Source organism: Microbacterium sp. 22195 (assembly GCF_052056515.1).
Taxonomy (GTDB): Bacteria; Actinomycetota; Actinomycetes; order Actinomycetales; family Microbacteriaceae; genus Microbacterium.
This window is the reverse complement of sequence record NZ_JBQEPE010000007.1, coordinates 112131-163805: the sequence shown is the minus strand read 5'-3', so window position 1 is coordinate 163805 and position 51675 is coordinate 112131. Positions and strand designations below refer to the sequence as shown.

General features: G+C 70.4%; 47 protein-coding genes (1 of these 47 cut by a window edge). 23 read left to right on the top strand and 24 right to left on the bottom strand.

Going from position 1 to position 51675, the window contains the following annotated elements; genetic code table 11:
* The first annotated feature begins 264 nt into the window (after positions 1 to 264).
* Complete coding sequence (locus ACTJJ4_RS17250; protein WP_440944455.1) at positions 265 to 1701, top strand: carboxylesterase/lipase family protein; 1437 nt, start codon at positions 265 to 267, stop codon at positions 1699 to 1701.
* Positions 1702 to 1822: 121 nt separating this feature from the next.
* Here ACTJJ4_RS17250 and ACTJJ4_RS17245 read toward each other — a convergent pair whose 3' ends face one another.
* A complete protein-coding gene (locus ACTJJ4_RS17245; protein WP_440944454.1) occupies positions 1823 to 5275 on the bottom strand; it encodes a bifunctional proline dehydrogenase/L-glutamate gamma-semialdehyde dehydrogenase in 3453 nt (1150 codons plus the stop codon).
* 90 nt (positions 5276 to 5365) lie between these two features.
* Here ACTJJ4_RS17245 and ACTJJ4_RS17240 point away from each other — a divergent pair, with 90 nt between their 5' ends.
* Both ACTJJ4_RS17240 and ACTJJ4_RS17235 read left to right on the top strand, forming a co-directional pair.
* Positions 5366 to 6259 carry a LysR family transcriptional regulator gene (locus ACTJJ4_RS17240; RefSeq protein WP_440944453.1) on the top strand — a complete coding sequence of 298 codons (894 nt, stop codon included), beginning with the start codon at positions 5366 to 5368 and terminating at the stop codon, positions 6257 to 6259.
* Between the two features lie 95 nt (positions 6260 to 6354).
* Complete coding sequence (locus tag ACTJJ4_RS17235; protein ID WP_440944452.1) at positions 6355 to 8100, top strand: PHP domain-containing protein; 1746 nt, start codon at positions 6355 to 6357, stop codon at positions 8098 to 8100.
* Positions 8101 to 8110: 10 nt separating this feature from the next.
* On the opposite strand, the gene ACTJJ4_RS17230 is transcribed toward ACTJJ4_RS17235, so the two are convergent.
* The 6 genes from ACTJJ4_RS17230 to ACTJJ4_RS17205 all read right to left on the bottom strand — a co-directional run bounded on the left by ACTJJ4_RS17230 (position 8111) and on the right by ACTJJ4_RS17205 (position 13184).
* Positions 8111 to 9145 carry a DNA-methyltransferase gene (locus ACTJJ4_RS17230; protein ID WP_440944451.1) on the bottom strand — a complete coding sequence of 345 codons (1035 nt, stop codon included), beginning with the start codon at positions 9143 to 9145 and terminating at the stop codon, positions 8111 to 8113.
* 12 nt (positions 9146 to 9157) lie between these two features.
* The gene (locus ACTJJ4_RS17225) at positions 9158 to 10207 is read right to left on the bottom strand and encodes a lipoyl protein ligase domain-containing protein (RefSeq protein WP_440944450.1); all 1050 of its coding nucleotides are present in this window, start codon (positions 10205 to 10207) and stop codon (positions 9158 to 9160) included.
* A 23-nt stretch (positions 10208 to 10230) separates the two neighbouring features.
* Entirely contained in the window at positions 10231 to 10929 is a 699-nt protein-coding gene (pnuC, locus tag ACTJJ4_RS17220) for a nicotinamide riboside transporter PnuC (RefSeq protein WP_440944449.1), read from the bottom strand.
* Positions 10926 to 11810, bottom strand: coding sequence for an alpha/beta hydrolase (locus ACTJJ4_RS17215; protein ID WP_440944448.1), 885 nt, complete (start codon positions 11808 to 11810; stop codon positions 10926 to 10928). The genes pnuC and ACTJJ4_RS17215 overlap by 4 nt, the downstream gene beginning before the upstream one ends.
* 71 nt (positions 11811 to 11881) lie before the next feature.
* Positions 11882 to 12295, bottom strand: coding sequence for a PRC-barrel domain-containing protein (locus ACTJJ4_RS17210; protein WP_440944447.1), 414 nt, complete (start codon positions 12293 to 12295; stop codon positions 11882 to 11884).
* 130 nt (positions 12296 to 12425) lie between these two features.
* Entirely contained in the window at positions 12426 to 13184 is a 759-nt protein-coding gene (locus tag ACTJJ4_RS17205) for a copper homeostasis protein CutC (protein WP_440944446.1), read from the bottom strand.
* Positions 13185 to 13272: 88 nt separating this feature from the next.
* Here ACTJJ4_RS17205 and ACTJJ4_RS17200 point away from each other — a divergent pair, with 88 nt between their 5' ends.
* The 11 genes from ACTJJ4_RS17200 to ACTJJ4_RS17150 all read left to right on the top strand — a co-directional run bounded on the left by ACTJJ4_RS17200 (position 13273) and on the right by ACTJJ4_RS17150 (position 24628).
* On the top strand, positions 13273 to 13704 hold the full coding sequence (locus ACTJJ4_RS17200; RefSeq protein WP_440944445.1) for a MarR family winged helix-turn-helix transcriptional regulator: 432 nt from the start codon (positions 13273 to 13275) through the stop codon (positions 13702 to 13704).
* A gap of 5 nt (positions 13705 to 13709) precedes the next feature.
* The gene (locus ACTJJ4_RS17195; RefSeq protein ID WP_440944458.1) at positions 13710 to 15044 is read left to right on the top strand and encodes an MFS transporter; all 1335 of its coding nucleotides are present in this window, start codon (positions 13710 to 13712) and stop codon (positions 15042 to 15044) included.
* Positions 15045 to 15046: 2 nt separating this feature from the next.
* Positions 15047 to 16234 (top strand): multidrug effflux MFS transporter, encoded by a 1188-nt coding sequence (locus tag ACTJJ4_RS17190; RefSeq protein WP_440944444.1) that lies wholly within the window; start codon positions 15047 to 15049, stop codon positions 16232 to 16234.
* Between the two features lie 41 nt (positions 16235 to 16275).
* Positions 16276 to 17901 carry a molybdopterin-dependent oxidoreductase gene (locus ACTJJ4_RS17185; RefSeq protein WP_440944443.1) on the top strand — a complete coding sequence of 542 codons (1626 nt, stop codon included), beginning with the start codon at positions 16276 to 16278 and terminating at the stop codon, positions 17899 to 17901.
* A gap of 73 nt (positions 17902 to 17974) precedes the next feature.
* Positions 17975 to 18961: an ABC transporter ATP-binding protein gene (locus ACTJJ4_RS17180; protein ID WP_440944442.1), complete on the top strand. Its 987-nt coding sequence runs from the start codon at positions 17975 to 17977 to the stop codon at positions 18959 to 18961.
* Positions 18961 to 20574: an ABC transporter permease gene (locus ACTJJ4_RS17175; RefSeq protein WP_440944441.1), complete on the top strand. Its 1614-nt coding sequence runs from the start codon at positions 18961 to 18963 to the stop codon at positions 20572 to 20574. Before ACTJJ4_RS17180 ends, ACTJJ4_RS17175 begins: the two co-directional genes overlap by 1 nt.
* A 53-nt stretch (positions 20575 to 20627) precedes the next feature.
* Positions 20628 to 21113, top strand: a complete 486-nt coding sequence (locus ACTJJ4_RS17170; protein WP_440944440.1) for a GbsR/MarR family transcriptional regulator — start codon at positions 20628 to 20630, stop codon at positions 21111 to 21113.
* A gap of 48 nt (positions 21114 to 21161) precedes the next feature.
* Positions 21162 to 23042 carry a BCCT family transporter gene (locus ACTJJ4_RS17165; RefSeq protein ID WP_440944439.1) on the top strand — a complete coding sequence of 627 codons (1881 nt, stop codon included), beginning with the start codon at positions 21162 to 21164 and terminating at the stop codon, positions 23040 to 23042.
* Positions 23043 to 23093: 51 nt separating this feature from the next.
* Positions 23094 to 23405, top strand: coding sequence for a hypothetical protein (locus tag ACTJJ4_RS17160; protein ID WP_440944438.1), 312 nt, complete (start codon positions 23094 to 23096; stop codon positions 23403 to 23405).
* 255 nt (positions 23406 to 23660) lie between these two features.
* The gene (locus ACTJJ4_RS17155) at positions 23661 to 24149 is read left to right on the top strand and encodes a hypothetical protein (RefSeq protein ID WP_440944437.1); all 489 of its coding nucleotides are present in this window, start codon (positions 23661 to 23663) and stop codon (positions 24147 to 24149) included.
* The gene (locus ACTJJ4_RS17150) at positions 24146 to 24628 is read left to right on the top strand and encodes a hypothetical protein (RefSeq protein WP_440944436.1); all 483 of its coding nucleotides are present in this window, start codon (positions 24146 to 24148) and stop codon (positions 24626 to 24628) included. Before ACTJJ4_RS17155 ends, ACTJJ4_RS17150 begins: the two co-directional genes overlap by 4 nt.
* Before the next feature lie 158 nt (positions 24629 to 24786).
* Here the strand turns inward: ACTJJ4_RS17150 and ddaH are convergent, their stop codons facing one another.
* Complete coding sequence (gene ddaH / locus ACTJJ4_RS17145; RefSeq protein ID WP_440944435.1) at positions 24787 to 25662, bottom strand: dimethylargininase; 876 nt, start codon at positions 25660 to 25662, stop codon at positions 24787 to 24789.
* A 177-nt stretch (positions 25663 to 25839) separates the two neighbouring features.
* Complete coding sequence (locus ACTJJ4_RS17140; RefSeq protein WP_440944434.1) at positions 25840 to 29490, bottom strand: bifunctional proline dehydrogenase/L-glutamate gamma-semialdehyde dehydrogenase; 3651 nt, start codon at positions 29488 to 29490, stop codon at positions 25840 to 25842.
* A gap of 80 nt (positions 29491 to 29570) precedes the next feature.
* Here ACTJJ4_RS17140 and ACTJJ4_RS17135 point away from each other — a divergent pair, with 80 nt between their 5' ends.
* The 3 genes from ACTJJ4_RS17135 to ACTJJ4_RS17125 are packed head-to-tail and all read left to right on the top strand — an operon-like array spanning position 29571 to position 31389.
* Entirely contained in the window at positions 29571 to 30239 is a 669-nt protein-coding gene (locus ACTJJ4_RS17135; protein WP_440944433.1) for a hypothetical protein, read from the top strand.
* Positions 30236 to 30784, top strand: coding sequence for a hypothetical protein (locus tag ACTJJ4_RS17130; protein WP_440944432.1), 549 nt, complete (start codon positions 30236 to 30238; stop codon positions 30782 to 30784). The genes ACTJJ4_RS17135 and ACTJJ4_RS17130 overlap by 4 nt, the downstream gene beginning before the upstream one ends.
* The gene (locus ACTJJ4_RS17125) at positions 30781 to 31389 is read left to right on the top strand and encodes a hypothetical protein (RefSeq protein ID WP_440944431.1); all 609 of its coding nucleotides are present in this window, start codon (positions 30781 to 30783) and stop codon (positions 31387 to 31389) included. Before ACTJJ4_RS17130 ends, ACTJJ4_RS17125 begins: the two co-directional genes overlap by 4 nt.
* On the opposite strand, the gene ACTJJ4_RS17120 is transcribed toward ACTJJ4_RS17125, so the two are convergent.
* From ACTJJ4_RS17120 to ACTJJ4_RS17110, 3 genes are all read right to left on the bottom strand, one after another.
* Complete coding sequence (locus tag ACTJJ4_RS17120) at positions 31272 to 32726, bottom strand: hypothetical protein (protein WP_440944430.1); 1455 nt, start codon at positions 32724 to 32726, stop codon at positions 31272 to 31274. The two genes, ACTJJ4_RS17125 and ACTJJ4_RS17120, sit on opposite strands and share 118 nt — an antisense overlap.
* A 38-nt stretch (positions 32727 to 32764) precedes the next feature.
* The gene (locus ACTJJ4_RS17115) at positions 32765 to 33922 is read right to left on the bottom strand and encodes a hypothetical protein (protein ID WP_440944429.1); all 1158 of its coding nucleotides are present in this window, start codon (positions 33920 to 33922) and stop codon (positions 32765 to 32767) included.
* Between the two features lie 63 nt (positions 33923 to 33985).
* The gene (locus tag ACTJJ4_RS17110; protein WP_440944457.1) at positions 33986 to 34546 is read right to left on the bottom strand and encodes an acyl-CoA thioesterase; all 561 of its coding nucleotides are present in this window, start codon (positions 34544 to 34546) and stop codon (positions 33986 to 33988) included.
* A gap of 119 nt (positions 34547 to 34665) precedes the next feature.
* Between ACTJJ4_RS17110 and ACTJJ4_RS17105 the strand changes: the two genes are divergently transcribed.
* Positions 34666 to 35172, top strand: a complete 507-nt coding sequence (locus ACTJJ4_RS17105; protein WP_292697196.1) for a GNAT family N-acetyltransferase — start codon at positions 34666 to 34668, stop codon at positions 35170 to 35172.
* Positions 35173 to 35235: 63 nt separating this feature from the next.
* Here the strand turns inward: ACTJJ4_RS17105 and pntB are convergent, their stop codons facing one another.
* The 5 genes from pntB to ACTJJ4_RS17080 form a co-directional block, all read right to left on the bottom strand.
* Positions 35236 to 36636: a Re/Si-specific NAD(P)(+) transhydrogenase subunit beta gene (gene pntB / locus ACTJJ4_RS17100; RefSeq protein ID WP_440944428.1), complete on the bottom strand. Its 1401-nt coding sequence runs from the start codon at positions 36634 to 36636 to the stop codon at positions 35236 to 35238.
* A complete protein-coding gene (locus ACTJJ4_RS17095; RefSeq protein WP_440944427.1) occupies positions 36633 to 38171 on the bottom strand; it encodes a Re/Si-specific NAD(P)(+) transhydrogenase subunit alpha in 1539 nt (512 codons plus the stop codon). The genes pntB and ACTJJ4_RS17095 overlap by 4 nt, the downstream gene beginning before the upstream one ends.
* 252 nt (positions 38172 to 38423) lie before the next feature.
* A complete protein-coding gene (locus tag ACTJJ4_RS17090; protein ID WP_440944426.1) occupies positions 38424 to 40214 on the bottom strand; it encodes a cytochrome b/b6 domain-containing protein in 1791 nt (596 codons plus the stop codon).
* Positions 40215 to 40216: 2 nt separating this feature from the next.
* Positions 40217 to 41185, bottom strand: coding sequence for an electron transfer flavoprotein subunit alpha/FixB family protein (locus tag ACTJJ4_RS17085; protein ID WP_440944425.1), 969 nt, complete (start codon positions 41183 to 41185; stop codon positions 40217 to 40219).
* Positions 41186 to 41187: 2 nt separating this feature from the next.
* Positions 41188 to 41964 carry an electron transfer flavoprotein subunit beta/FixA family protein gene (locus tag ACTJJ4_RS17080; protein WP_440944424.1) on the bottom strand — a complete coding sequence of 259 codons (777 nt, stop codon included), beginning with the start codon at positions 41962 to 41964 and terminating at the stop codon, positions 41188 to 41190.
* A gap of 143 nt (positions 41965 to 42107) precedes the next feature.
* On the opposite strand from ACTJJ4_RS17080, the gene ACTJJ4_RS17075 reads away from it, so the two are divergent.
* Together ACTJJ4_RS17075 and ACTJJ4_RS17070 are read left to right on the top strand one after the other, a co-directional pair.
* Positions 42108 to 42644: a MarR family winged helix-turn-helix transcriptional regulator gene (locus tag ACTJJ4_RS17075; protein WP_440944423.1), complete on the top strand. Its 537-nt coding sequence runs from the start codon at positions 42108 to 42110 to the stop codon at positions 42642 to 42644.
* The gene (locus tag ACTJJ4_RS17070; RefSeq protein ID WP_440944422.1) at positions 42644 to 43090 is read left to right on the top strand and encodes an SRPBCC family protein; all 447 of its coding nucleotides are present in this window, start codon (positions 42644 to 42646) and stop codon (positions 43088 to 43090) included. Before ACTJJ4_RS17075 ends, ACTJJ4_RS17070 begins: the two co-directional genes overlap by 1 nt.
* A gap of 6 nt (positions 43091 to 43096) precedes the next feature.
* On the opposite strand, the gene ACTJJ4_RS17065 is transcribed toward ACTJJ4_RS17070, so the two are convergent.
* Positions 43097 to 43705 carry a hypothetical protein gene (locus ACTJJ4_RS17065; RefSeq protein ID WP_440944421.1) on the bottom strand — a complete coding sequence of 203 codons (609 nt, stop codon included), beginning with the start codon at positions 43703 to 43705 and terminating at the stop codon, positions 43097 to 43099.
* A gap of 96 nt (positions 43706 to 43801) precedes the next feature.
* Here ACTJJ4_RS17065 and ACTJJ4_RS17060 point away from each other — a divergent pair, with 96 nt between their 5' ends.
* Positions 43802 to 44245 (top strand): YdeI/OmpD-associated family protein, encoded by a 444-nt coding sequence (locus ACTJJ4_RS17060; protein WP_440944420.1) that lies wholly within the window; start codon positions 43802 to 43804, stop codon positions 44243 to 44245.
* Between the two features lie 13 nt (positions 44246 to 44258).
* On the opposite strand, the gene ACTJJ4_RS17055 is transcribed toward ACTJJ4_RS17060, so the two are convergent.
* A complete protein-coding gene (locus tag ACTJJ4_RS17055) occupies positions 44259 to 44723 on the bottom strand; it encodes a MarR family winged helix-turn-helix transcriptional regulator (protein WP_440944419.1) in 465 nt (154 codons plus the stop codon).
* Between the two features lie 92 nt (positions 44724 to 44815).
* Between ACTJJ4_RS17055 and ACTJJ4_RS17050 the strand changes: the two genes are divergently transcribed.
* The gene (locus tag ACTJJ4_RS17050; RefSeq protein ID WP_440944418.1) at positions 44816 to 46276 is read left to right on the top strand and encodes an MFS transporter; all 1461 of its coding nucleotides are present in this window, start codon (positions 44816 to 44818) and stop codon (positions 46274 to 46276) included.
* Positions 46277 to 46297: 21 nt separating this feature from the next.
* Here ACTJJ4_RS17050 and ACTJJ4_RS17045 read toward each other — a convergent pair whose 3' ends face one another.
* The 5 genes from ACTJJ4_RS17045 to ACTJJ4_RS17025 form a co-directional block, all read right to left on the bottom strand.
* Complete coding sequence (locus tag ACTJJ4_RS17045) at positions 46298 to 46738, bottom strand: putative immunity protein (protein ID WP_440944417.1); 441 nt, start codon at positions 46736 to 46738, stop codon at positions 46298 to 46300.
* A 5-nt stretch (positions 46739 to 46743) separates the two neighbouring features.
* Positions 46744 to 47520: an enoyl-CoA hydratase-related protein gene (locus tag ACTJJ4_RS17040; protein WP_440944416.1), complete on the bottom strand. Its 777-nt coding sequence runs from the start codon at positions 47518 to 47520 to the stop codon at positions 46744 to 46746.
* A gap of 107 nt (positions 47521 to 47627) precedes the next feature.
* Entirely contained in the window at positions 47628 to 48515 is an 888-nt protein-coding gene (mmsB, locus tag ACTJJ4_RS17035; RefSeq protein WP_440944415.1) for a 3-hydroxyisobutyrate dehydrogenase, read from the bottom strand.
* Positions 48512 to 49699, bottom strand: coding sequence for an acyl-CoA dehydrogenase family protein (locus ACTJJ4_RS17030; RefSeq protein WP_440944414.1), 1188 nt, complete (start codon positions 49697 to 49699; stop codon positions 48512 to 48514). The genes mmsB and ACTJJ4_RS17030 overlap by 4 nt, the downstream gene beginning before the upstream one ends.
* A 47-nt stretch (positions 49700 to 49746) precedes the next feature.
* Positions 49747 to 51246, bottom strand: a complete 1500-nt coding sequence (locus ACTJJ4_RS17025; protein ID WP_292702759.1) for a CoA-acylating methylmalonate-semialdehyde dehydrogenase — start codon at positions 51244 to 51246, stop codon at positions 49747 to 49749.
* 246 nt (positions 51247 to 51492) lie between these two features.
* Between ACTJJ4_RS17025 and ACTJJ4_RS17020 the strand changes: the two genes are divergently transcribed.
* Positions 51493 to 51675, top strand: partial view of an immune inhibitor A domain-containing protein gene (locus ACTJJ4_RS17020; RefSeq protein ID WP_440944413.1) — the 5' portion only. It continues 2628 nt past the right edge of the window; only the first 183 of its 2811 coding nucleotides appear in the window; its start codon is at positions 51493 to 51495; the stop codon falls past the right edge of the window.

Below are 51675 nucleotides of genomic sequence, written 5' to 3'. Positions count from 1 at the left end.
AACACCACGAACTCAGCCCGCAGCTGCACCCTCTCCTCCGAAAACGACACGGTCGCCGCAACCTCCCAAACTCGGGGTGTTGCGACGACCGTTGGAACCCGCCCGTCCGTACCTGGGGGTCTCGACGCTACCCGGGGGTGTCGGCGGGAGTCGCGTCTGCGGCTTCCCCGGTTCGGATGGAAGGCGTCCGGTCCATCGCCGTTGCACCAGCGAAAAGCATCCGCGCGGATCGCACGGGGACACGCACGCGGTAGCGTGAATCTCGTGGACGAGATCGCGCACACCGCTGAGGGGCCCGTCCGAGGAGTCGGCCGCGCCGACGGATCACTCGCGTTCCTGGGCATCCCCTACGCCGCTCCGCCGACGGGAAAGCGACGCTTCCAGCCGCCGCAGCCGGTGACGCCCTGGACCGAGCCGCTCGATGCGACCGCCTACGGGCCGACGCCGCAGCGCCGCCCGGAGGACAATGCGATCATCCCCGAGCCGAGCGTTCCCGGCACGGCGACGCTGAACCTGAACGTGTTCACGCCTGCCCTCGACGGCAGCGCACCCGTGCTGGTCTGGATCCACGGCGGCGGCTACTCGGCGGGCTCCTCCGCGAGCCCGTGGTACGACGGCGCGTCGTTCACCCGCGACGGCGTCGTGCTGGTGACCATCTCGTACCGGCTGGGCTTCGACGGGTTCGGCGTGATCGACGGCGTCCCCGACAACCGCGGTGTGCGCGACTGGATGGCGGCGCTCGAGTGGGTGCAGCGCAACATCGCCTCCTTCGGCGGCGACCCGGGCCGTGTGACGATCGCGGGCCAGTCCGCCGGCGGCGGAGCCGTGCTCACGCTGTTCGGGATGCCTGCCGCACAGCACCTGTTCCACGCCGGGATCTCGATCAGCGGAGCACTCGGCGACCTGCCCCGCGAGCGCGCCCGGGCGCGCAGCGAGCTGCTCGCCTCGATGGTCGGATGCGAACCGACCCTGGAGGGCTTCCGCGGCGTGAAGGAGCGCGCGCTCACCCGGCGCCAGTTCGAGGCATCCCTGCTCGGCAAGAAGGGGCTGGCGGCCACCACCGCCACGCTCACCGACGGCCTCCCCTGGGGACCGGTGATCGACGGCGACCTCATCACCCGTCCGACGGTCGACTCGTTCGCCGCGGGGAACGGGGCAGGCAAGCCGCTGCTGCTGGGGGCCACGGACGACGAGTTCACCATGATCTTCGACAACGCGCCGCGGGCCCTCAGATGGGTGCCCGTCCCGCTCGCGCTGCGCGTCGTGGAGAAGGCCGGCGCGCTGCGCCGCCGGTGGCGGCGGTCCAACCGTGCGCGTCGCGGCGCGGGGCCCGCACTGGGACGCTTCGTCACCGATCGCATCTTCCGCTCGCTGGTCGTGCGGGTCGCGGAGACGCGGCGCGATGCCGGCACCTGGGTCTACCGTTTCGCGTGGAGCTCCCCGGTGAACGGCTGGTCGCACCACTGCCTCGACGTGCCGTTCTGGTTCGACTGCCTCCGCGAGGAGCACGTCGCCAGGATGACGGGCGCGCACCCGCCGCAGTCGCTGGCATCCGAGATGCATTCGGCGGCCGTCGCATTCGTGACCTCGGGTGATCCCGGTTGGCCTGCCTGGCGCACCGAGCCGGGCATCACGCGGATCTTCGGCGACCAGCCCGCGCTCTCGCGCAGCGCCTACGACGACGCGCTGCCCCTGGTCTAGCCGCTCCGCCCGAGGCCCGGGGCGCCACAGGGCGGCTGCTCCGCCGCGCGGATACGACGACGCCCTGTCGCAGGACCCAGAGCACCAGGGGCCTGCGACAGGGCGACGGGTATGTCGCGGCTCAGCGCACCGGCTCGAGCAGCGGGATCTCGTAGCGGTGCGGCGTGCCGAAGCGGTGCGCGGTGACCGACACGGCCTGCTCGCGCAGGAAGGTCAGCAGCTCCACGCGGCCGGCGGCGACGACCGGGTTCGCGTAGATCGCCAGGCTCGGCGAGCCGTTCACGGCCGCGGCGGTCGCTGCGGCGGTGGTCCCGATCACGCGGACGCGACCGCCGGCACCGGACAGGCGACGCGCGTGCGCGCCCCAGGCATCCGCATCCTCGGTCACGACGGTCACGTCGTGCGCACCCAGCCAGGTGACGACGGCAGCAGGCAGAGCGGATGCTGCGCTCACGGTGACGCGCGAGCGGGCCCGCAGGCCTGCGGCGACCACGCGCACCAGCTCGGCCAGACGCGTTCCCTCGTAGCGGACCGTGACCGGCAGCGCCTGGTAGCGCAGCGCGTTCTGCTCGGTGACCAGGCCCGTCGCGTCGCGGACGATGCCGAACTCGGAACCCCACACGTCGATGTCGGTGGCGAGCGCACCGCGCAGCCACGCGGCGTCGTCGCCCTCCACGAGCGCAGCGGCCGAGAGGCCCAGCTCGTCCAGCGGGCGGGTGGTCTTGACCGGGGCATCCGTCCACTCCGACAGGCCGACCAGGTAGTTCGGGCCACCGGCCTTGGAGCCGGCGCCGACGGCGGCCTTCTTCCAGCCGCCGAACGGCTGGCGCTGCACGATGGCGCCGGTGGTGCCGCGGTTGACGTACACGTTGCCGGCCTGGATGTTCGCCAGCCACTGCTGGATCTCGTCCTCGTCGAGCGAGTGGATGCCGCTGGTGAGGCCGTAGTCGATGTCGTTGACGATGTCGATGGCCTCGGTCAGCGTCTCGGCGGTCATGACGCCGAGCACCGGGCCGAAGTACTCGACGCGGTGGAACTCGCTGCCGCGCTGCACGCCGTCGCGGATGCCGGGGGTCCACAGCTGGCCCGCGTCGTCGAGCTTCTTCGGCTCGAGCATCCAGGACTGGCCGGGGTGCAGCTCGGTGAGGGCGCCGAGCAGCTTGCCCTCGGCGGGACCGATCAGCGGGCCGATGCGGTTGGAGCCGTCCTCGGGCGTGCCCACCTCGTAGGCGCGCACGGCGTCGACCAGCTGGCGGCGGAAGCGCTCGGACTTGGCGGCGGAGCCGACCAGCACGACGAGCGAGGCGGCCGAGCACTTCTGGCCGGCGTGACCGAACGCCGAGTAGGCGACGTCCTTGGCGGCCAGGTCCAGGTCGGCCGAGGGGGTGACGATGATGGCGTTCTTGCCGCTGGTCTCGGCGAGAAGCGGCAGGTCCTGGCGGAAGCCGCGGAACAGCTCGGCCGTCTCGTAGCCGCCGGTCAGGATCACGCGGCCCACGGCCGGGTCGCTGACCAGCTGGGTGCCCAGCTCGCGGCCGTCGAGCTGCACGTACTGCAGCACGTCGCGCGGCACGCCGGCCTCCCACAGCGCCTCGATCATGACGGCGCCGGAGCGGCGGGCCTGACGGGCGGGCTTGATGATCACCGGCGAACCGGTGGCCAGCGCCGAGAGGGTGGAGCCGGCGGGGATCGCGACCGGGAAGTTCCACGGCGGGGTGACCACGGTCAGGCCGACCGGGTGCATCTCGGCGCCGTCGACGTCGGCGAGCGCCCTGGCGCTCTCGGCGTAGTAGTGCGCGAAGTCGATGGCCTCGGAGACCTCGGGGTCGCCCTGCTCGATGACCTTGCCGGCCTCGGAGCCCATGACCTCGAGCAGCTCGGCGCGGCGCGCCTCGAGCACGTCGCCCGCGCGGTGCAGGATCTCGGCACGACCGGCGGCGCCGAGCGCGCGCCAGGCCTCGCCCGCGGCGACGGCGGTCGCGATGCGCTCGGAGACCTGCTCGGCCGTGGTGAGGGTGTTCGCGGCGACGGTGTCGTTCCCGAGCTTCGACTCGACCATGCGGGCGCGGATCGCGTCCGCCCACTCGCGGTTGGCCGCCAGCGACGGGTCGGTGTCGGGGGTGTTCACGAAGCCGTCGCGCGGTGCCGGAGCGGCGGGCAGCTGACGGTTCTGGGTGCGGTTCGGGCCGGGAACGTCGGTCGGCATGCCGGCGACGGATGCCAGGAAGCGCTCCTTCTCGCGCTCGAACAGCTTCGGGTCGGCGTCGAGGTCGAACACGGCCGACATGAAGTTCTCGTGGCTCGCGCCCTCCTCCAGACGGCGGATGAGGTAGGCGATCGCGACGTCGAACTCGTCGGGGTGCACGACCGGCGTGTAGAGCAGAAGCGAGCCGACGGTGCGCTTGACGACGGCGGCCTGAGCGGATGCCATGCCGAGCAGCATCTCGAACTCGATGCCCTCGGTGACGCCGCGCTTGGAGGCGAGCAGCCAGGCCATCGCGATGTCGAAGAGGTTGTGGCCGGCGACGCCGATGCGCACGTTGCCGATGTGCTCGGGGCGCAGGGCGTAGTCGAGCACGGCCTTGTACGAGGAGTCGGACTCCTGCTTGGTCGACCAGGTGGCCAGCTCCCAGCCGTGCGACTCGGCGTCGACGGTCTCCATCGGGAGGTTGGCGCCCTTCACGACGCGCACCTTGATGGGGGCGCCGCCGTCGGCCACGCGCTTCGCCGCCCACTCCTGCAGGCGGATCATGGCGGAGAGGGCGTCGGGCAGGTAGGCCTGCAGCACGATGCCGGCCTCGAGATCCTTGAACTCGGGGCGGTCGAGGATGCCGGTGAAGACCGCGATCGTGAGGTCGAGGTCCTTGTACTCCTCCATGTCGAGGTTGATGAACTTCTTGGGGCCGCGGGCGGGCTTGGCTGCGATCTCGTAGAGCGGGTGCAGCGCCTTGATGGCGTGCGCGACGGCCTCGTCGAACGCCCACGGGCTGTGCGGGGCGACAGTGGAGGAGACCTTGATCGAGACGTAGTCCACGTCGTCGCGGAGCAGCAGGCGGCGGGTGCCCTCCAGGCGGCGGACGGCCTCGTCCTTGCCGAGGATTGCCTCGCCGAGCAGGTTGACGTTGAGCTTGACGCCCTGGGTCTCGCGGATGTGCTTGATCGCGGCGCCCAGCTTCTCGTCGCGGGCGTCGACGATCAGGTGGCGCACCATCTGGCGCAGCACGGCGCGCGCCGAGGGGACGACGATGCCGGGGAGCATCGTGGCGGTGGCGCCGCCCAGGCCGATCGCCCCCTTCATGATGCCGGGGAGGAAGGCGGGGGTCAGCGGCACGAGCTCCTTGAGCTTGGCGGCGGCGACCTTCAGGTCCTCGGGGCGCACGACGCCGTCGACGAAGCCGACGGTGAAGTCCAGGCCGTTGGGGTCGCGCAGCACGCCGGCGAGGCGCTGGCCGGCGGCATCCACCGGGACCTCACGGCTGTCGACCAGCCACTTCTTGACGAGGGCGACGGCGTCGTCGGCCAGTTCGGCGAGGTCGTTGACGGATGCTTCGGAAGCGGACACAGGGGTGCTCATGCTCCCAGGATGCCGCGTCCGAACGTCTATGAAAAGCGATGATTGATGAAGGATAATGTTCGCTGTCATCGATGAATCGGAGGGAAGCGGATGTTCGAGCTGAGGCGCCTGCGGCTGCTGCACGAACTGGCGCTGCGCGGCACGATCGCCGAGGTCGCCGCCTCGCTCTCCTACTCGCCCTCGACGGTGTCGCAGCAGCTGTCGCTACTGGAGCGCGAGGCCGGCGTGGCCCTGCTGGAGCCGGACGGCCGACGGGTTCGGCTGACGCCGCAGGGACGGATGCTGGCCGAGCACGCCGCGCGAGCCCTGGAGCTCGACGAGGCGGCGCGAGCGGCGCTGGCCGCGCACGCCGGCTGGGAGACGGTGCGCCTGTCGGCGATGCCGACCGCGGCGGAGACGATCGTGCCCGCGGCGCTCACCGTCCTCGCCGAGCGCGCGCCGGGCCTGCGCGTGGAGCTCGCCGAGCTGCCGCCGGAGGAGAGCCTGTTCGAACTGTGGGCGCGGAGGTTCGACCTGGTGATCGCCGAGCAGTACCCGGGGCACACCCGTGAGCTGCGCGACGGCGTGGTGCACGACCTTCTGGGCGAGGACCCGATCCGGATCGTGCTGCCCCCCGCCGAGCATCCGGCGTCCCTGCACGAACTCCGCGACCGCGCCTGGGTGATGGAGCCCGAGGGCACGGCCGCCCGGCAGTGGGCGGTGCAGCAGTGCCGGGCGGCCGGGTTCGAGCCCGACATCCGCTACGAGGCGGCCGACCTGACCGCGCACGTGCGACTGGTGGCCTCCGGTCACGCCGTCGGCATGCTGCCCGACCTGATCTGGGGCGACGAGCCCAGTCCGCTCACCGTCGCCGACCTGCCCGGCTCCCCCGTGCGCGAGGTGTTCACCGCCGTGCGCAGCTCCTCGCGTGCCGACGAGTCCGTCGCGCTGGTGCGCGCCGCGCTGCGCGAGGCCTTCACCGCTCACCACCGCGTGGCGCCCTGAACCGGCGCGCGGTCACGGGCCGGACATCCGATGTTTCCTCGTCGTCCATCCGCGGTGCCTAGGGTCCCGAGGGTCCCGACCCCGAAGGAACCCTCATGTGCGACCACGACGCGCCCGTCTCCCGTCCGATCGACGCCGACGCCGAGCTGACCCGGCTCGGATTCTCCCGCCGCGGCATGCTCCGCGCCGCGGGCGTCGCCCTCGCCGCGGGAGGGCTTTCGGCGGTGGTGGGCGAGGCCACGACCGCCTCGGCCGCGGTCGCCGCAGGCCGCCCGCAGACCGCTCCCCCGCTGACCTGGCTGGTCGGCGATCATCACGTGCACACGCAGTTCAGCCATGACGCGAAGTACCGGATGGCGCAGCAGCTCGACGCCGCGCAGCGCTACGGCGTCGACTGGCTCGCGTTCACCGAGCACAGCAACTTCGCCCACGCGGAGCGCGGGCTGCCGACCGCGCGCGAGCAGATCCAGCGCGAGCGCGACGCGCGACGGATGCTGATCTTCCAGGGGCTGGAGTGGTACATCCCCGGCGCCGAGCACGCGTCGGTGCTCGTCGCACCGGGCACCGACGACGCCCGCGTGCTGCGTGCGTTCGAGCTGGCCTGGGACGGCAAGCTCAATGGCTGGGAGCGTCCCGCGAATGCCGCGCAGGCGGCCGAGTTCCAGCGCAGGGCCGCCGAGGCGATCGCCTGGCTCGGGGCCCAGAAGCGGGCGGGGCTCATCGCGGATGCGGTGGCGCTGGCCAACCACCCGATGCGCCTGGGCATCGACTCGCCGCACGAGATCCGCGCCTGGCGCGACGCCGACCCGCACATCATGATCGGCATGGAGGGGGCTCCTGGCGCCCAGGGCTCGGCGATCAGCCAGTACTCCGGTCCGGGTGACCAGCGCGGCGAGTACGTCAACGCCCCGCGTCCGGACAGCTGGCCCGGGTACCCCGCCGACGCGTACCGGCCGTACGGCGGGTTCGACTGGGCGACGGCCACGGTCGGCGGGCTCTGGGACGCCCTGCTCGCCGAGGGCCGTCCGTTCTGGATCACCTCCAACTCCGACAACCACCTGACGGTCAAGGACACCTGGCGGATCGGCGACTACCCCGCGGGCGAGCCCTACGCGAGCCTGCCGAACGAGTTCGACCGCTGGGCCGTGCTCGGCAAGCGTCCCGACCCCGTCGACACCGGGGTGCCGCAGGGCGGCAGCGACTTCTGGCCTGGGCAGTTCTCCCGGCTGCACACCGGCGTCACCGCCCGCACCTACGCGGGCGTGCTCGACGCGATGCGCCGCGGGCGCATGTGGGTGGACCACGGCCACCTGCTCTCGGGCCTGGACGTGCAGGCGCACGCCACCATGCCCGGCAAGGGCCACGGCCGCGGGAACGGCGCGGGCGGCGGCTGGGGCAACGCGGCGGGGCGCTCGGTCACCCTCGGCGACACCCTCACGGCGCGCCGCGGCCAGGACGTCGTCGTGACGATCACCGTCTCGACCACCGAGTACGCCAACGCCGCCGGCATCCGCCCGGAGCTCGCGCATGTCGACCTGATCGCCGGCCCGGTCACGGGGCCTGCGACGGATGCGGATGCCGTGCGCGCCCCGGAGACCCGGGTCGTGCGGCAGTTCGACACCACCGGACGCCGCGGCACCTTCACGCTCACGCATGTGTTCGAGAAGGTCGACCGCCCGTTCTACGTGCGCTTCCGCGGCAGCGACGGCAACCGGAACGGCATCGGCTATCACGGCGCCTCGGTCGATCCCGCGGGCCCGCTGCGGCACGGGGACGGCGAGGGCGACCCGTGGAAGGACACCTGGTTCTACGCGAACCCGATCTTCGTGCAGGTGGGCTGAGTCGGGGCGCTCAGAGCGCGCGGACCGTCGCGTGCGGCATCCGCTCGCGCATGACGCGCACCGCCTCGGGATTGTGGTCGACGAGCACGGCGTCGCGACCCAGGGCGGATGCCACGGCGCCGGTCGTCCCCGATCCGGCGAACAGGTCGAGCACCCGGTCGCCCGGCCGTGACGACGCCTGCACGATGCGGCGCAGCACGCCCTCGGGCTTCTGCGTCGGATATCCGGTCTTCTCGCGTCCCGTGGTCGGCACGATCGTGTGCCACCAGACGTCGGTGGGCAGCTTGCCGCGGGCGGCCTTCTCCGGCGTGACCAGGCCCGGAGCCATGTACGGTTCGCGGTCCACGGCATCCGAGTCGAAGAAATGCCCGCCGGGCGTCTTGACGTAGACCAGGATCGTGTCGTGCTTGGTGGGCCAGCGCCGCCGGGACTTCGCACCGTAGTCGTAGGCCCAGATCAGCTCGTTCAGGAACGCGTCGCGGCCGAACACCGCATCCAGCATGACCTTGGCGTAGTGCGCCTCGCGGTAGTCCAGGTGCAGGTACAGCGTGCCGTCGTCGGCGAGCAGCCGCCAGGCCTCCTCCAGCCGCGGCATGAGGAACTCGCCGTAGTCGTCGAAGCGGTCGTCGTAGGCGCGCAGCATGCCGCGCACCCGTTCGTACGCCAGGCCGTGGAATCCGTGTCTGATCTCCTTCTCGCCCGCACGCCCGCCAGAACTCCGGAGATCCATGGCCGAATCGGGTGATTCCGCGGCATCCGCGCCGGTTTCGCCTGCATCCTCCGGAGTCGTGTCCGCCCGGCGGGCGGTCACGACCTGCCGCTCCTGCGCACGGCCGGTGTTGAACGGCGGGTCCAGGTAGACGAGGGAGAAGGATCCGGATGCCAGGGTGCCGGCCGCCTCGAGATTGTCGCCCTCGATGATCTCGACGGCGCCGGGAGCGGCGGGCGCTTCGCGCGGAGATGTGCGCTTCGCGCGGACGGAATCCGCGGATTGATCCGCAGCAGGCGCACTTTCCCGCACGAGGCGCTCGGCGTCAGCGCTCACTGCGCGCTGCGTTCACGGAACACGGTGCAGCCACGCGTCGGTGGCGAACTTCGACTCGACCAGCGCCTCGGCGTCGGCGTACTCGTCGGGGGTGATGTGCCCGTCCTCGGCACCGGTCAGCGCCCGGAACGTCTCCTTGAAGCGCTCGATGATCTCGCTGCGCTCCATGCCGGTCTGGGTGCGCAGCGGGTCCACGCGCTTGGCGGCGGAGGTGGTGCCCTTGTCGCTGAGCTTCTCGCGGCCGATGCGCAGCACCTCGGTCATGGTCTGGCCGTCGATGTCGTACGAGATGGTCGCGTGGTGCAGCACGCCGCCGTTGGCGAGGCGTTTCTGCGCGGCGCCGCCGATCTTGCCGGTGGGCGAGGCGATGTCGTTGAGGGGCTGGTAGGTCGCGTCGATGCCCACCGAGCGCAGCGCCTGCAGCACCCAGTCGTCGAGGAACGCGTAGGAGTCGGCGAAGGTCATGCCCTGCACGAGGGATGCCGGCACGTACAGCGAGTAGGTGATGATCTGGCCCGCGGCCATCATCATCGCGCCACCGCCGGAGATGCGGCGCACGACATCGAAGCCATGCCGGGCGGCGCCCTCCGGGTCGACCTCGTTGCGGTACGACTGGAACGAGCCGATCACCACGGCCGACTCGTCCCACTCCCAGATGCGCAGCGTGGGACGACGGCGCCCCTCGCCCACGCGCGAGGTCAGCACCTCGTCGAGCGCCAGGTTCATCCGCGGGGAGACGGCCGTCTCGTGCACGATCTCCCAGTCGAAGTCGCGCCAGCCGGGCGCGGTCACCAGGGCACGGCGCACGACGGTGCCGACCGCTTCGGGGGTGAAGCCCAGCAGCTGCGCCCCGTCGGGCAGCGCACCGCGCACCGCCGCGGCGATCGTCGAGACGTCGGCCTCGACGGGCATCCCCTCGACGGCGGCGTTGATCGCCTCCAGCGCCGTGTCTGGCTCGAGGAAGAAGTCTCCCGCCAGGCGGAAGTCGCGGATCAGACCGTCTTCGACCTCGAGGTCGACGACGACGAGCTTGCCACCGGGAACCTTGTACTCACCATGCACCGCTCCAGCTTAACGGCGCGCTCTCAGGCGCGGACGGTCGGGTCGGGCAGGCCGGTGTCGATGCGGGGCTTGTCGCCGCGCGAGGCGCGCATCCACACGAAGAAGCCGACGATGGTGAACCCGCCGTAGAACAGGTACATGAACGCCGTCGCGTAGTAACCGGCCGAGAACAGCAGCGGCACGCCCACGGCATCCACCGCCACCCAGATCAGCCAGAACTCGACCCACCCCTTGGCCATCGCCCAGGTCGCCAGCAGCGATCCGACGAAGGTCCAGGCGTCGCTCCACACCGGCTCGTACGAGCCCAGCATCCGGAAGATCGGGGTCAGGCCCGCCGTGCCGACGAGCAGTGCACCGATCAGCAGCACCCGGGTGCGCCCCGAGGCCCAGCGCGGCACGACCGCATGGCCCTCGCCGTCACGAGCCTGCTTCCAGCGCATCCAGCCGTAGATGGAGACGGCGATGAACATCACCTGCCGGCCGGCCTGGCCGAACAGGTTCGCGGTGTGGTCGGTGCCGAACACGCTGCCCAGGAAGACCGTCAGCAGCAGGGCGTTGCCGATGATCCCCACCGGCCAGGCCCACAGCCGGCGGCGCATCGCGCCGAGAGCGGATGCCAGTCCGAAGACGTTCCCGACCACCTCGCGCACCAGGAGCGTCGACGATCCGACGGGGATCTGCGCGTTGAAGGCGTCCAGCAGCCAGCGCAGGACCTCGGTCACCTCGTGCTCGCGGCGGGGACGTGCTTGTCGAGCCAGGCGAGCACGTCGGCGCGCACCTGATCCTGCTGCAGCTCGTTGAAGATCTCGTGCCGGGCGTCGGCGTAGACGAGCGTGGTGACATCGCTCAGGCCCGCGCGGTTCCGGTAGGCATCGGCGAGCTTGTGCACGCTGTGCGGCCCGCCGACCGGGTCGTCGCGGCCGACGAGCAGCAGCACCGGCACGTCCCTCCCGAGGTCCTTCTTCGGCCTGCCGTACATGCGCGCGGCCTCGATCGGACCGAAGAGCTTCAGCAGCGGGGTCTCGACGGTGAGGGGGTCGTCGTGGAAGGCCTGCCACACGGCGGAGTCGCGCGAGAGCCACTCCAGGCCGTCGGCGTCCGGCCCGTCCCACTGCTTGTTCAGTGGCAGCGGGTTCATGTCGGTCGGAGTGCGGTACGCGGAGCCGGAGAGGATCACGGCCGAGTAGGCCTCCGGATGCTGGTTGAACAGCATCTGCGAGAGGAACGATCCCCAGGAGTGCCCGAGCAGCACGATCGGGAGTCCGGGGCGCTCGCTCTGGATGATCTGCGTGAGCTGCCAGCATGCGGCGACGGTCGCCCGCATGCCGCCCTTGCCGAGGTGGCCGAGCCTTGCGGGGCCGTTCCACTGCCGGATGCCGGTGCGCCCGTGCCCGCGGTGATCGTCGGCGTACACGTGGAAGCCGGCGGCCGTGAGCTCCGCGATGAGCGCCTGGTACCGGCCCGCGTGCTCGCCGACCCCGTGCAGCAGCTGCACGACTCCTCTCGCCTCGCCCTGCGCCTCGTACACGTCGTAGACGATCGCGATGCCGTGGGCGTCGGTGAACTCCGCTGTTCTCTTGGCGACGCTGCTCTCAGAAGACATGCCCCGAGTCTACGGATGCCGGCCGGCCGGCATCCGCTCGTTTCGCCGAGCGACTCCGAGGCGGCGAGCGCTCAGCGGTGGAACGGGTACATCGGATAGACGTAGCCGGCCGACCAGAACGGCGCGAGGCCGTAATAGCCGAACACGTCCTCGTTGTACGCGACGTCGTTGATCAGCTCAGGATCGTAGGCGGGGGCGGAGCGCAGCTTCTCCCGGCTCTGGTCGATGCGCACCTCGCGCTCGGTGACGTCGGTCACGGCGTCCACCGGGATGTAGGACTTCTGCTCGCCCAGCCCCAGGAATCCGCCCGATCCGACGACGAGGAAGCGCACCTTCTCCTCAGCGGTGTCGACGAGGAGGTCGTCGACCTTCCCGAGGTCCTCGCCTCCGACGTCCTTGACGTCGCGGCCGCGGATGTCGTCTTCCTTCGCGAGGGTCTTGTCGCTGTCGCCGAGGGCGATCAGCTCGTGCTCGTTGACGGTCATGGCACTCTCCTTCCAGGTGCGGTAACCCTCTCAGGAGTCATCGCATCCGGGCAGGGGCTGGCCTCGCCGGAGCAGGCGGAGTAGCCTCTCCCATGCCGCGTGTCGCGCGCGGTCGCGCGGTGTCGCGATGTCAGGCCGCGGAGGTCTCGGCGGCGCGCAGGGCGGCGACGATGGCGAGCGCCGTCTCGCGGTCGGTGACCTCGTAGCCGCCGACGCCGTCACTGGCGGATCCCATCCGCACACCCCCGTCGACGTGCACCGTCCGCTTGGCCGAGAAATGCACGGCGTCGACGCCGGTCGCGGCGATCGCGGCGACGGTGTCCACGTCGATGCCGCTGCCCGCCATGACCTCGATCCCGCCTGCGGCCTCGGCGACCAGCGCCCGCAGGGTGTCGATCCCGTCGATCGCCTGCGAGGCGCCGCCGGAGCTGAGCACGCGGCGCATCCCGAGCTCGCGGGCTGTCCGCAGGGCGGCGATCGGGTCGGGAGTCACGTCGATCACGCGGTGCAGCGTGACGGATGCTCCGCCTGCGGCGTCCACGATGCGCGCGAGCGCCTTACGGTCCAGCGCGCCGGTCTCGTCCTGGCATCCGACCACCACGCCGTGGGCGCCGGCGGCGAGCACGTCGCGCACGTCGTGCACGATCACGTCGATGGCGTCCGCGCTGTACTGGAATCCGCCGGCGCGCGGGCGGATGAGCACGTGCACCTCGGGCCCGTCGTCTCCCACGGCGGCGAGCACGCTGCGCAGAGTCCCCCGCGACGGGGTCAGCCCGCCCAGCGCGAGTGCCTGCGCGAGCTCGATGCGTGCGGCTCCTGCCTCGCGGGCGATGCGCGCCCCGGCGGGGTTCTGGACGGCGAGTTCGAACGCGAGGGGCACGAGAAGCATTTTCGCACCCGGAGGCCTGATTCCCAAGATGGTGAACATTATTTTCACGCTTCCCCGCCGCCACAAACTTAGTTAGGCTATCTAAGTAATGACCGAGGACTTCGCCGCCACCGCATCCGAGCTCCGATTCGCCCTCTTCCGTCTGACCAGGCGCCTGCGCTGCGTCCGCGCCGTCGACGCGATGAGCGACGCCCAGCTCGCCGCCCTCGGTGCCCTCCGCGCGCACGGACGACGCACGCTCTCCGGCCTCGCCGATCACGAGCGGGTCACCGCGCCCACCATGAGCGCGACGGTCAACGGGCTGGAGGATCTCGGGCTGGTCCGGCGCGTTCCCGATGAGGACGACCGCCGCCGGGTCTACGTCGAGATCACCGACGAGGGCGAGAAGGTCGTCGCCGCGACCGTCCGCCGCCGCGACGAGGTCCTGGCCGACATGATCGCCGAGCTCGACCTCGACGCGGACGAGCTCGCCGTGCTGCGCGCGGCCGCCCCCGTGCTGCGGAAGGTGGCCGAGTCATGAGCTCGATGTTCCGCTCCTTCCGGTCGTTCAACTACCGCACCTGGTTCCTCGGTGCGATCGTCTCGAACATCGGCGGCTGGATGCAGTCGACCGCCCAGGACTGGGTGGTGCTCACCGAACTGACCCACAACGACGCCGCGGCCATGGGCGCGACGATGGCGCTGCAGTTCGGTCCTCCGCTGGTGCTGGTCGGGCTCACCGGCTGGGTCGCCGACCGGTTCGACCGGCGGAGGATCCTGCTGGCGACGCAGACGACCCTGATGGTGCTGGCGATCGGCGTGGGCGCGCTGCTGCTCACCGGCATCCTCACCCTGCCGCTGATGCTGTGCTTCGCGGCGGCCTTCGGCGTGACCAACGCGTTCGACGCCCCGGCCCGTCAGGCGTTCGTGTCCGACATGGTCAGCGTCGAGGACACCTCGAACGCGGTCGCCCTGAACTCGGCGTCGTTCAACATGGCCCGTCTGATCGGCCCGGCGGTGGGCGGAGTCGCGATCGTGGCGCTCGGCTCCGGCTGGGTGTTCATCGCCAACGCCGTGACATTCCTGGCGATGCTGATCGCCCTGCTCCTGATTCGCAAGAGCGAGCTCGTGCCGCGTGTGAAGAGCAGCAGGAAGGGCGGCGGTCTGGCAGCCGGAGTGCGGTACGTGCTCAGCCGGCCCGACCTGAAGGTCGTGTTCGTGATGGTCTTCCTGCTCGGAGCCTTCGGCATGAACTTCCCGATCTTCGCGTCGACCATGGCGCTGGAGTTCGGAGAGGGCGCAGCGGGCTACGGCGTGCTCAGCTCCGTGCTGGCGATCGGCTCGCTCGCGGGCGCGCTGCTGGCGGCGCGCCGCGACCGTGCCCGGGTGCGGGTGATCGTGCTGTCGGCCGCGGGGTTCGGTGCGGCCTCGCTGGTGTCGGCGACCATGCCCGTGTACTGGATGTACGGCGCCGTGCTGGTCTTCGTGGGCTTCTCGACGGTCACGATGCTCACCACCGCCAACGGGTACGTGCAGACGACGACGGATGCCGCGCTGCGCGGCCGCGTGCTGGCGCTGTACATGGCGGTCGTGATGGGCTCCACTCCGATCGGCGCGCCGATCGCCGGCTGGGTGGCCGACACGTTCGGGCCGCGGATGGCGATCAACGTCGGCGGTGTTGCGGGTCTTCTGGCCTGCGCGATCGGCCTGTCGTGGATGCTCTGGTCGGGACGGCTGCACCGCGCCGGGCGCACCCGGTTCCTGCTCACGCTCGATGAGACGCGGCCGCTGTCGGTGGTGCAGGCGATGGACCCGCACATGTACGACGAGAAGGCCGCCGCGACCACGCCGATCCAGTTGCCGCGCAAGAACGCGGAGTGAGCGTGACCCGGCATCCGCGCTCGCTCATGCTCGCGCTCGGCGCGCTGACCGCGTTCGGCCCGATCTCCCTCGACGTGTATCTGCCCTCGCTCCCCCAGCTGGGCGCTGAGTTCTCGGCATCCGAATCGCTCAGCCAGCTGACCATGAGCGCCTGCATGATCGGGCTCGCGCTCGGCCAGCTGCTCTGGGGCCCGATCAGCGACCGGTTCGGCCGGCGGATGCCGCTGATCCTGGCGATCGCAGGCTTCGCGGCGACGTCGGTGGCGTGCGCGTTCGCGCCGTCGATCGAGGTGCTGATCGGCATCCGGGTGGTGCAGGGCCTGTGCGGCGCGGCCGGGATGGTCATCGCCCGTGCGGTGGTGCACGACCTGTTCTCCGGCGCCGACGCGGTGGCCGCGTTCTCGACGCTCGCCGCCGTGATGGGCGTGGCGCCGGTGCTCGCCCCGCTGGTCGGCGGTGTCGTGGCGTCGTTCTCCAGCTGGCGGGGCGTGTTCGTGGCGCTGGCGGTGATCGGGCTCCTGCTGCTGGCGGTTGCGGCGTTCGCGGTGCCGGAGTCGCTGGATGCTGCGCACCGCACGAGCGGAGGCCTCACGAACGACTTCCGCGGGATCGGCGCCGCGCTGCGGAACGGGCCGTTCCTGGTCGCGGCGCTCACGCTCGGCGTCGCGTCGATCGCGCTGTTCACGTATCTGCAGCTTTCGCCGTTCGTGCTGCAGACCCAGTACGGGCTGAGCGCGGGAGGCTTCGCGCTGGTGTTCGCGGCGAACGCGGTCGGCATCACGGTGGCGGCGAACCTGAACCGCCGGCTGGCGCGGCGCGTGCACGGCGTGCGGATCGTGCGCTGGTCGCTGTCCATCGGCGTCGCCGGCGCACTCGCCCTGACGCTCGCCGGGCTGCTGGACTCGGCGCTGCCGTGGCTGCTGGTGCCGCTGTTCGTCGCCGTCAGCACGCAGGGCCTGAACAACCCATCGCTGACGGCGATCGCGCTGGGCCACATCCGGCACAGCGCGGGTTCGGCCTCCGCCGTGCTCGGCACGATCTCGATGCTGCTGGGTGCGCTCGTGCCGCCTCTGCTGTCGCTGCTCGGCGTCACCGCGACGACCCTCGGTGCGACGATGCTGGCCGCGTTCGCAGTGGCACTGGCTCTCGTGGTGTTCGCGGGGCGGGCGCGAGATCTTACGAATCCGTGAGAATCGGCCGCGGCTGCTGTCCGCGCTCGTAGCCTGAGAGCATGAGCGGCTCTCGAGGATGGCGCCCGGCCGCGGCGGGGATCGCCGCGGTGGTTCTCGGCGCGGGGGCGGGCGAACTGGTCGCCACGTTCGCCGCGCCGGCATCCAGCCCGTTCGCCGTGGTCGGCGGCGCCCTGATCGACCTCGCGCCTTCGTGGGCGAAGGACACCGCGATCGCCTGGTTCGGCACCTCTGACAAGGCAGCCCTGCTGGTGGGCATCGCCGTCGTGCTGCTGGTGGTCGCAGGGCTCGCCGGACTCGCCGAGGCGCGGTGGCGGCACTCCGGTGTCGTCGCTTTCGCGGCGCTCGGCATCGGCGCCGGCCTCCTCGGGCTCACCCGAACGGATGCCGGGATGCTGGCCTGGCTGCCGTCCGTGCTCGCCGGCGCGGTGGCGGCCTTCGCGCTGCGGATGCTGCTGGGCATCCTGCCCTCCGTCGTCTCCGTCCCCTCCGTCGTCCCCGTCCCCGCCCTCCGTCCGCAGGTCGATCCGACGTCGGCAGGCCGAATCACCGGCGCGTCCACCTCCGGACGCGCAGACCGCCCTGCGGACGAAACGGGAACCTCCCGCCGGCGGTTCCTCACCTGGACGATCGGCACGGCCGCCGTCGGCGTCGCCATGGCTGTCGTGGGCGGACTGGGGCGGGCGGGCTCCACGGTCGTCACCACCGTGCGCGAAGCTCTCAAGCTGCCGAAGCCGGCGACTCCGGCGCCCGCGATCCCGGCATCCGCCTCGCTCGATGTCCCCGGGATCACCCCGGTGATCACACCGAACGCGGACTTCTACCGCATCGACACGGCGCTCGTGGTGCCGTCGGTCGACCCGTCGAGCTGGAAGCTGCGCATCCACGGGATGGTCGCGCAGGAGGTGACCCTCACCTGGGACGAGCTGCTCGCCCTGCCCCTGGTCGAGAGCGTCGCGACCCTGTCATGCGTGTCGAACGAGGTCGGCGGGGATCTGATCGGCAACGCGGTCTGGCTGGGCTATCCGATCCGTGAGTTGCTGAAGCGCGCGGCTCCCGACGCGGATGCCGACATGGTGCTCTCCACCTCGGTCGACGGCTTCACCGCGGGCACGCCCCTCGAGGCGCTCACGGACGACCGCGCCGCGCTGCTCGCGATCGGGATGAACGGGCAGCCACTCCCCCTCGAGCACGGCTTTCCGGTGCGGATGGTCGTGCCAGGTCTCTACGGGTACGTGTCCGCGACGAAGTGGGTGACCGACCTCGAGGTGACGCGGTTCGACAGGGCGCGAGCGTACTGGACCGACCGCGGATGGTCGGAGAAGGGCCCGATCAAGCTGGAGTCCCGCATCGACGTGCCGCGTGCGGGGCGCACTATCCCTGCCGGAGACTCCGTGATCGCCGGCGTCGCCTGGCAACCGGGCACCGGGGTCTCCGGCGTCGAGGTGCAGGTCGACGACCGCGACTGGCAGTCGGCCGAGCTCGCGACCGCGATCTCCGACGACACCTGGGTGCAGTGGCGGCTCCCCTGGCGCGCGAAGGCCGGCGAGCACAGCATCCGCTGCCGTGCAATCGCCGGCGACGGCACGGTGCAGACCGACACGATCGCGGCTCCCGCGCCGGACGGCGCGAGCGGATGGCACACGATCAGCGTCAGCGTGGGGTGACCCGTGAGGGTTCCGTGAGGATCGCGATTCACTGTCTTCACGAATTCGTGAAATGGGTGTACCGTCGCCTCTCATGAACACCATCATCAGCACGCGCGGTCTGACCAAGACCTACGGGCGCGTGCATGCCCTCGACGGACTGGACCTCGAGGTGGAAGCCGGTCAGGTGCACGGCTTCCTCGGCCCGAACGGCGCGGGAAAGTCCACCACCATCCGCATCCTGCTGGGCCTGGCCCGCCGCAGCGGCGGCGAGGCATCCGTCTTCGGACTCGAGCCCTGGGGCGACGCCGTGCAGATCCACCGCCGCGTCGCGTACGTGCCGGGCGACGTGAGCGTCTGGCCGAACCTGTCCGGCGGCGAGGCCATCGACTTCCTCGCCCGCCTGCGCGGAGCGAAGACGAAGGATGCCGCGTACCGCGCCGAGCGCGAGCGCCTGATGACCGCGTTCCAGTTCGACCCGCGCAAGAAGGGACGGGCCTACTCGAAGGGCAACCGGCAGAAGGTCGCCCTGATCGCCGTCTTCGCGGTGCCCGCCGACTTGTACATCCTCGACGAGCCGACCAGCGGCCTGGACCCGCTGATGGAGGTCGTCTTCCGCGACGAGGTGCAGCGGCTGCGCCGCACCGGAGCGACCGTGCTGCTCTCCAGCCACATCCTCTCCGAGGTGGAACTGCTCTGCGATCGGGTCTCGATCATCCGCGAGGGGAGGATCGTCGAGTCGGGCACACTCTCCGAGCTGCGCCACCTGACCCGCACCGAGGTGTCGTTCGAAGCCGCGTCCGCCGACGCACTGATCGGCATCCCCGAGGCGCACGACGGCACGGTCGAGGAGGGCCGCGCGCGGTTCACCGTGGACAGCGACGCGATCCCGTCCGTACTCCCGGTGCTCGCGCAGCGGGCCGTCACCGGTCTGCGGATCGAGCCGCCCTCCCTCGAGGAGCTGTTCCTGCGACACTACGGCGACGACCTCGCCGCCCTGCGCGCCGCCGAGGAGGACTCGTCGGCCTCGGAGAGCGGCACCCGCGCCTCGCGACGCGCGGCCGCGAAGGGAACGCGCTGATGTTCCGTGCGCTGCTCCGTCAGCGCCTGCGCCGCGACTGGCTGCAGCTGCTGCTCTGGATCCTCGCGACGGTCCTCATGGCGTACTCCGGCTTCGCCGGCGTCACGCAGTCGTACGCCACGCACAAGGACCGGGTCGAGGTGCTCGCCGCCGTCATGGCGAACCCGGTGATCATGATGTTCCGCGGGCTGCCGTCCGGGGCATCCGAGGGTCAGTTCCTGTCCTTCGAGATCCTCCCCTGGCTCACCATGCTCGCAGCCCTCATGAGCACGTTCCTCGCCGTCCGGCACACGCGCGGCGATGAGGAGGCGGGGCGTACCGAGCTGCTCGCGGCCACCCCCGCGGGCCGTGCGCTGCCGACCGTCGCCACGATCGTCCACGGCGTGGCCGCGAACGTCGTCCTCGGCGTGCTGGTCGCTCTCGCCCTGGCCGGCTCGAAACTGCCCGTCACCGGTTCCTGGCTGACGGGTGCGGTGTCGGCGGCCACGGGCATCGCGTTCCTCGGCATCGGACTCGTCGCCGCGCAGCTCATGCGCACCTCGCGCGGCGCGAACTCCCTGACGGTGTGGATCCTGGTCGGAACCTTCCTTCTCAACGGGATCGGCAACGTCGCGGGCACGCCGAGCGACGATCTCACCCGCATCAGCAGTTCTTGGCTCGTGTGGCTCTCGCCGTTCGGTTGGGCCGAGCAGGCTCGCCCCTTCGACACGGACGACGCGTGGCCCGCCCTGTTCGGGCTCGGGTTCGGCCTCGTTCTCGCCGTCGGGTCCGTCGCGCTGCAGTCCCTGCGGGACATCGGCGAGGGCTTCATCCCGGCCCGCCCGGGCCGAGTCTTCGCCCGGCCCGCGCTGTCCAGCCCGCATGCACTGGTCTGGCGCTTGACCAACGGTGCGATCATCGGCTGGGCCGTGGGCGGCGCACTCACGGGCATCCTCGCGACGAAGCTCTCCGGGCTGGCCGGGCAGATCTCAGGCCAGAACCCCGCGGTGCAGCAGATCCTCGACAAGATCGGCAAAGCCGGCGACCTGCAGGAGACGGTGGTCTCGGTGTTCTTCACGATGATGGGCATCCTGGCCGCCTGCGCGGCCGTGCAGATCCTCTCCCGCGCGCGGCAGGAGGAGGCCCACGGCACCGCCGAGATCGTGCTGGCGCAGCCCGTCGGCCGCGTGCGCTGGCTGCTGGACCACCTGCTCGTGGCGACGTTCGCGATCGCGATCATCGTCGCTGCGACCATGCTCGCGGCGTTCGCCGGCCTCGCCGGGAACGAGGATGCCCCGGCACTGGCGAAGGTCGTGACCGTCGTCGGGCTCGGCCAGGGCCTCGCCGCCTGCGTGTTCACGGCGCTCACCGCCCTGGTGTTCGTGCTGCTCCCCCGCGGCACGATCGCCATCGCCTGGGCGCTCGTGATGCTGGCGACGGTGTTCGGCCTCTTCGGTCCGCTGTTCGGCCTGCCGGAGTGGACGACGCGCTTCTCACCGTTCGCCGTGACGCCCATCGTCTCGGACGGCACGATGGAGCTGCGCGGCACGTGGTGGCTGGTGCTGATCGTCGCGGTCGTGGCCGCGGCATCCCTCACGCTCATGCGCCGGCGCGAGCTGCATCCTGCCAGCTGACCGCTGCGCTGCAGGTGAGCTGAGCCGAGGCCGTTCGATGAAAGGATGAACGCATGGGAGAGGACGGCGTGACGCACGCGGGAGTGGATGCCGCCGAGAGCGCGGCCGCCGCGATCACCGCGGTCGGCTTCCCCCGGATGCCCGCGCGCGTCATGATGGCGCTGATCGCCGCCCCCGCCGAGGGGTACACGGCGGCCGAGCTCGGCGACCGGCTGGGCGTCAGCGCCGCCGCAGTCTCGGGCGCCGTGCGCTACCTGCAGACCCTGCACATGATCCGCAAGGTCTCCCGACCCGACCAGCGGCTGGCCCACTACGAGATCATCAACGACACCTGGTACGTGATGATGTCGAACAACTCCCCCGTCTACGACCGGCTGGCCGCGTACATCGACGACATCGGCGCAGCGCACGCCGAGGATCACGCGGCCCGCCTGCGCGCCGAGGAGATGGCCGAGTTCTTCAGGTTCATGGGCCAGCGGATGCCCCAACTCGTCGACGAGTGGGAGATGCTGCGCGCCGAGCGCCGACTTCAGGACTGAGCACGGTCGATCTGTCGAGCGGCGGCGCGTGTGTATACCGTGGAGGGCATGAGCGGGAACAGGAACGGGTCGGATCCGAGCGCCACCGCAGGCCACGCGCCGCAGAGCGGGGTGCGACGTGAGCCACAGGTGCTGAGATGGGTCTTCTGGCCCGCCGCCGTGATCGTCGTCGCATTCGCCCTGTTCGCCCTGCTCGCACCGCACGTCGCCGAGGCCCTGTTCAAGACCGTCCAGACGACGATCGTCAACGCCTTCAACTGGTACTACGTGCTGATCGCCGCCTTCTTCGTGGCGTTCTGCCTGTTCCTCGGCTTCAGCAGGTTCGGTGACATCAAACTGGGCCGCGACGACGAGGAGCCCGAGTTCTCGCTGATGAGCTGGTTCTCACTGCTGTTCGCGGCGGGAATGGGCATCGGCCTGGTCTTCTACGGGGTCAGCGAGCCGCTCTCGCACTTCACGAATCCCCGCCCCGGCGTCACCGGCACGCCGGAGCAGCTGGCCCAGGCCGCACTCGGCCAGACCTACCTGCACTGGGGTGTGCACGCCTGGTCGATCTACGTGGTGATCGGGCTCGCCCTCGCCTACGCCATCCATCGGCGACGCCGGCCGGTGTCGATCCGATGGACCCTGGAACCGCTGCTCGGCAAGCGCGTCGAAGGCGGCTGGGGGCACGCGATCGACGTGATCGCCCTGGTCGGCACGCTGTTCGGCGTCGCCACGTCGCTGGGTCTCGGCGTGCTGCAGATGAGCGCCGGCCTGCACTCCGCCGGCTTCGCGAATCCCGACGAGACCACCCAGGTGGTGCTCATCCTGGTCATCTCCGTGTTCGTGCTGATGTCGGTGCTGTCCGGCGTGACCAAGGGCATGAAGTGGCTGTCGAACGCGAACCTCGTGCTCGCGGGCCTGCTGGTGATCTATCTGCTCGCGGCGGGGCCGACGGAGTTCCTGCTGCGCGAGTTCGTGCAGTCCCTCGGCTACTACATCCAGAACTTCGTGGGTCTCTCCTTCAACGTCAGCGCCTTCCAGGGCGCCGCCGGCGAGCAGTGGCAGGCCTCCTGGACCTCGTTCTACTGGGGCTGGTGGATCTCGTGGGCGCCGTTCGTGGGGATCTTCATCGCCCGCGTCTCGAAGGGGCGCACGGTGCGCGAGTTCGTGATCGGGGTGATCCTGGTGCCCACCCTGATCGGCGTGCTGTGGTTCTCGGTGCTGGGGGGCTCGGCCCTGGCGATGGAGCTCGCGAAGCCCGGCTCCCTCACCGGTCCCGACGGAATGGTCGACCTGCAGGGAGCGCTGTTCGCGATGCTGCAGAACGTGCCCGGCGCCGCCGTGGTGAGTATCGGAGCCATCCTGCTGCTCGCGATCTTCTTCATCACCTCGGCCGATTCCGGCGCCCTGGTGATGGGCATGATCGCCACCGGCGGCAAGCCCGAGCCGAAGCGCTGGATCCGCACCTTCTTCGTCGTGATCACCGCACTGCTGGCGATCTCGCTGCTCCTGTCGGGCGGGCTCACCGCCCTGCAGACGGCGGCCATCACGATCGCCCTGCCGTTCAGCATCGTGATGCTGCTGATCTGCTGGTCGACCGTGGTCGCATTCACCCGCGAACGGCGCGCCTACGCCAAGGCCGAACGAGCGCAGTTCATCGACCGCATCGGCGAGTACTACGGCCTCGAGGTCGAGTCGCACGACGCGACCGGCGTGCTGGGCGCTCAGCCCCGCTGGATGCGTCGGCTGCAGCGCCGGTTCGGGCTGCCCGTGGCACCGACCGAGCCGATCCGCATCACGCCCGGCGCGCTCTCCCTGGAGAGCCACGGCGACTCCTCCCCCTCCACCCTCGACATCGACGGCCTGGTGGGCGAGGACGAGCTCGCCGGCCTCGACGACCCGGACGTGAAGCAGCAGGACGCGGGTCCGTTCCTGAAGGAATGACGCCTGTCAATGCCCTCCCGGCGGCGTGCGCCGCCGGTTACCGTCGTGGGCATGGACGAACGGCAGAGCAGTCAGGACCAGGCTGTCGGACAGTACCCGCACACGCCCGGGCAGGATCCCGCCGGCAGCGGCGCGCCGCACGAGACACGACGGACGGCGGATGCTCGGGATTCTGACGAGGGCGGGCACACCGGCATCCCGGAGGAGAACCCGGCGCACAACACCGCCCCCGACGGAGTACCGGGCGACGAGGAGGATGCGCCGCTCGGCGGCGACGAGACGACCGAGTCGCAGTTGGATGCTGACACGGCGGTCGAACGCGATGCGCTGAAGAGCCTCGACCCGGACGACTCACCGGCCTGAGCCGCCCGAACGCACAAGTCGACGTCCACCGGTTCTGATGGTTGCCAGCTGAGCACGTCACGCGCCTTGGTTGTGACCGCGCAGGCGGAGTCATGTTCTGAAAAGCGCGCCCCTCTGCGTTGTGCACATGGCGACCTACGGATGTCGCCCAAAAGGGGGACAGACACGTGCGGCGCGCTTCGGGAAGACTGAAAACGCGCCAAATGCGCGTCTGCCACGCGTATCGATTGGAACCGATGTGAAGAAGAGACTGAGATGGTCAGCGGGAAGCCTCGCCTTGGTGGGGATGTTCGCCTCGGCGATGCTCCTGGGGACCCCCGCCCACGCGGAAGCCGCACCAGTGGATGCGCCTGCACCTGTGAAGTCAATGACTGGATCGACTTCACATACACCGTTGATCCCGGCGGCAGCGGGTCTCGCATTCTGATCCAGACCGCCGTCTGGGGCAGCAAGCTCGGGTCGTACATGGTCCAGGGTGAGGTCTACCGCAACGTCGAGATGATCAAGCTCAAGGCCACGGGTTACGTGGGAGGTCCTGGTCAGTCCACGACTACCACTCTGTGGATGAGCCCTCACCTCTCTCTGACGGGCTACAAATTCTTTGCGAACGTGAGCACGTTCGTCGAGACGCCCGGCATCAATCCCGCCAACCCCGAAAGTGGCGCTTACGAATGGCGCACCGGCATGACTGACACCTGCAGTGAGCCAACGCCCGGCGCGTGGCGCTGCATCTTCCTTCAATGACCACCGGCAACGAAGGGCAGTTGTCCAGAACTAATCAAGCTAGTCCCGCCCCATCGGCGAAGCGCAAGGAGATCGCACTCTCAGGAAGCATTCCTGAACGATGGACGCTGGCAGGTGCCGCGGACCTCGAACCGGAGATCGCGCAGATACTTGCGACCGACGACGATTTTCGAGTCCTACAGTCGCTAGCCAACAACCGGTCCGTGGCTCAAGAGATTCTTGCCATGCTGGGCCGGCGAGCGGAGGTGGCGGAACAAGTCGCCATGAACCCGTTCGCACCACCAGAAATAAAGGAGATGCGCCCGCTGACCTTCCACCCATCGATCTCGATCACGAACTTTCTCACCGATGTCGGTGCCACAGAGGATCAAAGCCGCGAACTCATGAAACGCTACGAGCGTGCCATGCGCAAGCAGGACCATGCCGAAACCCTTGGCGACGCGTGGAGACAGATTGTTGAGATGACCAACCGCGAATAGTTGGGCCAACGACAGCGGCCGACTCGGCGTCTCAACCTCGCCGTATTCGGTTGCCGCGCAGGAGTGGTACGTGTACCTGTCACATGCTCGTCCCTGGTCACGCACTTCGGCGCCGGCGGTCAGGACCGCCGGCGCCGATAGGGCCTGATGGAGCCGGGTCAGGCTCCGCGCAGCTCCAGGGTGCAGCACTTGATGCCGCCGCCGCCGAGCAGCAGCTCGGACAGGTCGACCATGATCGGGTTGTAGCCGCGCTCGCGCAGCTGCTTCTCGAAGCCGGTGGCGCGCGGCGAGATGATGACGTTGTAGCCGTCGGATGCCGAGTTGAGACCGAACACGGCGCCGTCCTCGTCGGCGACGAGGATCGCGTCGGGGAAGCGCTCCTCGAGGATGCGGCGGGATGCCTCGTCGAAGGCGTTCGGCAGGTAGGCGACGTTGGCGTGCGCCGGGCCGCCGTTCTCCTCGCCGACCACCGGGTCGAGCACGGTCAGTGCGGTGTCGAGGTGGTAGAAGCGCGGGTCGACCAGGGTGAGCGTCACGACCTCACGGTCGAAGACCTCGTGCACCTCGCGGTGGCTGTCACCCGCGGAGCGGAAGCCGGTGCCGGCCAGGATCACATCACCGGCGAGCAGGAAGTCGCCCTCGCCCTCGTTGACCTCCTGGGGCAGCACGGTGTCGAAGCCGTGCGTGCGGAACCACTCGGCGAACGCCGGGGCCTCGCCCTGACGCTGCTCGTAGTAGAACTCGGGGACGTACGCCTTGCCGCCGATGGTGAAGCCGCCGTTGGCCGTGTAGACCATGTCGGGGTAGCCGGCGAGCGGCTCGATGAGCTCGACCTCGTGACCGAGCTCCCGGTACAGGTCGTACAGCTTCTGCCACTGCGCGACGGCCTTGGCCGTGTCGGTCGGCGCGGCCGGGTCCATCCACGGGTTGATCTTGTAGTCGACCGTGAAGTACTCGGGCCGGCACATCAGGTAGCGGCGGTGGTGGGCCTTGCGGGTCGCGGTGCCGGTGACGGCGGTCTCAGGCGTGGACATGGGTGCTCCTCTGGAGAAGGTGCGGCGGACGCTGTCCAGGGGCCCGGCGGAAGTTCGACCCGCCCACGGTGAGTGGAGCGCGGGGAAGATGCGACACAGGCACGCCAGTTGTATTTTCGCATCCGGACGCCAGGATCGCCACTCTTTTCGCTGAGAGTCGTGTCGGGCGGTTTCCGCTCAGATCACCTCGGCGCTCCAGGGATCCGGAGTGCCGAAGCGGTGCGCGGTGATGGAGATCGCCTGCTCGTGCACGAACGGCAGCAGCTCGAGCCGCCCTGCCGAGGTCACCTCGTTGTCGTACACGGCGAGGTCGGGGTCCCCCTCGACCGCTTCAGCGAGCGCGCGATGCAGGTCGGCCACGGCATCGCGTCCGCCGATGAGACGCACCCGTCCGACGCGGGTCGCGTCCGGAGCCGGGCGGCGGATCCGCTCGATCCACTCCTCGTCGCTCTCCACCGCCACGGGCACTTCGAGCGCGACGAGCTCGGCGCGCACTCCCGCGGGCACTCCGTCCGGCACCGACACGAAGAAGTCCGCTCCCGAGCGGATGCCGGCGAGCACCACGCGCAGGATCGCGGCCAGGGATGCGTCCGACGCGGCCCGCACCGTCACCGGCAGCGGCCGGTACCGGAACAGGTTGCGCTCCACGCCCAGCTGCGAGACGTCGCGCACCTGACCGAACTCGCGGTCCCAGGCCACGGCATCCGAGAGCGCCGCCTGCCGCAGCCACTCGAAGGAGTCGAAGTCGAGCGAGGGCTGCGCCGACTCGATGAGACCGGAGATCTTGACGTCCAGCCCGCGCAGATGCAGCGTGCTCGACGACTTGCCGCGAGGGCGCGAGCGCCACGAGCCCAGCCCGATCAGGTAGTTCAGACCGCCGGCCTTCGCGCCGGGGCCGACCGAGGAGCGCTTCCACCCGCCGAACGGCTGACGCTGCACGATCGCGCCGGTGATCCCGCGGTTCACGTACAGGTTTCCGGCCTGCACCTCGTCCAGCCACAGCGCCAGATCGGCGGGGTCCTGGGTGTGCAGGCCCGCGGTCAATCCGTACGCCACGGCGTTCTGCATCCGGATCGCCTCCGACAGCGTGGAGGCGTGCATGATGCCGAGCACCGGCCCGAAGAACTCCTCGCGGTGCGTGCGCGAACCGGGCTGCACTCCCACCCGGATGCCGGGACTCCACAGCCTTCCGCTCTCATCCAGCGAGCGCGGCTCGACCAGCCACTTCTCCTCGCCCTCCAGCTGCGTCAGCGCCCAGGCGAGCTTGCCCTGCGGCTTCTCGATCACCGGCCCGACCTCCGCCTGGGGGTCGCCTGGCCAGGCCACGCGCAGCGAACGGGTGGCGTCGACCAGCTGCCGGGCGAAGCGCTTGGACCGGCCGACCGGCCCGACCAGGATCGCCAGCGACGCCGCCGAGCACTTCTGCCCCGCGTGCCCGAACGCGCTGTGTACCAGGTCGGCGACGGCGAGGTCGAGATCGGCGGTCGGGGTGATGATCATGGCGTTCTTGCCGCTGGTCTCCGCGAGCAGCGGCAGGTCGCTCCGCCATGACCGGAACAGCGCCGCGGTGTTCCACGAGCCCGTGAGGATCACGCGATCCACGTCCGGGTGCGAGATCAGCTGCCGTCCGAGCTCACCCTCCTCCACGTCGGCGAGCACCAGCACGTCGCGAGGGATGCCCGCCTGCCACAGCGCCTCGGCGATGACGGCCGCGCAGCGCCGTGCCTGCGGAGCCGGCTTGAAGACGACCCCCGACCCCGCGGCGAGCGCGGCGAGCACGCCGCCCGCGGGGATGGAGATCGGGAAGTTCCAGGGCGGCGTCACGACGGTCACCCGGGAGGGCTCGAACGCGGCGCCCGCGATGCCGTCCAGCTCACGGCAGGTGGCGGCGTAGTACTTCGCGAAGTCGACGGCCTCGCTCACCTCGACGTCGCCCTCGGCGAACGTCTTGCCGGTCTCGATCGCCGCGACCTCGATGAACTCGGCGCGGCGGCCGGCGAGAGCGGCTGCGGCGCGCAGCAGCACCTCGCTGCGTTCGGATGCCGGGCGGGAGCCCCAGCCGGATGCTGCATCACGCACGCGCGTGACGGTGTGCGCCAGCATCCGCTCGTCTTCGATCCGGGCGGCCCGCAGGGTCGCGACCCCGAGATCGGACAGTCCTGCCGCGGAGACGCGCTCGAAGATCCCGCGCGCCCAGTCGCGGTTCGCGGCGAGCGCCGGATCGCTGTCCGGTGTGTTCACGAACCCGGGCGCACCGGCGGCGGAGCCCGCCACCTCCTGACGGGAGTACACCGCGGTCTGCAGGAACGGGTCGTCGTCGGCTCCGTACTCGTCGTCATCCCCTGAGGAGCCGCGGGCGATGCCGAGCACCAGACCGGTGAGGTCCTCGGTCTCGGCTCTGGGCCTGGTCATCGGGCGCACCGACTCGTGCAGCGGCGCCGTGCGGTTCTGCACCCGGCGCGGGCCGATCTGCAGGGAGTGGTCGCGGGCGCGGCTGACGGAGTCGACGAAGCGCAGCCGCTCCCGCTCGAACAGCGAGCGGTCCTGCGCGAGGTCGAAGGCGGCCGAGAGGAAGTTCGAGGGCGACGCGTTCTCCTCCAGGCGGCGCACCAGGTAACTGATCGCTACGTCGAACTCGTGCGGATGCACCACGGGCACGTACAGCAGCACCGGCCCGACCGTGCGCGAGACGGCGGCGACCTGGGCCTGCGCCATCCCGAGCAGCATCTCGAACTCCACCGAGTCCTGCACACCGCGCTCGCCCGCGAGCAGCCAGGCGAAGGCGATGTCGAACAGGTTGTGCCCGGCCACGCCGACCCGCACTGCGGCGACGTTGCGCGGCTGGAACGCCTCGTCCAGGCAGCGCAGGTAGTTGGCGTCGGTGTCGAGCTTGGAGCCGTAGGGAGCCTGCGTCCAGCCGTGCATGACGGCGTCCACCTTCTCCATCGCGAGGTTCGCGCCCTTGACCAGGCGCACCTTGATGGGCGCGCCGCCGTGCTCCACGCGGTCGCGCGCCCAGGCGGTGAGCTCGCGCATGGCGGGCAGCGCATCGGGCAGATAGGCCTGCAGCACGATGCCCGCCTCGAGGTTCTTCAGCCGCGGGTCCTCGAGGATGCGAGTGAACACCGCGATGGTCAGGTCGAGGTCCTTGTACTCCTCCATGTCGAGGTTGATGAAAGTGCCATTCGAGGCGGCCGTCAGATACAGGGGCGTGAGCCGCTCGATCACGTCCTCCACCACGTCGTCGAACGCCCACATCGAGATGCGGCTCATGACCGCCGAGACCTTCACCGACACGTAATCGACGTCGTCGCGACGGACGAGGTCGTGGATGCCGTCGAGCCGGCGCTTGGCCTCGGCCTCGCCCAGCACGGCCTCGCCCAGCAGGTTGAGATTCAGCCGATGACCCGTTTCGCGCAGCTTCTCCAGCGCAGCGCCGAGCTTCTCCGGGCGGGCATCCACGATCAGGTGACCGACCATCTCGCGGAGCACCCGCCGCGCGATCGGCACGGTCGGCAGCGGCAGCACCGGCGCGACCCCGCCACCCAGGCGCACGACCCCGCGCAGGTACCAGGGCAGGAACCCGGGAGCGAGCGGCGCGACGCGGTGCAGGTTGGATGCCGCGGCGGCGGCGCTCTCGGGCCGCATGACGCCGTCGACGAACCCCAGTGTGAACGGCAGGCCGTTCGGATCGCGCAGCACGCCGGCCAGGCGCTGCGCGGCGGGATCGACGGGGATCGACGCCTCCTCCTGCACCCAGCGACGGGCGAGTTCGACGGCGGCGTCCTCCAGACGCGCCCCGGGTGCGACGGACGGCTGCTCAGACATGATCCCAGCGTAGGTCCCGACCGCGCGGGAAGGCGGCTGAACCCGGTGGCGGCGGCGGAAAGTCACCCTATGCTGATCACGTGAACGCCGCCCCGCCCTCGCCCGTGCAGGAGAGGACTCTGCTCACCCGGGTGCGGCGCATGGCGAGCCTGATCCCGACGCCGTGGCTGATCACGGCCGGCGGCGCGGTGCTGCTGGCGGCGACGGCGGCGTTCGGAGGCCTGCAGACCGTCTCGCCGAAGCCGGCACCCACAGTGTCCATCGGCGGGCAGTACTCCGGGTCCGACCTGGAGATGACGGTGCAGGGCGTCGAGCTCCGCGCGGAGCGCGGCAATGCGGCATCCTTCCCCGACAAGGAGAAGCACGAGAAGGTCCTCGCCGTGATCGTCGACGTGGTGAACACCTTCGGCAAGCCCCGGCTCGCGACCGGGAGCGGCAGTCCGTCCCCCGCCGTCGACGGCATCCACGTCGACGGCATCGACGAGAAGCCGGTCATCGCCTACGCCGACGCGAGCGGCGGGTCGGTCTGGCTGCAGCCGGGCGTCCCCGTCCGGCTCGTGCTGTCGTGGGTCGTCGGACCGGATGAGCTGCACGACGGCGACGAGGTGCGTCTGACCCTTCCCGATTCCACGCACAGCGTCGGCACCAACGTGCAGCGGGGCGTGGACATCTGGGACGAGGTGGTGGTGGGCGCGACCCTCACCGCGGCCGTCGAGGAGATCCCCGCGAGCGAGGAGGACACCCCATGAAGAAGGTGCTCCCCTGGCTCCTCACGCTCGTGCTGCTCGCCGGCGCGTGGGTGCTGAACGCCGTGGCCCTGCCGGACGGCTCATCCGAGGCGAGCTTCCTCACGCCCGCCACGGTCGGCCACGCCGCCACCGCGCGCAACCTCACGCTCACCGTCACGGATGTGCGCGCGGCGCGCACCATCGCCGACCCGACGGGACGGACGCTGGAGAGCACCTGGGTGGTGATCGACGTGGATGCCGAGGCCCTCGACTCCCAGTCCGGCGCAACGCTCGGGTTCGCCGAGCTGACGGTCGGCGGACGCACGTTCCGTGCCACCGAGCGCGTCGAGAGCTTCTTCCGCCAGCGGCTCGTCCCCGGCGTGCCGCGCAGTGGCGCCGTGGCCTTCGAACTGCCCGCGGACGCGCTCAAGGGAACGGGAACGCTGCGTCTGGGCATCCCGTCGGATGCCCGCTACGACGGCCTCGTCGAACTGACGATCGACCTGGGCGACATCCCGGTGGAGGATGCCATCACCCTCCCCACGACGCACTGGACGCACACATGACGATCCCGACGCCCCTCGTCGCAGACACTCCGGAATCGCAGACGCCCGCGCCGAAGCAGCCCGGCTGGTGGCGCACCAACCGCGTGGCGCTCGTCGCGCTGCTGGTGCTGGTCCCTGCGATCGGCATCGGCGTGGGTTGGAACGAGTGGTACTCCTATTACGGCTACGGGGCGCGCAAGGTGACAGCGGTCGAGGTCCCGGACAAGGGTACGGTGAAGCTCTCCGGCGCGGAATGGGGTCCGATCCGAAGCGGAGAGATCACCGACACCAGCAAGCTCGACATGCCGAAGGGCGCCCGCCTGCTCGCCGCGATCGTGCCGGTGACGCCCGACGGCAAGGCCGTCTCCTGCGACCCACCGGTGCTCGTGCAGCAGAGCACCGGGCGCGAATGGACGCCGATGCGCTCCGAGATCGGCCTCGCGTACAGCTACGACGAGAACGACAAGTGCGTCAGCGATCTGGCGGACGAGAAGGACCCGGAGTCGGCTCAGCCGTTCTCGCTGACCGTCGGGTTCGTGGTTCCGGACGACGTCACCGGGCCGTTCTGGCTCGAGGTCGATCCCCGCGGCGACGGACGGTTCGTCAGGTTCTCCATCGACCCCTGACCTCCCGTGGTGTCCGGCTTCAGGCCCGCCTCGAGGACGGCATCCGGCAGCACGCCGGCGGCATCCGCCACGGCACGCACGTCGGCCTCGGCCTGCTCGACGACGCCGGCGTCCACCTTCTTCTGCTGACGCTGGCGCAGCCGGCCCAGAGTCGCGTCGTATGCGCCGGCGATCACCGCGACGCGCAGCGATTCCGTCAGCATCACCGGCACCAGAGAGACCAGCGGCAGCGCGATGCCCCAGAACACCAGGTCGTGCGGGCCGATCAGGCGAACGGCCCCGTACTGCAGGTAGGTCTCCAGGGTCTTCACCGCGACGTGCAGCAGCGCGTAGGAGGCGATCAGCACGGGACCCGCCCGCCACATCAGCAGCAGCGCGCGCCCGATCGGCACGAAGCGGGAGCCGAGCTCGTCGCCGAGGTCCTTCAGCCGTCGCATGATCGGGTTGGGCACCACGGCGGCGTGCTCGCGCAGGTTCGCCAGCAGCTCGTTCTCGATCCGCAGCTTCTCGGCGACGATCGCCTGCCCGTAGACCACGCCGCCGATCGTGAGCCAGGCCAGCGGGGCGAGCAGGATCGGCCCCGCCTCGCCGAGCAGCCAGCCGATGCCGTCCCAGGCCCAGCGCAGCGGCGCGACGGCATCCAGCACGTTCTCGCGCACCTGCTCGAGCCACGCCATCGCGGCGCGGGTGTCCACCCAGGCCTTGACGCGGTCGGTGACGTCGCCGATCACGATCACCGAGAAGAACACCCAGACCACTTCGAGGTACACCGCGATCAGCGAGACCCAGCCGGGGATGCGCTGCTGCCATTTGGTCCACGCCCAGCGAGCCGCGAAGGCGACCACGATGATCGCGATCGTCCACACGTTCAGCGGCAGGTTCAGCACCGTGTCATCGGTGCTCAGCTTCTGTCCGGGCGTCAGCGCCGCCTGGAAGATGATGTCGGTGCGCTCGCGCAGGGCGCGCGCGGAGTACGCCACGACGTCCTCCGCCAGCAGGCCCTGCCCCCAGTAGACGGCGAGGAAGGGCAGGATGCCGGCGAGCAGCGCGGTGAGGAAGGTGCGGCGGCGGTCGGCGGCGGACTCCGGCAGCGGGGCGATCGCGTTGAGCTCGCGCAGCCCGTCGCGCAGCACCAGGAACATCGCGACGTAGCTGATGAGCCGCGCCAGGATCGCGATCGGGAGGATGAGGAACCCCACCGTGGCGGAGTGCGCGCCGACGATGCCCGCGAACTGCACGATGACGTAGTGCACGGCGATGCCGCCGAGGTACCACGCGAGCATCGCGGGCCAGTGCCGGGCCAGCGCACGCCCGGCCGTGACGAGGATCGCCTTCACGGCATCACGCTATCGCGAGTCGTGGAGCGGGCGCGTGCTCAGCGCCACTCCCAGCTGTCCAGGAGCTGCTGCAGCTGCTCCTCACCGTTCGAGTACGGGGTGGTGATGCTGATCAGGAACAGCCGGCGCTGGTTGCCCTCGATGTCGTAGGGCTGCGGCGAGAATGTGGTCAGCACCACCTTCATCTGCGTCTCGGCCACGTCGCTGTCGATGCGTGTGATGTTCGCGGGCACGCCGCCCAGCGTGGTCTCCTCGTGCAGGCTCGAGATCGTGCCGCCGACCGTGCTGAGGTAGGGCTTCTCCAGGGCGTCCACGGTCGCGCTCAGGTCGGTGCCGTCGGAGTACTTCGCGGCGGTCGCCGAACTGACCGGCTCCACGGTGATCTGCCCGGCGGTCTCGCCGTAGCCGGTGGGGACGAAGTTGCCGTTCTCGTCGTACTCGCCCCACAGCTCGAGCTGGCCGTAGCAGGCGCCGGCCTCGTCCGCGGAGATGTTGTCGGTGAAGTGCTTCGGGCCGTCATAGCTCCAGCACGGCGTCTCGATGAGCTGGCCGGAGACCGCCGCGGCCTCTGCCTCATCGAAGGCAGTGTCGTCGGGGGCGGCCGAGGGCGTCTCGACGGACCAGGGATCGGAGGAGCTGCTCGACGTGTCGTTCCACGGTGCGACGACGAAGATCATGGTCGTCATGAACGCGCCGAACAGCAGCGCGATGCTGGCCAGGATCGTGCCGATGATGCCGAGCACCTTGCCCCGGCCGCTGCGGATCGCGAAGATGCTGAGCACGAGCCCGACGAGCGCGAGGACGACGCCGACGATCGGGATCCAGCCGCTCAGGAAGGCGACGCCCGACACGATGATCGCCGCGATCGCGAGTCCGCCGACGCCTGGGTTCGGGAGCTGCCCGGGTGCCGCGCCGTACCCGGGGTAGGACGTGACCGGGTAGCCCTGCGGGCTGTACCCGGGCTGCTGCGCGTAGCCGACGTAGGGCGGCTGCTGCGGCGCCTGCGGCTGACCGGGCTGGGGCTGCGTGTAGCCGGGCTGCGCGGGCTGGGTGTATCCGGGCTGCGGCTGGTACGTCGGCTGCTGAGGAGCCGGCGGTTGGTTCACCGGCGGAACCGCGCCCGGAGGCTGGTACTGCGGCGGGACAGGCGGCTGCTGCGGCTGCGCGGGCTCGCCCGCGTTCGGATCGTACGACATGATTCCCCCTCGATGACGCCTCTCAGCTTAGAGGGGACCGTCCGTCCTCCGGGGGCGTGAGGCTCATCTCCAGACGCTGGGCGCCGGCTTCCTCGTCGGGGGCAGAGCGGATGCCGTGGCCCAGTCGTGGATCCAGTCGTCGATGTCGGGCACCCCGGCGGGGGTGCCGACCGCGGCGAACAGCTCATCGTGACCCACCGTGCCGCCACTGCGGCGCATCATCCGCGCACGCACGATGACCCGCGCGTAGACCTCGCCGTCGACGACCGCGCGGTGCTCCATGAACACCGCCTTCTCGTCGTGGCCGATGAAACGGGACTCGACGTCGAAGCGCTGCCACAGCTGCAGCGACTTGCGGAAGGTGACCGTCTCACTGGAGACCACGGCGTACCAGCCGCGCTCCTTCATCGCGTCGAAGAGCCCGGTGCGGATGAGCAGGTCCCAGCGTCCCAGATCGAACAGCGACAGGTACCGGCCGTTGTTCATGTGCCGCAGGATGTCGATGTCCGTCGGGAGGGTGGTGAGCCGGATGCGGCCGACCTCGGCGGAATCCACCGTGCGCCCCCGACGCACGCGGCTCCGCGCCTGGAGGATGACGAGGAGGGTGCGCCAGATCACATTCACGAGCATCGACAGTAGCTATCGGCAACCACTGCCGCAATCCGGTTGTCGGATGACGACATACGCGTCATGCACGGTCCACTCGATTTCACCTGCCGCGAAAGCGCGCGTAGAGTCGCGGCATGAGCGCCGAAGCCCAGCCCGAGATCATCGTCCGTCCGGTCCGCGATGCGGATGCGGAGGCCCTGGGTCGCGTGCACGCGCAGACGTGGCACGAGACCTACGACCACCTGATCAGCAAGGCCGCCCTCGAGCGGATCTCCCCCAAGCGCCTCGCGGAGCTGTGGGTGAACTGGGCCCGCCAGGGCGAGGACTTCAAGATGAGCGCCGCGCTCGTCGACGGCGAGATCGTCGGCTTCGTGGGCTCGGGTCCCGCCCGCGACAAGGATGCACCGTCGCTGCGCGAGCTGTACTTCATCTACCTGCTCGACGCGTGGCACGGCACCGGCATCGGCCAGAAGCTGTTCGACGCCGCCGTCGACAAGGACGAGTCCCTGTACCTGTGGGTGGCCGAGGACAACCCCCGCGCGCACCGCTTCTACGAGCGCAACGGCTTCACCCTGGACGGCGCCGCGCACACCGAGCCGTTCCTGGGCGAGACCCTCACCGAGGTGCGATTCGTGCGCTGAGCGCAGACATCATGAGTGCGGCCCTCCCGGATATCCGGGAGGGCCGCACTCATGTTCCGCCGATCACAGGGCGCGGATGATGTCCTCCACCCGCTCCTTGGCGTCGCCGAACAGCATGTGCGCGTTCTCGCGGAAGAACAGCGGGTTCTGCACACCGGCGTAGCCCGCGGCCATCGAGCGCTTGAACACGATCACGTTCTCGGCTTCCCACACCTTGAGCACCGGCATCCCCGCGATCGGGCTGCCCGGATCCTCGGCGGCCGCCGGGTTCACGGTGTCGTTGGCGCCGATCACCAGGACGACGCTCGTCGAGGCGAAGTCATCATTGATCTCGTCCATGCCCAGCACGATGTCGTACGGCACCTTCGCCTCGGCCAGCAGCACGTTCATGTGCCCTGGCAGGCGGCCGGCGACCGGGTGGATGCCGAACCGCACGTCCACACCCCGCTCGCGCAGCCGGGCGACCAGGTCGGCGACCGGGTACTGCGCCTGCGCCACGGCCATGCCGTAGCCGGGGGTGATGATCACGCTGGAGGCGCTCTCGAGCATCGCGGCGGCGGACTCGGCGGTGACCTCGCGGTGCTCGCCGTAGTCCTCGTCGCTCGAGGCGGATGCCACGATCCCGAACCCACCGGCGATCACCGAGATGAACGACCGGTTCATGGCCTTGCACATGATGTACGACAGGTACGCACCCGAGGAGCCCACCAGCGCACCGGTCACGATCAGCAGATCGTTGTTCAGCAGGAAGCCGGCCGCGGCCGCCGCCCATCCCGAGTAGCTGTTCAGCATCGAGACGACCACTGGCATGTCGCCGCCGCCGATCGAGGCGACCAGGTGCCAGCCGAGCGCGAAGGACAGCAGGGTGACGGCGATGAGCAGCCAGAGCTGCTGGTCCATCACGAACCAGACCGTGAGCGCCAGGAACAGCACGAGCGCCCCGATGTTCAGCGCGTTCTTGCCCGGCAGCATGAGCGGGCGCGACGACATCTTCGCCGACAGCTTCAGGTACGCGACGATCGATCCGGTGAAGGTCACCCCGCCGATGAAGATGCCGATGAACACCTCGGCGTTGTGGATGCCGACCAGATTCTCGGCGATGGGCTCATGCGCCAGGTACCCGTTCCAGCCGACCAGCACGGCCGCGATTCCCACGAAGCTGTGCAGCATGGCGATCAGCTCGGGCATCTGGGTCATCTGCACGACCTTGGCGCGCCACAGTCCGATGGCGGCGCCGACCAGCACGCCGACGGCCATCAGGGTGAGTCCGAGCGCGGAGCCCGCTCCGCCCCAGGCATCCGCGACGGTGAGGGCGAGGGTCGACAGCAGGGCGATGGCCATGCCGACGATGCCGTAGATCACGCCCGCACGGGCGGTCTCATGGCGGCTGAGCCCGGCGAGGCTCAGGATGAACAGCAGTGCGGCGACGATGTAGGCGCCGCCGGCGATGGCGTCGACGGTCACTTGCTTCCGCCCTTCACGAACATGCTGAGCATTCGGCGGGTCACGGCGAAGCCGCCGAAGATGTTGATGCTGGCGACCAGCACGGCGACGGCCGCGATCACCTGCACGACGGGATTCGCGTCCGTGATCTGCAGCATCGCGCCGACGATGATCACGCCCGAGATCGCGTTGGTGACGGACATGAGCGGGGTGTGCAGCGCGTGGTGCACCTTGCCGATCACGTAGAAGCCGATCACGACCGAGAGCATGAGCACCGTGAAGTGCTGCGGCAGCGGTGCGGGCGCGAAGACGTTCACGAGGAACAGCGCCGCGATGCCGGCGACGATCAGGCCGACCTTCTTCCCGACCGACAGCGGCTGCTTCGCGGGGACCTCCGCGGCAGCAGCGGCGGGAGCGGATGCCGGTGCCGCCGCGACCTGCACGGCGGGCGGCGGCCAGGTGACCTCGCCGTCGCGCACGACCGTGACCGATCGCTGCACGACGTCGTCGAAGTCGATCGTGAGAGCGCCGTCCTTGTTCGGGGTGAGCAGGGCGACCAGGTTGGCGACGTTCGTGCCGTACAGCTGGGACGCCTGGGCGGAGAGCCGCGAGGCGAGGTCGGTGTAGCCGAGGATGATCACGCCGTTGTCGGTGACCGTGCGCTCGCCTGCGACCGAGCCCTCGACGTTTCCGCCCTGGCCGGCGGCCATGTCGACGATCACGCTGCCCGGCTTCATCAGGGCGACGTCGGATGCCGTGATCAGGCGCGGCGCCGCGCGCCCCGGGATGAGGGCGGTGGTGATGATGATGTCGACGTCGGCCGCCTGCTCCGTGTAGATCTCGGCCGCGCGGCGGTTGTAGTCCTCGCTGGTGGCCTTGGCGTAGCCGTCGGTGGACTTCTCCACGGCGACGTCGACGGGCAGGTAGACGCCGCCGACCGAGGTGACCTGGTCGGCGACCTCGGCTCGCGGATCCGTCGCCCGCACGATGGCGCCCAGCCGGGCCGCCGCACCGATCGCGGCGAGACCGGCGACACCGGCACCGGCGACGAGCACCTTGGCGGGCGGCACGTTGCCGGCCGCGGTGGCCTGGCCGGTGAAGAAACGGCCGAACTCGTGCGCGGCCTCGACGACCGCACGGTAGCCCGAGATGTTGGCCATCGAGGTCAGCACATCCATGGACTGCGCGCGCGAGATCCGCGGCACCGCGTCCAGCGCCAGGGCGGTGACCCCGCGCGCCGCGAGCGCCTCGACCAGGTCGGGCCGCAGCGCCGGGGACAGCAGGCCGACCAGCGTCGTCCCCGCCGAGAGCAGACCGATCTCCGCTTCCGTCGGCGGGTTCACCTTCAGCACGACGGCGCTGCCCCAGGCATCCGCCCGCGGCACGACCGTCGCACCGGCGCGGCGGTACTCCTCATCCGAATACGAGGAGCGCGTGCCCGCGCCCTCCTCGACGGCCACCTGGTAGCCGAGTCTCAACAGGTTCTGCACGGTGGCCGGGGTCGCGGCGACCCGCGCCTCATCCGGCCCCTCCTGCACGATTCCGATCTGCGTCATCGCGATCCTTCCGTCCGGCGTCCGCGCCGGATTCACGTTTCGCTCAGACTACTGATCGGGGTGGAAGAACTGTCCCACTTCTCAGACTGTGACCACTCAAGATCCGCCGTTCTTTACCTCGAAGAAAGACGGATGCTGAGCCTCACCCGCGCCGGCGGTGAGAAGCATCCCTCGCCGGCACCCTCTGAACGTCGACGCCCCTCCGGATCACGAGGATCGGAGGGGGCGTCGATGATGAGCCGCGATGACGGGTCAGCGTCCGGACACCTGCCCGAACAGCCTCGCGATGGGCGCCAGCACCAGCGGACGCGCGGCGAACCATCCGGCCACGATCACGGCGATCGCCAGCACGAACGCCCAGAAGCCGGTCCAGTTCGCGGCGTACTCCACGCCGTCGACCGAGCCCATCGATGCGAACATGTGGTTCAGGTTGCGCAGCGCACCGGTCAGGAAGACCAGCGCGACGTGCACGACGATGAACGCCACGAAGTACAGCATCACGGGGAAGTGCACGGCGCGCGCCCACTCGATCGGGTACGCCTTCGACAGCTTCTCGGCCTTCTTGGGCCACAGACCCGACATCCGGAAGCCGGTGATCGCCGCGAGCGGCGCCGCCAGGAACACGGTCGTGAAGTAGGCCAGCTGCTGCAGGCTGTTGTAGTTCACCCAGCCGTTGTCGGTGGGCCAGTCGAAGGAGACGTACTGCAGGCCCGCGGACAGCGCGTTCGGGAAGACCTCCCAGCTGGTGGGCACCAGGCGCAACCAGTGCCCGGTGCTGAACAGCAGCACCACGAACACCACGCCGTTGATCATCCACAGCAGGTCGAGCGACTGGTGGAACCACAGCGTCAGGCTGATCTTGCTCTTCTTCTGACCGCGCGGCGTCCAGAACGCCGTGGGCCGCTTCTCGGTGCGCACGCGCAGACCGGAGCGGATGATCAGCACCATCAGGAACATATTGAAGAAGTGCTGCCAGCCCACCCACGGGGCGAACCCGGGAGCGACGTCGACGTGGTACTCACCCGGGTAGGTGGTGAGGAAGTCCTGCATGAAGGAGGTGCTGAGGAAGGTGCGCACCAGGAACACGGCCGAGACCGCGAGCAGCCCTGCGGCGAACAGGCCGAGCAGGCCGCCGATCGCCTGCGGCCACGTCGGTCGCAGCTTCGAAGGCTGCTCCTCGGGCTGGGCGACGTGGCGCGGAGCCGTCCCCGCCCAGACCGTGCGCGTGAAGGGCAGCGGGATGGAGACGTCCGTCTTGGCGGATGCCACAGCGGCCGCCTTCTGATCGACGACGGCGACCTGGGTCGTCGCGCCCGGTGCGGCCTCCTGGGTCGTGAGACCCGGCGAGGCGGTCTCCGCACCCTCGGTCGCCGCGCCCGCGGGCACGGCGGATGCTTCTGCGACGCGCGCCACACCGGCCGGCGGCCACGGGTCGCCGCCGGCGACGCGCGGGAGCCCGCGGCGCAGGGCGGCGCCGTCGGTCAGCACCGCGACGGGGACATCGGATGCCGCGGACGGCGCAGCCTCGACCTTGGCGGCCACGGGCGCGTCCTGCACGTCGACTGCACCGGATGCTGCCGAGGGAACCACTTGTTCGCGCACGCCTGCGGTGCTCTCGACGGGAAGCGGTGCACTCGATGCGGCTGCGGCGGGAGCAGCGGATGCCGGGGGCCACGGGTCGCCACCCGCGACCCGCGGGAGCCCGCGGCGCAGGGAGGCACCCGCGGGGACTGCGACCCCGGGAGCTGCGGGCACGGAAGGCGCGGGCGATGCGGAAGCTCCGGCCTCCGCCGCTGCGACTGCACCGGATCCCGTCGACTGCACCAGTTGTTCGCGCACGTTTCCGGTGCTCTCGGCAGGAAGCGGTGCACTCGACGCCGCGGGGTCCGCGACGGCAGGGGCCGCCGCCGCTCCGGCAGCGGGAGCGTCGGCGGCAGCAGCGTCGACAGCCACGGCATCCGCGATCTCGACCTCGATCGGGGACGGCCAGGCCTCGCCGCCCTTGACCCGCGGCAGGCCGCGGCGCAGCATCCGAGTGGCCATGGCTACTTCTTCCGCGCTTCGATCGCCTCGATCAGCTGCGGGACGATGGTGAACACGTCACCGACGATGCCGAAATCGGCCACGTCGAAGATCGGCGCCTCGCCGTCCTTGTTGATCGCGACGATGGTCTTGGCGGTCTGCATACCGGCGCGGTGCTGGATCGCGCCGGAGATGCCGAGGGCGATGTACAGCTGCGGCGAGACCGAGACGCCGGTCTGGCCGACCTGGTGCGCGTAGGGGATGTACCCGGCGTCGACGGCTGCGCGCGAGGCGCCGACGGCGGCACCCAGGGCATCCGCCAGCTGCTCGACGAGTACGAACTGCTCCTTGGAGCCGAGCCCCCGACCACCGGAGACGACCTTGGCGGCCCCTCGCAGGTCGGGCCGCGACGAGGTCTTCTCCTCGGCGGCGACCTCACCGGCCGATGCCGCGGGGGCTTCCGACGCGGTGACGGTGAGCGCCTCGGTGACGAGCGGTGCCGCCTCCGCGCGGGTGTCGACGGCGCCGAGTCGCACGGTGACGACCGGGGCGCCGAAGGTGGGCGCCGAGTCGGACTGGAACGAGCCGCCGAAGACCGAGTGGTGCGCCACCACGCCCTCGTCGTCGCGCGAGACGCCGACGGCGTCCACGGACAGGGCGAGCCGCTCCCGGACGGCGAGGCGTCCGGCGACGTCACGTCCCGCGATCGAGTTGGAGATCAGCACGGCATCCGGGTGCACCTGCTGGTACGCCGTCTGCAGGGCGTCGACGATCGGGACGGTGAGCGCTGCAGCATCGCCGTCTGCGGTGAGCACGACCTGCGCGCCCATCCCCGCCACGGCCTCGGCCGCGGCCGGCGAGCCGCCGACGATCAGGGCGACGGGGGCGCCGATGGACGACGCGGCACCGATCAGCGCGGCGGTGCTGGGAAGCACCTCGCCGTCGGGGGCGACGTCGGCGAGGACGAGGATCGACTTCTCGGGGTAGCCCATGTTCACACCAGCCTGTTCTGCGCGAGGAACTCGACGAGCTGTGCGGCGGCATCGCCCTCGTCGACGATCTTGACCCCGGCCGCGCGCGGCGGCTTCTCGGAGACGGCGGTCATGATCGTGTGCGGGGCCTCGGCCGGGTCGGCCGAGACGCCCAGGTCGGCGAGCGAGAGCAACTCGAGGGGCTTCTTCTTCGCCGCCATGATGCCCTTGAAGTTCGGGAAGCGCGCGTCGGGCAGGGCCTCGGTGATGGAGATGACGGCGGGCAGCGCCGCCGTGACCTGCTGCGTGCCGGCGTCGCCGGAGCGCGTGCCGCTGACCTGACCCTCGGTGATCTCCACCGCGCTCAGCGCGGTGGCCTGCGTGAAGCCGAGGTGCTCTGCGAGCATCGCGGGGATCACGCCGCCGGAGCCGTCGGTGGACAGGTTGCCGGTGATCACCAGGTCGGGCTCACCACGGCGGATCGCCGCCGCCAGAGTCGCCGCGGTGAGGCCGAGGTCGGCGCCGCGCAGCTGCTCGTCGACCACGTGCACAGCGGATGCCGCACCGATCGCCAGTGCGCGACGGACGGACGCCGTCGCGGACTCGGGCGACATCGATAGGGCGACCACCTCGGTGCCGGCGTTCTTGTCGGCATAGGACAGGGCGACCTCGAGCGCGCGCTCGGTGATCTCGTCGAGGACGACGTCACCCGCCCCGCGATCGGCCAATCCCGTCTCGAGATCGAGCTTGCGGTCACCGTAGGTGTCGGGGACTTCCTTCACCAGGACGTAGATCTTCATCGAGCCTCCTCGCGCCTGTGTCGATTGTAGTCGGGCGCCTTCTGCCGCACCGATTCAGAGCCTGAAATCGGATGTCACTTCTCATGGTACTGAGTTCCGTCGCTTGCTGCATCCCCGGCGCCGCATGCGACTAACGTGGGGGCATGGCCCGCCCTCGCCCCCTGTCGATCGATCCGCTCGCCGAAGCGAAACGGCAATGGCTCGCGCACGGCTGGGAAGACGCGGCCGACGGCATGGCCGTCGTCACCTCCGTCATGCGGGCGCAGCAGCTGCTGCTGGCGCGGGTGGATGCCACCCTCAAGCCCTTCGGCGTGACGTTCGCGCGGTACGAGGTGCTGCGGCTGCTGGCGTTCAGCAGGTCGGGCACGCTGCCGCTGTCGAGCGTGGTCGCCCGCCTGCAGGTGCACGCGACGAGCGTCACGAGCACGGCGGAGCGGCTGGTGCGCGACGGTCTCGTGCTGCGCGAGCCGCACCCCCATGACGGCCGCGCCGCACTGCTCACCCTCACCGAGACCGGGCGCGACCTCGTCGAGCGCGCCACCCGCGCGCTGAACACAGACGTGTTCCGCAGTCCAGGCATCGACGCCGACGATGCGAGCGCCCTGGTCGGCATCGTGGCCCGGATGCGCAAGAACGCCGGCGACTTCACCGACCCCCGCCCGGTCCCCGACCCGCTCTGATGGCCTCCTTCGTCCTGGAGCGCATCGTCGCCGTGTCGCCCGAGGACGTGTTCGACATCTCCCTCGACGTCGGACTGCACCTGGCCTCGCAGAGCTCGCGCGGCGAGCGCGCGGTCGCCGGCGTCACCACCGGGACGATGCGCGAGGGCGATGAGGTGACCTGGAGCGCCCGGCATTTCGGCATCCGCTTCCGGATGTCGTCGGTGGTCTTCGACGTCGACCGACCACGCAGGTTCCGCGACCGGCAGACGAGGGGTCCGTTCGCGGAGTTCCGGCACACCCACGAGTTCCTGCCCGCCGAGGGCGGCACGCTCATGCGGGACACCCTCGAGTTCCGCTCCCCGTTCGGTCCGCTCGGCCGACTGGTGGACGCACTGGTCATGCGCCGACATCTGGTCGCCGTGATCACCGAGCGCAACGACGCGATCACCGCGCATTTCGGCTGAGCATCCTCACCCCGCGCCGACCTCAGCCACGATGCCCAGCGGCACGTGCGAGACGGGGTCGAGGCCCGTCACGGTGATCCAGCCGTCGGCGAGGAGCGTGGCGTCGCTCCCGGGAACGGGTTCGCGGGGCAGATCCTCGACCGCCAGGCGCACATGGTGCTCATCCTGCTGCGTCAGCGTGGTCTGCACGATTCCGAACGGGGCGAGGTCGGCCTCGACCATCCCGCGCGACTCGACCGTGTTGGGGACGTTCACGTTGATCACCCTGCCGCGCGGATGCCGCAGTAGCTCATGCCGGGCGAGCGGATCGCCGACCTCGGTGCCGATCTCCGCGCGCTCCCCGCCGCGTCGGTCCTGCACGTAGGCGGATGCCCTGCCAGGCCGCTCGATGCCGACCACCGTCACCCCGTCGTCCTCGAGCAGGTGCCGGATGACCTGGCCGGCCTCCCCCGCCAGCGAGCAGCACATCGTCACCGAGACGCCGAGGCGGCGCAGCATCCGCGCCTGCCACACGCCCTGCCCGCCCGCGTGGATGTGGATCTCATCGGCATCGCCCGAGTTCTCGACCGTCACGGTGAGGATCGGCGAGGGGGCGAAGATCGTCACGTCGCTCATGCCGGCGAAGCTACCCGGGCGCATCCGTGTGCGGCACCCCCTTGCGCTCGGCGGAAGCCGTCGATCCAGATCCCGCCGGCACGTAGGATGGCCGGCATGAGCGAGCTGAGAGCGCACAAGATCCTGCAGCCGATGGGCCCCGCGGGGGCGATCGTGCTGGACGACGACGAGGTGGCGCTCCTCAGCACGGCCAAGGCCTTCCCCGTCGTCGTCGCGATCGGCGGCCGCACGGCGCGACTGCGTCTGGCTCGCATGGGCGGGCAGAACCTGATCGGGTTCAGCAAGGCGGTGCGCGCCGAGATGGGGGTGGAGCTGGGAGACGAGTTCGACGTCGTGATCGCCGCGGATGCCGCCGAGCGCACGGTGGAGATCCCGGATGCCCTGGCCGAGGCGCTGGCTTCCGATCCGGCCGCCAAGGCGGCCTTCGACACCCTCTCCTACACGCGCCGCAAGGAGCTGGCCCGCGGCATCGCCGAGGCGAAGCAGGACGCCACCCGCGAGCGCCGTCTGGCGAAGGCTCTGGAGGAGCTGCGCGGCTGATCGCGGCCTGCGCTCAGGCGGAGTCGCCCGCGGACGCGGCCTCCATCGCATCGAAGTACCGGACGACGGTCTCGAGCTCGCCCGGCGTGAAGAGCGCGTTCACGCGCCCCATGCGCTCGAGGATCGGCGCGTACGGATCGTCGTCGCCGCCCCTGCCCAGCAGCTCGGCGGCGTGATCCGAGATGCGCACGACGACGCGCCTGCGGTCGGCCGGGTCGGCGTCCCGCGCGATCAGGCCGTTGCGCTCGAGCCGGTCCAGCACACGGGTGGTGGTGCTCGTCGGCAGCTCGGTGAGCTGACTGACCTCCCCCGTGGTGAGCCGATCACCGGCGCGCGCGATCATGCCGAGCGCCTGCAGGTCGACCACGTTGATGCCCAGCGATCGGGCGATGCGCTCGTTGGTGAGCACGGCACTGCCGATGAACCGCTGGATCCGGTCGAGCAGTCCACGGGTCAGTTCGGGGTCGCTTGACATCATCAGGACGCCTTCCTATTATTCCCATATCGGGACGATCCCACTTCGGGAATATTCCGATCTGGAGACACCTCATTCTAGGAAGGGACCCCACGATGGACAATCTCCCCCGCCGCGGCCTCGCCATCGGCATCCTGCTGTTCGCCGCGTTCATGGATCTGCTCGATGTGACCATCGTGCAGGTGGCCCTGCCGGCGATCGGGCGCGACCTCGATGCCGGCTCCGGCGCACTGGAGTGGATCGTGTCGGGATACATGCTCGCGTTCGCCGCGGCGCTCGTGACGGGCGGCAGGCTGGGCGACATCTTCGGGCGCCGCCGCGTGTTCCTGACCGGCATCGCGGGCTTCACGCTCGTGTCGGCACTGGCCGCAGCCGCCGTCTCCGCGGAGATGCTCGTCGCGCTGCGCGTCGCCCAGGGACTGTTCGCCGCCCTCATGGTGCCTCAGCTGCTGGCGAGCGTGCAGGCACTGTACGCCCCGCGCGAGCGCGCGCCGCTGTTCGGCATCATCGGCGCCGTCAGCGGCATCGCGGCCGTGGTCGGACCGGTGCTCGGCGGGTGGCTCGTCGACGCCGACATCTGGGGTCTGGGCTGGCGCAGCATCTTCCTCGTCAACGTCCCGGTCGGCATCGCGATCGTCGCGCTGGCGGTGAGGTTCGTGCCCGACACGCGTTCGGCCCGCGCGATGCGGCTCGACCTCGTCGGCGTCGCGCTGCTGGTGGCCGCGATCGCCGGCTTCATGGTCCCGCTGATCGAGGGGCGGGAGCTGGGCTGGCCGGGCTGGCTGTGGGCCCTGGTCGTGGGCGGAGCGCTGTTCGGCGCCTGGTTCGTCCTGCACTCGGTGCGCCGGATGCAGCGCGACGGCTCGGCACTGCTGCCGATGCCGCTGTTCCGCGATCGCGGCTTCTCGGCCGGCATCGTGACCCAGGCGATGTTCCAGGGGGCGATGAACGCCTTCGTGCTGCCGCTCATCCTCTACCTGCAGCTCGCCCTGTCGTTCGACGCGCTCGCCGCGGGCCTGACCCTGCTGACGTTCAGCCTGGGGGCCATGGTCGGCACCGGCTTCGTGGTCCCCCTGGTGCCCCGGCTCGGTCGGGCCCTGGTCACGGCGGGTGCGCTGGTGATGGCGGCGGGGACGCTGGCGACGCTGTGGACCGTGACGACGGGTGGAGCCGGCTTCACCGGGTGGCAGTCCGCCGTGCCGATGGCCGTGGCCGGGATCGGTCTGGCGATGCTGATCATCCCCCTGGTCGACGTCGCCCTCGCCACCGTGCCGGTAGCCGACGCGGGTGCGGCCTCCGGCGCGTACAGCACGTTCCAGCAGCTGGGCGCCGCGGTGGGAGTGGCCGTGTCGACCACCGTGTTCTTCGCCGTCACGGGCGACGACTGGAGCCGGGAGCACGTGCTCGATGCTCTCACCGCGTCGACCTGGATCTCCGTCGCGGGACTGGTGATCGCGGCGGGCGCCAGCACCCTGCTGCCCGGCCGGGCTGCGGTGCGGGCCCACCTCGACGCCGCCCACGCGGCCGAGGAGCAGGACGACAGGGTCGCGGTCTGAACCCTCGGGGCGAGGCCGCGCTCAGTCGCCGTCGTAGACGTAGTGGTCGAAGCGCTCGGGGACGTTCATGCGCTGCCAGGCGAGCTCCTCGTCACGCCGCGAGCGGTCGCCGGGGAAGGCCTTGGCCGTGTACCGCGGCACCTGGCGGGCATGCCCGGCCATGTGCGCGACCGCGGCGGCCTGACCGCACACCCGCGCGGCGGCGAGCGCCGACGGGTCGTCCGCCTCACGCGCAGCCGCGTGGCAGGCGAACGCCTTCTCGCGCACGGCCTCGATGCTCAGCTCACCGCGCAGGAACGCACGCGCCGCATCCAGTGCCTCCTGCGGGCGGGTGTCGTCCGGCCTCTCGGCGAGGAAGAGCGGCAGCATCCGCTCGGCGCAGGCGATCGTCCACTCCACGAGCTCACGACGGTCCGACACCGAGAGGGTCAGGTCGGCGTCGTCCGGCAGCACCTCTGTCATGGCGCTCATCGGTGCTGGAAGTGAGGGGGGCGCTTCTCGCGGAAGGCGGCCATCCCCTCCTTCTGGTCCGCGGTGTCGAACAGGGCGGCGAACGTCGCCTTCTCCACGGCGAGGCCGTCGGTGAGCGACGTCTCCATCGCGGCATCCAGAGTCGCCTTCGCGGCGTAGATCGACGGCAGCGACTTCGACGCGATGGTCTCGGCGAGCTTCGCGGCCTCGTCGAGCAGCTCGGATGCCGGCACCACGCGCGACACGAGGCCGATGCGCTCCGCCTCGTCGGCCTTCACCATGCGGCCGGACAGCACGATCTCGGCGGCCTTGTAGTAGCCGACCGCGCGGATCAGACGCTGCGTGCCGCCCATGCCGGGGATCACCCCGAGGTTGACCTCGGGCTGGCCGAACACGGCGTTGTCGCCCGCCAGGATGATGTCGCACATCATCGCCAGCTCGCATCCGCCACCCAGCGCGTAGCCGGAGACGGCCGCGATCACGGGGGTGCGCACGGCGGCGAAGCGGGTCCATGCGCCGAAGTGGTCGGTGGCGATCATCTCGGCACCGGTCTTCGACTCCATCTCCTTGATGTCCGCGCCCGCGGCGAAGGCCTTCTCGGAGCCGGTGACGACGATGGCGCCGACGCCCTCATCCGCGTCGAAGGCGGATGCCGCGTCCGCGACCTCCTCGGACACCTGACCGTTCAGGGCGTTGAGCGCCTCCGGCCGGTTGAGGGTGATCCAGCCCACCCGTCCTCGCTGTTCGACAAGGATCGTCTCGTAGTCGGCCATGTGTCACTCCCCTCAGCCGCAGCACTGCGGCACGACCAGTATCCCAGGTCGGCCCTTCGTCTCGCTCCGCTCGCTCAGGAACCGGAGATGTTCCGCAACGGAAGGCGTCAGACGTCACCCTTGCGGATGTCGGTGATGATCCCCGAGAAGTCGCGTCCGGCGCCCTCGCCCGCGGCGAACGCGGCGTAGATCTCCTGCGCGAGGCGGCCCATCCTGGCATCCGTCGACGTCTGCTCGATCGCCTGGAGCGCGAGCCCCAGGTCCTTCGCCATCAGGGCGCCGGCGAAGCCGGGCTGGTAGTCGCGGTTCGCCGGGCTGGTGGGCACCGGACCCGGGACGGGGCAGTTGGTGGTCAGCGCCCAGCACTGACCGGATGCCTGCGACACGACGTCGTACATGGCCTGGTGCTCCAGCCCCAGGCGCTCCGCCAGCACGAACGCCTCGGCCACCGCGATCTGCGAGATGCCCAGGATCATGTTGTTGCACACCTTCGCGGCCTGGCCGAGCCCCGGCCCGCCGCAGTGCACGATGCGCTTGCCCATGGCCTCGAGCAGCGGAAGGGCCGCCTCGAAGTCCTCGTCCGCCCCGCCGACCATGAACGCCAGCGTGCCGGCCTCGGCGCCGACCACGCCGCCCGAGACCGGGGCGTCGACGTTGCGATGCCCGGCGTCGATCGCCAGCTGATGCGCCGTGCGCGCCTCGTCGACGGCGATGGTGGACGACTCGATGAACAGGGTGCCCGGCGCGGCAGCGGCCAGCAGCTCGTCCTGGTAGGCGGCGATCACGTGCTTCCCGGCGGGGAACATCGTGATGACGACCTCGGCGTCCTGCACGGCATCCGCTCCGCTGCCCGCGACGGGGATGCCCGCGGCGCGCGCGGCATCGATCGCGGCGGGCACGAGGTCGAAGCCGTGCACCTCGTGACCGGCCTTCACCAGGTTCACGGCCATGGGCAGGCCCATGTGCCCGAGGCCCAGGAAGGCGATACGGATCATGATGCGCTCCGCATCTGGTTCGAACCTGCGGGGCGCAGCATCTCGCGTCCGACGATGAGTCGCATGATCTCGTTCGTCCCTTCCAGGATCTGGTGCACGCGCAGGTCGCGCACGACCTTCTCGACCCCGTAGTCCTGAAGGTACCCGTAGCCGCCGTGCAGCTGAAGGGCCTTGTTGGCGATCTCGAACCCGGCATCCGTGGCGAAGCGCTTGGCCATGGCGCAGCGCATCGTGGCATCCGGCGCCTTCGCGTCGACGGCCTCGGCGCCGTCGCGCACCATCAGGCGTGCCGCCTGCAGCTCGGTGCGCATGTCGGCGATCGTGAACAGGATGGACTGCTTCTCGGAGAGGGGCTCGCCGAACGCGACGCGCTCGTGCACGTACTGCACGGCCTTCTCCAGAGCCCAGGCCGCACCGCCCAGCGAGCAGGCGGCGATGTTGAGGCGTCCGCCGTTGAGCGCCGACATCGCGATCGCGAAGCCCTTGCCCTCGTCTCCGAGCATGTCGGATGCGGGCACCCGCACGCCGTCGAAGATCACCTGGCGGGTGGGCTGGGCGTGCCAGCCCATCTTCTTCTCCGGCGCGCCGAAGCTCAGGCCGGCCGCATCTCCGGGGACGAGGAACGCGCTGATACCGCGCGCACCCGAGCCGGCGCCGCCCGTGCGCGCCATGACGACGTACACGCCGGCCTCGCCCGCACCGGAGATGAACTGCTTGACGCCCGTGAGCAGGTAATCGTCGCCGTCGCGCACCGCGCTGGTGGCGATGTTCGCGGCATCCGATCCGGCACCGGGCTCGGTCAGGCAGTAACCGCCGAACTGCTCCATGGCGGTCAGGGCCGGCAGCCACCTGCCGCGCTGCGCATCGTCGCCGTAGGTGTCGATCATCCACGCCACCATGTTGTGGATCGAGATGTACGCGGCGACCGCCGGGTCGCCCTTGGCGAGCTCCTCGAAGATGGCGACCGTGTCCACGCGGGCCAGGCCCGTGCCGCCGAACTCCTCGCGCACGTAGATGCCGCCCAGGCCCAGCTCGCCCGCCCTGTTCAGCGTCTCGCGGGGGAAGATGTGCTTCTCGTCGCGCTCGGCGGCGTAGGGCGCGAGCTCGGTCTCGGTGAAGTCGCGCACGGCGCCGAGGATCGCCTCGCGCTCCTCGGCGGTGACGGTGCTGTCGATCATGGTCATTTCTCTCGGTCCTCGGATCTCGGGGATGTGTGCGGCGGTGGCGGGGGTCACATCGTGGGCATGACGAAGCTGGCGCCTTCGCGCACGCCATGCGACGGCCAGCGGCTGGTCACGGTCTTGGTCTTCGTGTAGAAGCGGAAGCCGTCGGCTCCGTGCTGGTTCAGGTCGCCGAACCCGGACGCCTTCCAGCCGCCGAAGGTGAAGTAGGCGATCGGCACCGGGATCGGGACGTTGACACCGACCATCCCGACGTTCACGCGAGCCGCGAAGTCGCGGGCGGCGTCGCCGTCGCGGGTGAAGATGCCGACGCCGTTGCCGTAGGGGTTGTCGGATGCCAGGGCCAGAGCCTCCTCGTAGTCCGCCGCGCGGACCACCGAGAGCACCGGACCGAAGATCTCCTCGCGGTAGATCGACATGTCGGTGGTGACGTGGTCGAACAGGGTGGGCCCGAGGTAGTAGCCGTTCTCGTAGCCCTCGACCACCAGCCCGCGACCGTCGGCGACGAGCGTGGCGCCGGCATCGACGCCCTCCTGGATGAGTCCCTCGACGCGGGCCTTCGACGCGGCGGAGACCAGGGGTCCGTAGTCGACGCCGTCCTGCATCCCGGGGCCGACCTTCAGCTCGCCCAGGCGCTCGGAGATCTTCGCGACCAGGGCATCGGCGGTCTCCTCGCCCACCGGCACGGCCACCGAGATGGCCATGCAGCGCTCGCCTGCCGAGCCGAAGCCGGCGCCGATCAGCGCGTCGGCGGCCTGGTCGAGATCGGCGTCGGGCAGCACGATCAGGTGGTTCTTCGCGCCGCCGAAGCACTGCGCGCGCTTGCCGTTGGCGGCGGCGGTCGAGTAGATGTACTCCGCGATGGGCGTTGACCCGACGAACCCGACGGCCTGGATGCGCGGGTCGGTGAGGATCGTGTCGACCGCCACCTTGTCGCCGTGGACGACGTTGAGGATGCCTGCGGGCAGCCCCGCCTCGAGGAACAGCTCGGCGAGCCGCACGGGGACGGAGGGGTCGCGCTCGGAGGGCTTGAGCACGAAGGCGTTGCCGCTGGCGATCGCGGGACCGGCCTTCCACAGCGGGATCATGGCCGGGAAGTTGAACGGGGTGATGCCGGCCACCACGCCGAGCGGCTGGCGCATCGAGTACACGTCGATGCCGGTGCCGACCTCGGTGGAGTACTCGCCCTTCAGCATGTGCGGGGCGCCGATGCAGAACTCGATCACGTCGAGTCCGCGGATGATGTCGCCCTTGGCGTCTTCGAAGGTCTTGCCGTGCTCGCTGGAGAGCAGGGCGGCCAGTTCGTCCATGTTCCGGTGCACGAGCTCGACGAAGCGCATCATCACGCGGGCGCGCTTCTGCGGGTTGGTGGCGGCCCACGCCGGCTGCGCGGCGGCGGCGTTCTCGATGACCGCGCGCACCTCGTCCGCCGTGGCCAGCGGGACACGCGCCTGCACCTCTCCGGTGCTCGGATCGAACACGTCGGCGACGCGTCCGCCGGTGGGCTCGAGCGACTTTCCGCCTACGAAATGGGGGATGAAACGAGTCATTGTGCTGACACTCCTCTGCGCCTTCTTTGGCACAGTGATCATACTAGTCGGCACACAGGGCAATTACTAGGGCTTCCTACTATCTGGCGCATCGGACACCCGGCATAGACGAATGTCTATTCTTCACACGCACCACTTCCTTTGAACCGGCTGAGCACGATAGACAGTCCCCGGGCGTCCACCCGGCGCCCGCCGATCGCGGCGCCGCGAAGACCCTTCGCGCCGCCGTGCGAAAGGAGATATTCGATGTCAGAACGGAATGCCCGAGCGCGACGACGCGCCCTGGCGACGACTTCGGCGTTCGCCCTGGCGGCCGCGGGCCTGGTGGCCTTCGGCTCCAGCAGCGCGACCGCTGCGCCGACGAACACGGACGCGCCGCCGCCCACCGCCACGATCGGCGCAGACGAGTACTACATGAACTACGTCGCG

Coding starts and splice junctions, on each gene's coding strand:
- ACTJJ4_RS17245 (WP_440944454.1), bottom strand. CDS start 5,275: ATGAGCACCCCTGTGTCCGCTTCCGAAGCATCCGTCAACGACCTCGCC.
- ACTJJ4_RS17240 (WP_440944453.1), top strand. CDS start 5,366: ATGTTCGAGCTGAGGCGCCTGCGGCTGCTGCACGAACTGGCGCTGCGC.
- ACTJJ4_RS17235 (WP_440944452.1), top strand. CDS start 6,355: ATGTGCGACCACGACGCGCCCGTCTCCCGTCCGATCGACGCCGACGCC.
- ACTJJ4_RS17215 (WP_440944448.1), bottom strand. CDS start 11,810: ATGTCTTCTGAGAGCAGCGTCGCCAAGAGAACAGCGGAGTTCACCGAC.
- ACTJJ4_RS17210 (WP_440944447.1), bottom strand. CDS start 12,295: ATGACCGTCAACGAGCACGAGCTGATCGCCCTCGGCGACAGCGACAAG.
- ACTJJ4_RS17205 (WP_440944446.1), bottom strand. CDS start 13,184: ATGCTTCTCGTGCCCCTCGCGTTCGAACTCGCCGTCCAGAACCCCGCC.
- ACTJJ4_RS17200 (WP_440944445.1), top strand. CDS start 13,273: ATGACCGAGGACTTCGCCGCCACCGCATCCGAGCTCCGATTCGCCCTC.
- ACTJJ4_RS17195 (WP_440944458.1), top strand. CDS start 13,710: ATGTTCCGCTCCTTCCGGTCGTTCAACTACCGCACCTGGTTCCTCGGT.
- ACTJJ4_RS17185 (WP_440944443.1), top strand. CDS start 16,276: ATGAGCGGCTCTCGAGGATGGCGCCCGGCCGCGGCGGGGATCGCCGCG.
- ACTJJ4_RS17180 (WP_440944442.1), top strand. CDS start 17,975: ATGAACACCATCATCAGCACGCGCGGTCTGACCAAGACCTACGGGCGC.
- ACTJJ4_RS17175 (WP_440944441.1), top strand. CDS start 18,961: ATGTTCCGTGCGCTGCTCCGTCAGCGCCTGCGCCGCGACTGGCTGCAG.
- ACTJJ4_RS17170 (WP_440944440.1), top strand. CDS start 20,628: ATGGGAGAGGACGGCGTGACGCACGCGGGAGTGGATGCCGCCGAGAGC.
- ACTJJ4_RS17165 (WP_440944439.1), top strand. CDS start 21,162: ATGAGCGGGAACAGGAACGGGTCGGATCCGAGCGCCACCGCAGGCCAC.
- ACTJJ4_RS17160 (WP_440944438.1), top strand. CDS start 23,094: ATGGACGAACGGCAGAGCAGTCAGGACCAGGCTGTCGGACAGTACCCG.
- ACTJJ4_RS17155 (WP_440944437.1), top strand. CDS start 23,661: ATGGTCAGCGGGAAGCCTCGCCTTGGTGGGGATGTTCGCCTCGGCGAT.
- ACTJJ4_RS17150 (WP_440944436.1), top strand. CDS start 24,146: ATGACCACCGGCAACGAAGGGCAGTTGTCCAGAACTAATCAAGCTAGT.
- ddaH (WP_440944435.1), bottom strand. CDS start 25,662: ATGTCCACGCCTGAGACCGCCGTCACCGGCACCGCGACCCGCAAGGCC.
- ACTJJ4_RS17140 (WP_440944434.1), bottom strand. CDS start 29,490: ATGTCTGAGCAGCCGTCCGTCGCACCCGGGGCGCGTCTGGAGGACGCC.
- ACTJJ4_RS17130 (WP_440944432.1), top strand. CDS start 30,236: ATGAAGAAGGTGCTCCCCTGGCTCCTCACGCTCGTGCTGCTCGCCGGC.
- ACTJJ4_RS17125 (WP_440944431.1), top strand. CDS start 30,781: ATGACGATCCCGACGCCCCTCGTCGCAGACACTCCGGAATCGCAGACG.
- ACTJJ4_RS17115 (WP_440944429.1), bottom strand. CDS start 33,922: ATGTCGTACGATCCGAACGCGGGCGAGCCCGCGCAGCCGCAGCAGCCG.
- ACTJJ4_RS17105 (WP_292697196.1), top strand. CDS start 34,666: ATGAGCGCCGAAGCCCAGCCCGAGATCATCGTCCGTCCGGTCCGCGAT.
- ACTJJ4_RS17095 (WP_440944427.1), bottom strand. CDS start 38,171: ATGACGCAGATCGGAATCGTGCAGGAGGGGCCGGATGAGGCGCGGGTC.
- ACTJJ4_RS17090 (WP_440944426.1), bottom strand. CDS start 40,214: ATGGCCACTCGGATGCTGCGCCGCGGCCTGCCGCGGGTCAAGGGCGGC.
- ACTJJ4_RS17085 (WP_440944425.1), bottom strand. CDS start 41,185: ATGGGCTACCCCGAGAAGTCGATCCTCGTCCTCGCCGACGTCGCCCCC.
- ACTJJ4_RS17080 (WP_440944424.1), bottom strand. CDS start 41,964: ATGAAGATCTACGTCCTGGTGAAGGAAGTCCCCGACACCTACGGTGAC.
- ACTJJ4_RS17075 (WP_440944423.1), top strand. CDS start 42,108: ATGGCCCGCCCTCGCCCCCTGTCGATCGATCCGCTCGCCGAAGCGAAA.
- ACTJJ4_RS17070 (WP_440944422.1), top strand. CDS start 42,644: ATGGCCTCCTTCGTCCTGGAGCGCATCGTCGCCGTGTCGCCCGAGGAC.
- ACTJJ4_RS17065 (WP_440944421.1), bottom strand. CDS start 43,705: ATGAGCGACGTGACGATCTTCGCCCCCTCGCCGATCCTCACCGTGACG.
- ACTJJ4_RS17060 (WP_440944420.1), top strand. CDS start 43,802: ATGAGCGAGCTGAGAGCGCACAAGATCCTGCAGCCGATGGGCCCCGCG.
- ACTJJ4_RS17055 (WP_440944419.1), bottom strand. CDS start 44,723: ATGATGTCAAGCGACCCCGAACTGACCCGTGGACTGCTCGACCGGATC.
- ACTJJ4_RS17050 (WP_440944418.1), top strand. CDS start 44,816: ATGGACAATCTCCCCCGCCGCGGCCTCGCCATCGGCATCCTGCTGTTC.
- ACTJJ4_RS17045 (WP_440944417.1), bottom strand. CDS start 46,738: ATGACAGAGGTGCTGCCGGACGACGCCGACCTGACCCTCTCGGTGTCG.
- ACTJJ4_RS17040 (WP_440944416.1), bottom strand. CDS start 47,520: ATGGCCGACTACGAGACGATCCTTGTCGAACAGCGAGGACGGGTGGGC.
- mmsB (WP_440944415.1), bottom strand. CDS start 48,515: ATGATCCGTATCGCCTTCCTGGGCCTCGGGCACATGGGCCTGCCCATG.
- ACTJJ4_RS17030 (WP_440944414.1), bottom strand. CDS start 49,699: ATGACCATGATCGACAGCACCGTCACCGCCGAGGAGCGCGAGGCGATC.
- ACTJJ4_RS17025 (WP_292702759.1), bottom strand. CDS start 51,246: ATGACTCGTTTCATCCCCCATTTCGTAGGCGGAAAGTCGCTCGAGCCC.